This is a genomic window from Diaphorobacter sp. ED-3, from assembly GCF_027625375.1.
GTDB lineage: Bacteria > Pseudomonadota > Gammaproteobacteria > Burkholderiales > Burkholderiaceae_C > Diaphorobacter > Diaphorobacter nitroreducens.
Genome location: NZ_CP115182.1, coordinates 3,715,825 through 3,771,631 on the forward strand (window position 1 = coordinate 3,715,825; position 55,807 = coordinate 3,771,631).

52 protein-coding genes, 1 pseudogene and 1 riboswitch (1 of these 54 cut by a window edge) are annotated in these 55,807 nt (G+C 69.6%); of the genes and pseudogenes, 33 read left to right on the forward strand and 20 right to left on the reverse strand.

Annotated features, from left to right (window positions below; translation table 11 throughout):
- The first annotated feature begins 48 nt into the window (after positions 1-48).
- From PCQ86_RS17945 to PCQ86_RS17985, 9 genes are all read left to right on the forward strand, one after another.
- A complete protein-coding gene (locus PCQ86_RS17945) occupies positions 49-648 on the forward strand; it encodes a LysE family translocator (protein WP_011806930.1) in 600 nt (199 codons plus the stop codon).
- A 68-nt stretch (positions 649-716) separates the two neighbouring features.
- Entirely contained in the window at positions 717-1,661 is a 945-nt protein-coding gene (locus PCQ86_RS17950; protein WP_270174366.1) for a DMT family transporter, read from the forward strand.
- 165 nt (positions 1,662-1,826) lie between these two features.
- Positions 1,827-3,005: an aminotransferase-like domain-containing protein gene (locus PCQ86_RS17955; RefSeq protein WP_252101906.1), complete on the forward strand. Its 1,179-nt coding sequence runs from the start codon at positions 1,827-1,829 to the stop codon at positions 3,003-3,005.
- Positions 3,006-3,118: 113 nt separating this feature from the next.
- On the forward strand, positions 3,119-3,994 hold the full coding sequence (locus tag PCQ86_RS17960) for a PhzF family phenazine biosynthesis protein (RefSeq protein ID WP_270174367.1): 876 nt from the start codon (positions 3,119-3,121) through the stop codon (positions 3,992-3,994).
- Positions 3,991-4,968 (forward strand): threonine dehydratase, encoded by a 978-nt coding sequence (locus PCQ86_RS17965; protein ID WP_270174368.1) that lies wholly within the window; start codon positions 3,991-3,993, stop codon positions 4,966-4,968. Before PCQ86_RS17960 ends, PCQ86_RS17965 begins: the two co-directional genes overlap by 4 nt.
- A 174-nt stretch (positions 4,969-5,142) precedes the next feature.
- On the forward strand, positions 5,143-6,231 hold the full coding sequence (locus PCQ86_RS17970; protein WP_270174369.1) for a cyclase family protein: 1,089 nt from the start codon (positions 5,143-5,145) through the stop codon (positions 6,229-6,231).
- 33 nt (positions 6,232-6,264) lie between these two features.
- A complete protein-coding gene (locus PCQ86_RS17975) occupies positions 6,265-7,524 on the forward strand; it encodes an ABC transporter substrate-binding protein (protein WP_270174370.1) in 1,260 nt (419 codons plus the stop codon).
- The gene (locus tag PCQ86_RS17980; RefSeq protein ID WP_270174371.1) at positions 7,521-8,642 is read left to right on the forward strand and encodes an SDR family oxidoreductase; all 1,122 of its coding nucleotides are present in this window, start codon (positions 7,521-7,523) and stop codon (positions 8,640-8,642) included. Before PCQ86_RS17975 ends, PCQ86_RS17980 begins: the two co-directional genes overlap by 4 nt.
- Positions 8,643-8,702: 60 nt before the next feature.
- Positions 8,703-9,374 carry a histidine phosphatase family protein gene (locus PCQ86_RS17985; protein WP_011806938.1) on the forward strand — a complete coding sequence of 224 codons (672 nt, stop codon included), beginning with the start codon at positions 8,703-8,705 and terminating at the stop codon, positions 9,372-9,374.
- A gap of 65 nt (positions 9,375-9,439) precedes the next feature.
- Here the strand turns inward: PCQ86_RS17985 and PCQ86_RS17990 are convergent, their stop codons facing one another.
- On the reverse strand, positions 9,440-10,267 hold the full coding sequence (locus tag PCQ86_RS17990) for a creatininase family protein (RefSeq protein WP_270174372.1): 828 nt from the start codon (positions 10,265-10,267) through the stop codon (positions 9,440-9,442).
- A gap of 50 nt (positions 10,268-10,317) precedes the next feature.
- On the opposite strand from PCQ86_RS17990, the gene PCQ86_RS17995 reads away from it, so the two are divergent.
- Both PCQ86_RS17995 and PCQ86_RS18000 read left to right on the forward strand, forming a co-directional pair.
- A complete protein-coding gene (locus tag PCQ86_RS17995; RefSeq protein WP_011806940.1) occupies positions 10,318-11,070 on the forward strand; it encodes an alanyl-tRNA editing protein in 753 nt (250 codons plus the stop codon).
- 52 nt (positions 11,071-11,122) lie between these two features.
- Positions 11,123-13,339, forward strand: coding sequence for a protein-disulfide reductase DsbD family protein (locus PCQ86_RS18000; protein WP_270174373.1), 2,217 nt, complete (start codon positions 11,123-11,125; stop codon positions 13,337-13,339).
- Here PCQ86_RS18000 and PCQ86_RS18005 read toward each other — a convergent pair whose 3' ends face one another.
- A complete protein-coding gene (locus tag PCQ86_RS18005; RefSeq protein WP_220638083.1) occupies positions 13,340-14,386 on the reverse strand; it encodes a formylglycine-generating enzyme family protein in 1,047 nt (348 codons plus the stop codon).
- 181 nt (positions 14,387-14,567) lie between these two features.
- Here PCQ86_RS18005 and nhaA point away from each other — a divergent pair, with 181 nt between their 5' ends.
- The 3 genes from nhaA to PCQ86_RS18020 are packed head-to-tail and all read left to right on the forward strand — an operon-like array spanning position 14,568 to position 17,763.
- Positions 14,568-15,818 carry a Na+/H+ antiporter NhaA gene (nhaA, locus tag PCQ86_RS18010; RefSeq protein WP_270174374.1) on the forward strand — a complete coding sequence of 417 codons (1,251 nt, stop codon included), beginning with the start codon at positions 14,568-14,570 and terminating at the stop codon, positions 15,816-15,818.
- A gap of 49 nt (positions 15,819-15,867) precedes the next feature.
- Positions 15,868-16,383, forward strand: a complete 516-nt coding sequence (locus tag PCQ86_RS18015; RefSeq protein WP_270174375.1) for a CoA-binding protein — start codon at positions 15,868-15,870, stop codon at positions 16,381-16,383.
- A gap of 54 nt (positions 16,384-16,437) precedes the next feature.
- On the forward strand, positions 16,438-17,763 hold the full coding sequence (locus PCQ86_RS18020) for an O-acetylhomoserine aminocarboxypropyltransferase/cysteine synthase family protein (protein ID WP_270174376.1): 1,326 nt from the start codon (positions 16,438-16,440) through the stop codon (positions 17,761-17,763).
- 52 nt (positions 17,764-17,815) lie between these two features.
- Here the strand turns inward: PCQ86_RS18020 and PCQ86_RS18025 are convergent, their stop codons facing one another.
- Complete coding sequence (locus tag PCQ86_RS18025; protein WP_103738073.1) at positions 17,816-18,799, reverse strand: TerC family protein; 984 nt, start codon at positions 18,797-18,799, stop codon at positions 17,816-17,818.
- Between the two features lie 127 nt (positions 18,800-18,926).
- Between PCQ86_RS18025 and PCQ86_RS18030 the strand changes: the two genes are divergently transcribed.
- From PCQ86_RS18030 to PCQ86_RS18045, 4 genes are all read left to right on the forward strand, one after another.
- The gene (locus tag PCQ86_RS18030) at positions 18,927-19,853 is read left to right on the forward strand and encodes a LysR family transcriptional regulator (RefSeq protein WP_103738074.1); all 927 of its coding nucleotides are present in this window, start codon (positions 18,927-18,929) and stop codon (positions 19,851-19,853) included.
- A 100-nt stretch (positions 19,854-19,953) separates the two neighbouring features.
- Positions 19,954-21,066, forward strand: a complete 1,113-nt coding sequence (gene hemE / locus PCQ86_RS18035; RefSeq protein WP_270174377.1) for a uroporphyrinogen decarboxylase — start codon at positions 19,954-19,956, stop codon at positions 21,064-21,066.
- Positions 21,067-21,716: 650 nt separating this feature from the next.
- The gene (gene priA, locus PCQ86_RS18040) at positions 21,717-23,891 is read left to right on the forward strand and encodes a replication restart helicase PriA (RefSeq protein ID WP_270174378.1); all 2,175 of its coding nucleotides are present in this window, start codon (positions 21,717-21,719) and stop codon (positions 23,889-23,891) included.
- Between the two features lie 115 nt (positions 23,892-24,006).
- On the forward strand, positions 24,007-25,128 hold the full coding sequence (locus PCQ86_RS18045; RefSeq protein ID WP_270174379.1) for an asparaginase: 1,122 nt from the start codon (positions 24,007-24,009) through the stop codon (positions 25,126-25,128).
- Between the two features lie 207 nt (positions 25,129-25,335).
- Here PCQ86_RS18045 and PCQ86_RS18050 read toward each other — a convergent pair whose 3' ends face one another.
- The gene (locus PCQ86_RS18050) at positions 25,336-26,292 is read right to left on the reverse strand and encodes an AEC family transporter (RefSeq protein WP_172208771.1); all 957 of its coding nucleotides are present in this window, start codon (positions 26,290-26,292) and stop codon (positions 25,336-25,338) included.
- 176 nt (positions 26,293-26,468) lie between these two features.
- Here PCQ86_RS18050 and PCQ86_RS18055 point away from each other — a divergent pair, with 176 nt between their 5' ends.
- From PCQ86_RS18055 to PCQ86_RS18070, 4 genes are all read left to right on the forward strand, one after another.
- Complete coding sequence (locus tag PCQ86_RS18055; RefSeq protein WP_270174380.1) at positions 26,469-28,538, forward strand: ATP-dependent helicase; 2,070 nt, start codon at positions 26,469-26,471, stop codon at positions 28,536-28,538.
- Between the two features lie 5 nt (positions 28,539-28,543).
- Positions 28,544-28,978, forward strand: coding sequence for a hypothetical protein (locus PCQ86_RS18060; protein WP_047349284.1), 435 nt, complete (start codon positions 28,544-28,546; stop codon positions 28,976-28,978).
- A 41-nt stretch (positions 28,979-29,019) separates the two neighbouring features.
- Positions 29,020-30,201, forward strand: a complete 1,182-nt coding sequence (locus tag PCQ86_RS18065; RefSeq protein ID WP_270174381.1) for a phospholipase A — start codon at positions 29,020-29,022, stop codon at positions 30,199-30,201.
- Between the two features lie 241 nt (positions 30,202-30,442).
- Positions 30,443-30,829 (forward strand): hypothetical protein, encoded by a 387-nt coding sequence (locus tag PCQ86_RS18070; RefSeq protein ID WP_011806955.1) that lies wholly within the window; start codon positions 30,443-30,445, stop codon positions 30,827-30,829.
- Positions 30,830-30,904: 75 nt separating this feature from the next.
- Here the strand turns inward: PCQ86_RS18070 and PCQ86_RS18075 are convergent, their stop codons facing one another.
- Entirely contained in the window at positions 30,905-31,393 is a 489-nt protein-coding gene (locus PCQ86_RS18075; RefSeq protein WP_011806956.1) for a universal stress protein, read from the reverse strand.
- 102 nt (positions 31,394-31,495) lie between these two features.
- Here PCQ86_RS18075 and tgt point away from each other — a divergent pair, with 102 nt between their 5' ends.
- Together tgt and PCQ86_RS18085 are read left to right on the forward strand one after the other, a co-directional pair.
- Entirely contained in the window at positions 31,496-32,668 is a 1,173-nt protein-coding gene (gene tgt, locus PCQ86_RS18080; protein WP_196994875.1) for a tRNA guanosine(34) transglycosylase Tgt, read from the forward strand.
- 79 nt (positions 32,669-32,747) lie between these two features.
- Complete coding sequence (locus PCQ86_RS18085) at positions 32,748-33,497, forward strand: DUF72 domain-containing protein (RefSeq protein WP_270174382.1); 750 nt, start codon at positions 32,748-32,750, stop codon at positions 33,495-33,497.
- On the opposite strand, the gene PCQ86_RS18090 is transcribed toward PCQ86_RS18085, so the two are convergent.
- The 5 genes from PCQ86_RS18090 to PCQ86_RS18110 form a co-directional block, all read right to left on the reverse strand.
- Positions 33,494-34,654, reverse strand: a complete 1,161-nt coding sequence (locus PCQ86_RS18090; protein WP_270174383.1) for a serine endopeptidase — start codon at positions 34,652-34,654, stop codon at positions 33,494-33,496. The genes PCQ86_RS18085 and PCQ86_RS18090 overlap by 4 nt on opposite strands.
- A 78-nt stretch (positions 34,655-34,732) precedes the next feature.
- On the reverse strand, positions 34,733-35,533 hold the full coding sequence (locus PCQ86_RS18095) for a DUF2145 domain-containing protein (protein WP_270174384.1): 801 nt from the start codon (positions 35,531-35,533) through the stop codon (positions 34,733-34,735).
- 2 nt (positions 35,534-35,535) lie between these two features.
- Positions 35,536-35,994, reverse strand: coding sequence for a hypothetical protein (locus PCQ86_RS18100; protein WP_084001961.1), 459 nt, complete (start codon positions 35,992-35,994; stop codon positions 35,536-35,538).
- Between the two features lie 23 nt (positions 35,995-36,017).
- Positions 36,018-36,500, reverse strand: a complete 483-nt coding sequence (locus PCQ86_RS18105; RefSeq protein ID WP_015914406.1) for a YiaA/YiaB family inner membrane protein — start codon at positions 36,498-36,500, stop codon at positions 36,018-36,020.
- Between the two features lie 128 nt (positions 36,501-36,628).
- The gene (locus PCQ86_RS18110) at positions 36,629-37,138 is read right to left on the reverse strand and encodes an Lrp/AsnC family transcriptional regulator (protein ID WP_015914407.1); all 510 of its coding nucleotides are present in this window, start codon (positions 37,136-37,138) and stop codon (positions 36,629-36,631) included.
- 140 nt (positions 37,139-37,278) lie between these two features.
- Here PCQ86_RS18110 and PCQ86_RS18115 point away from each other — a divergent pair, with 140 nt between their 5' ends.
- Entirely contained in the window at positions 37,279-38,295 is a 1,017-nt protein-coding gene (locus PCQ86_RS18115; protein WP_270174385.1) for a 1-aminocyclopropane-1-carboxylate deaminase, read from the forward strand.
- A 39-nt stretch (positions 38,296-38,334) separates the two neighbouring features.
- Here PCQ86_RS18115 and PCQ86_RS18120 read toward each other — a convergent pair whose 3' ends face one another.
- Entirely contained in the window at positions 38,335-40,287 is a 1,953-nt protein-coding gene (locus tag PCQ86_RS18120) for an MFS transporter (RefSeq protein WP_270174386.1), read from the reverse strand.
- Between the two features lie 133 nt (positions 40,288-40,420).
- Between PCQ86_RS18120 and PCQ86_RS18125 the strand changes: the two genes are divergently transcribed.
- Positions 40,421-41,164 carry a helix-turn-helix domain-containing protein gene (locus PCQ86_RS18125; protein WP_270174387.1) on the forward strand — a complete coding sequence of 248 codons (744 nt, stop codon included), beginning with the start codon at positions 40,421-40,423 and terminating at the stop codon, positions 41,162-41,164.
- Positions 41,165-41,269: 105 nt separating this feature from the next.
- On the opposite strand, the pseudogene PCQ86_RS18130 reads toward PCQ86_RS18125, so the two are convergent.
- Together PCQ86_RS18130 and PCQ86_RS18135 are read right to left on the reverse strand one after the other, a co-directional pair.
- A pseudogene (locus PCQ86_RS18130) lies at positions 41,270-41,623 on the reverse strand (alcohol dehydrogenase catalytic domain-containing protein); the annotation flags it as partial.
- 25 nt (positions 41,624-41,648) lie between these two features.
- Positions 41,649-42,056, reverse strand: a complete 408-nt coding sequence (locus PCQ86_RS18135; RefSeq protein ID WP_270174388.1) for a host attachment protein — start codon at positions 42,054-42,056, stop codon at positions 41,649-41,651.
- A gap of 362 nt (positions 42,057-42,418) precedes the next feature.
- Between PCQ86_RS18135 and PCQ86_RS18140 the strand changes: the two genes are divergently transcribed.
- The 5 genes from PCQ86_RS18140 to PCQ86_RS18160 all read left to right on the forward strand — a co-directional run bounded on the left by PCQ86_RS18140 (position 42,419) and on the right by PCQ86_RS18160 (position 48,291).
- Positions 42,419-42,835: a YXWGXW repeat-containing protein gene (locus tag PCQ86_RS18140; protein WP_088888233.1), complete on the forward strand. Its 417-nt coding sequence runs from the start codon at positions 42,419-42,421 to the stop codon at positions 42,833-42,835.
- A 165-nt stretch (positions 42,836-43,000) separates the two neighbouring features.
- Complete coding sequence (locus PCQ86_RS18145; RefSeq protein ID WP_270174389.1) at positions 43,001-43,987, forward strand: Bug family tripartite tricarboxylate transporter substrate binding protein; 987 nt, start codon at positions 43,001-43,003, stop codon at positions 43,985-43,987.
- Between the two features lie 32 nt (positions 43,988-44,019).
- The gene (locus PCQ86_RS18150) at positions 44,020-45,498 is read left to right on the forward strand and encodes an NAD(P)-binding domain-containing protein (protein ID WP_270174390.1); all 1,479 of its coding nucleotides are present in this window, start codon (positions 44,020-44,022) and stop codon (positions 45,496-45,498) included.
- On the forward strand, positions 45,495-46,604 hold the full coding sequence (locus tag PCQ86_RS18155) for a CMD domain-containing protein (protein ID WP_270174391.1): 1,110 nt from the start codon (positions 45,495-45,497) through the stop codon (positions 46,602-46,604). Before PCQ86_RS18150 ends, PCQ86_RS18155 begins: the two co-directional genes overlap by 4 nt.
- Before the next feature lie 171 nt (positions 46,605-46,775).
- A riboswitch (glycine riboswitch) is annotated at positions 46,776-46,887 on the forward strand.
- Between the two features lie 93 nt (positions 46,888-46,980).
- The gene (locus PCQ86_RS18160) at positions 46,981-48,291 is read left to right on the forward strand and encodes a D-amino acid dehydrogenase (protein ID WP_270174392.1); all 1,311 of its coding nucleotides are present in this window, start codon (positions 46,981-46,983) and stop codon (positions 48,289-48,291) included.
- 71 nt (positions 48,292-48,362) lie between these two features.
- On the opposite strand, the gene PCQ86_RS18165 is transcribed toward PCQ86_RS18160, so the two are convergent.
- Entirely contained in the window at positions 48,363-49,628 is a 1,266-nt protein-coding gene (locus PCQ86_RS18165; protein WP_196994865.1) for an FIST signal transduction protein, read from the reverse strand.
- Positions 49,629-49,668: 40 nt separating this feature from the next.
- A complete protein-coding gene (locus PCQ86_RS18170; protein ID WP_270174393.1) occupies positions 49,669-50,592 on the reverse strand; it encodes a PhaM family polyhydroxyalkanoate granule multifunctional regulatory protein in 924 nt (307 codons plus the stop codon).
- A 220-nt stretch (positions 50,593-50,812) separates the two neighbouring features.
- On the opposite strand from PCQ86_RS18170, the gene PCQ86_RS18175 reads away from it, so the two are divergent.
- Positions 50,813-51,232, forward strand: a complete 420-nt coding sequence (locus PCQ86_RS18175; protein ID WP_011806976.1) for an HU family DNA-binding protein — start codon at positions 50,813-50,815, stop codon at positions 51,230-51,232.
- A gap of 290 nt (positions 51,233-51,522) precedes the next feature.
- Positions 51,523-52,485 (forward strand): IS110 family transposase, encoded by a 963-nt coding sequence (locus tag PCQ86_RS18180; RefSeq protein WP_011804582.1) that lies wholly within the window; start codon positions 51,523-51,525, stop codon positions 52,483-52,485.
- Positions 52,486-52,501: 16 nt separating this feature from the next.
- Here the strand turns inward: PCQ86_RS18180 and PCQ86_RS18185 are convergent, their stop codons facing one another.
- The 5 genes from PCQ86_RS18185 to PCQ86_RS18205 form a co-directional block, all read right to left on the reverse strand.
- Positions 52,502-53,254, reverse strand: coding sequence for a tyrosine-protein phosphatase (locus PCQ86_RS18185; RefSeq protein ID WP_135148959.1), 753 nt, complete (start codon positions 53,252-53,254; stop codon positions 52,502-52,504).
- 759 nt (positions 53,255-54,013) lie between these two features.
- A complete protein-coding gene (locus PCQ86_RS18190; protein WP_270174394.1) occupies positions 54,014-54,556 on the reverse strand; it encodes a hypothetical protein in 543 nt (180 codons plus the stop codon).
- Positions 54,553-55,053 carry a helix-turn-helix domain-containing protein gene (locus PCQ86_RS18195; RefSeq protein WP_270174395.1) on the reverse strand — a complete coding sequence of 167 codons (501 nt, stop codon included), beginning with the start codon at positions 55,051-55,053 and terminating at the stop codon, positions 54,553-54,555. Before PCQ86_RS18195 ends, PCQ86_RS18190 begins: the two co-directional genes overlap by 4 nt.
- Before the next feature lie 272 nt (positions 55,054-55,325).
- Entirely contained in the window at positions 55,326-55,586 is a 261-nt protein-coding gene (locus PCQ86_RS18200; RefSeq protein WP_270174396.1) for a DUF2274 domain-containing protein, read from the reverse strand.
- Positions 55,583-55,807, reverse strand: partial view of a TrbI/VirB10 family protein gene (locus PCQ86_RS18205; RefSeq protein ID WP_270174397.1) — the final stretch only. Its footprint extends 1,047 nt past the window's final position; only the last 225 of its 1,272 coding nucleotides appear in the window; the start codon falls outside the window, past its right edge; its stop codon occupies positions 55,583-55,585. Before PCQ86_RS18205 ends, PCQ86_RS18200 begins: the two co-directional genes overlap by 4 nt.

Sequence of the window (55,807 nt, forward strand, 5' to 3'; positions counted from 1 at the left end):
CCCCTACAGTGCATCGCATAACTTCATTCCCAACGATGGACCCCACCCATGCCCCTGGTTGAATTCACCGCCCTGCTGGTGCTGGCCACCGCCATGAGCTTTACCCCCGGGCCCAACACCACCCTGTCCACCGCGCTGGCCGCCAACCGCGGCCTGCCCGCCGCCATGCGCTTCGTGGTGGCGGTGCCCGTGGGCTGGAGCCTGCTGCTGGTGCTGTGCGCCGCCGGGCTGGGTGCGGTGGTGGTGGCGGTGCCGGCGCTGCGCTGGGCCATCAAGGCCCTGGGCATCGGCTACCTGCTGTGGCTCGCGTTCAAGCTGTCGAACACGGGCCGCCTGTCCGAGGCCGATGCGGCACGCCTGTCGGTGGGCTTCTGGCAGGGCGTGGCGCTGCAGTTCGTGAACATCAAGGCCTGGCTGCTCGCGCTGACCATCGTGGCCGGCTGGGTCATCGGGCGCGACGACAGCCTGCAGCGCATGGCCGTGGTGCTGCCGGCAATGGCCTTCTTCGCACTGACCAGCAACTTCACCTATGCGGCCACCGGCGCGCTGCTGCGCCACTGGCTGGCCCACGGGCAGCGCCTGCTGTGGTTCAACCGCGCGATGGCCGTCGTGCTGCTGGCCACGGCGCTGTGGATGGTGGCGGCATGAGACCGGCGCATCCTCATTGGTCGAAAGGCCGCGGAGCAGGCCAAGCCAGCGGACGCCGTGGAGCTGGCTTGGCCAGGCCACCGGCGGCGTCCCCCTGGAGGGGGAAGGCGCGAAGCGACTCAGGGGGTGATTCGGAATCACGGGGCCTGCTGCTGGGCTTGCTGGGCGTGGCGATCTTCGCGCTCACCCTGCCCATGACGCGCCTGGCCGTCGGCACGCCCGAGGCACCGCTGATGTCCGGCCTGTTCCTGGCCATGGGCCGCGCGGCAGTGGCCGGGCTGCTGTCGGCCGCGCTGCTGCTGTGGCAGCGCGCGCCATTGCCGCAGCGCGGCGACTGGTGGCCGCTGGCCGTGACGGCGCTGGGCGTGGTGTTCGGCTTTCCGCTGCTCACCTCCATCGCCATGCGCTACGTGGGCGCCGTGCACGCGGCCGTGATCATCGGCCTGCTGCCGCTGGCGACCGCCACCGCGGGCGCGCTGCTGCACCGCCAGCGACCGTCTGCCGCGTTCTGGGCCTGCGCGCTGCTGGGCTCGGCGCTGGTGGTGGTGTTCGCGGTGCTGCGCTCGGGCCAGCAGGGCCTGTCGCTGCATCCGGCCGATCTACTGCTGATGGCCGCCGTGGCCTGCGCCGCAGTGGGCTACGCCTGGGGCGGGCGACTGGCGCAGCACATGCGCGCCGATGCGGTGATCTGCTGGGCCCTGGTGCTGTCGCTGCCCGTATCGCTGCCGCTGGCCTGGCTGGCATGGCCGCAGGCGGCGGTGCCTGCCGCGGCCTGGGGCGGTTTTGCCTACGTGGCGGTATTTTCGATGTGGCTGGGCTTCTTCGCCTGGTACCGCGGCCTGGCCCTGGGCGGCACGGTGCGGGTGAGCCAGGTGCAACTGGCCCAGCCGTTCATGAGCATGCTGTTTGCCGTGCCGCTGCTGGGCGAGTCGCTGGACGCGGTGAGCGTGTCGTTTGGCCTGGCAGTGCTGGCCACCGTGGCCCTGGGGCGGCGCATGCCGGTGCGCCGGTGAACCGCCGCCCCGTGAAAACCCTGGACCCGGCGCCGCGCCCCTCGGGCGGTGCGCCGTTGCCGTATGCTGCGCGCGCTGCCCCACCCGCAGGGCCGCACACCGCCGCACAACGGCATTTCTGAGTGGATAGACGGCGCGCAGCAGCGCGCCATTGGAGATAAACGAATGACGAACTGGACCCTGGCCGCACGCGCCGAAAAGATGAACCCCTCGGTGATCCGGGAAATCCTGAAGGTGACCGAGAAGCCCGGCATCATCAGCCTGGCCGGCGGGCTGCCCTCGCCCAAGACCTTCCCGATCGAATCCTTCGCCGCCGCGGCCGCGTCCGTGCTGGCCACCGACGGCGCATCGGCGCTGCAGTACGCGGCCAGTGAGGGCTATACCCCGCTGCGCGAGGCCATTGCCGCATTCCTGCCCTGGGACGTGCACCCCGACCAAGTGCTGATCACCACCGGATCGCAGCAGGCGCTGGACCTGATCGGCAAGGTGCTCATCGACGCGGGCAGCCGCGTGCTGGTGGAAACGCCCACCTACCTGGGCGCGCTGCAGGCCTTCGCGCCCATGGAACCCCAGGTGGTGTCGGTGGCCAGCGACAGCGAGGGCGTGCTGATCGACGACCTGGCGGCCAAGGCCGGCAGCGGCGCGGACAAGGCGCGCTTCCTGTACGTGCTGCCCAACTTCCAGAACCCCACGGGCCGCACCATGAGCGAAGCCCGCCGCGAGGCCCTGGTGGCCCAGGCCGCCGCGCTGAACCTGCCGCTGGTGGAAGACAACCCCTATGGCGACCTGTGGTTCGACCAGGCGCCCCCCCAACCCCTGACGGCGCGCAACCCCGAGGGCTGCATCTACATGGGTTCGTTCTCCAAGGTGCTGGCCCCCGGCCTGCGCCTGGGCTACGTCGTCGCGCCGCGCCAGATGTACCCCAAGCTGCTGCAGGCCAAGCAGGCGGCCGACCTGCACACGCCCAGCTTCAACCAGCGCCTGGTGTCCGAGGTCATCAAGAACGGCTTCCTGGACCGCCACGTGCCCACCATCCGCCAGCTCTACAAGGAGCAGTGCCAGGCCATGGTGGCCGCGCTGGAGCAGGAGATGCAGGGCCTGGGCGTGACCTGGAACCGCCCCGACGGCGGCATGTTCCTGTGGCTGCGCCTGCCCGAAGGCATGAGCGCGCTGCAACTGCTGCCGCGCGCGGTGGAGCGCAACGTGGCCTTCGTGCCCGGCGCGGCCTTCTACGCCGACCAGCCGGACGACCGCGCGCTGCGGCTGTCCTTCGTGACGGCCTCGCAGGGCCAGATCCGCACCGCGATTGCCGCGCTGGCCGCCGCCATCCGCGAAGCGGCCTGACGCCCTTCAAACCCTGACCTTCCCGCGCGGGAAGGTGGCTGCAGCCCTGCGCACGCGCAGGTGCCGCCGCCGCATGCCCACACCCATTTCCACCCCATCTCCGGAGCCTTTCCATGCGCCTGCGCCCGTTCCAGCAAGTCGATGTCTTCACCGCCACGCCCTACCTCGGCAACCCGCTGGCCGTGGTGCTGGACGGCGAGGGCCTGTCCACCGAGGAGATGCAGCGGTTCACCAACTGGACCAACCTGTCCGAGGCCACCTTCGTGCTGCCGCCGACGCCCGAGGGTCATGCGGCCGGCGCGGACTACCGCGTGCGCATCTTCTGCCCCGGGCGCGAGCTGCCCTTTGCCGGCCACCCCACGCTGGGTACCTGCCACGCCTGGCTGCAGGCAGGCGGCCAGCCGCGCGCCACGGGGCGCATCGTGCAGGAATGCGGTGTGGGGCTGGTCACGCTGCGGCGCGACGGCGAGCAGCTTGCCTTTGCCGCGCCCCCGCTCGTCAAGAGCGGCCCGCTGGCCGAGGAGGACGTGCAGCTCATCGCGCGCGGCCTGGGCGTGGTGCGGGACGACATCGTGGCGCATGCCTGGTGCGACAACGGCCCCAACTGGCGCGGCGTGATGCTGCGCTCGGCCGAGCAGGTACTCGGGCTCAGGCCCGACGGCGCGGTACTGGCCGGGCTGGACGTGGGCGTGGTGGGGCCGCGCGGCAAGGTCGGCGTGGTGGGTGCCAGCGATGCCGGGGGCATTGCGTTCGAGGTGCGCGCCTTCTTCCCGGGCAACAACGGTCTGGCGGAAGACCCCGTCACCGGCAGCCTGAACGCGGCGCTGGCGCAATGGCTCATCGGCGCGGGCCTGGCGCCCAGCCGCTATGTGGCCAGCCAGGGCACGGCGCTGGGCCGCGCCGGGCGCGTGCATGTGCAGCAGGACGGCCCGCAGATCTGGGTGGGCGGCCACTCCGTCACCTGCGTGCGCGGCGAGGTGCGGCTGTGACGCGCGCCGCAGCACCGCTGCCCACGCTGGCCGACATCGAAGCCGCGGCACGCACCGTCTACCAGGAGTTCCAGCCCACGCCGCAGTACCGCTGGGGCCTGCTGGGCGAGCGCCTCGGCACGGAGTGCTGGCTCAAGCACGAGAACCACAACCCGGTGGGCGCGTTCAAGATCCGCGGCGGCCTGACGTACTTCGACCGGCTGGCGCAGCGGGGTGAGCTGCCGCGCGAGGTCATCAGCGCCACGCGCGGCAACCACGGCCAGAGCATCGGCTGGGCCGCGCGACGCCATGGCGTGGCCTGCACCATCGTCGTGCCGCACGGCAATTCGGTGGAGAAGAACGCGGCCATGCGCGCACTGGGTGTGAACCTGGTGGAGCACGGCGACGACTTCCAGGCCGCCCGCGAGCACGCCCTGCAACTGGCCGTCGAACGCGGCGCCCACATGGTGCCCAGCTACCACCCCGACCTGGTGCGCGGCGTGGCCACCTACTGGTGGGAATTCCTGCGCGCCGTGCCGCACATGGATGTGGCCTATGTGCCCATCGGCCTGGGTTCCGGCGCCTGCGCTGCCGTGGCGGCCAAGCGGGCATTGGGACATGGAGTGCGCCTGGTGGGCGTGGTGAGCTGCCACGCCACCACCTATGCCGACTCGTTCGCCGCGGGCCATGTGGTGGCGTCGCCCGTCAGCACGCAGATCGCCGACGGCCTGGCGGTGCGCATGGCCGACCCGGACGCATTGGCCGTGCTGCTGCCTGAACTGGACCGGGTGGTGCAGGTCAACGATGACGCAGTGGCCGCCGCCATGCGCGCGCTGTTCACGGACACCCACAACGTGGCCGAGGGCGCGGGCGCGGCGGCACTGGCTGCCGCGCTGCAGGAGCGGGAAGCCCTGCGCGGCCAGTGCGTGGGCCTGCCGCTCACGGGCGGGAATGTGGATGCGGCGTTGTTCGCCCGGGTACTGATGGGGCAGTGACTGCGGGTTTCGACCTGCAAAACACGCCGCACGAGGCCGGCCAGAGAACGCCAGGGTTTTCCCGGCGGGTGATTTCAACCAACAAAACTTTCATCGCGGTGTTTGACGCACCCCTGCCTGCGCCAACACCATTGCTTCCAAGCCGCACCCATCCGCGGCGCTGGAGACACCAATATGCGATGGAGACAACGCCCCGCCGGCTCCAACTGGGGTGACTTCGGGCCCGACGACCAGTTGGGCCGCACCAACCTGATCGGCCCGGAGCAGGTGCGCAAGGGCGTGCAGGAAGTGCGCGAGGGCATCAGCCTGTGCCTGTCGCTGCCGCTGGACTACCCTGGCGGCAACGTGCTGAACGCGCGCCGCCTGCCGCCCCAACTGCGCCCCACGCGGCGCGAAGGCATTCCGTACGTCAACTTTCCGCTGGGCCATGTGTACCCCGGCGCCACCGACGTGGTCAGCGACGACCAGGTGCTGCTGTCGTTGCAGTACTCCACGCAATGGGACTCGCTGGCGCATGTGGGCGCGCTGTTCGACCCCGACGGCGATGGCCAGCCGCGCACGTTGTACTACAACGGCTACCGCGGCCACGAGCACATCCTGGGTCCGCAGGACCATGGCATTCCCGCGCGCGACGGCGACGGCGCGGCGGCGCGTTACCAGCCCGTGTGCTGCGCCGGCCGCGCACCGGACGAAAGCGTGGCCCGCGCGCTGGGCGTGGAACACCTGGCCGTGAAGGGCATGCAGGGGCGCGGCGTCCTGGTGGACCTGGAGCGCGCCTACGGCACCGACTTTCGGGACATCGGCTACGACGAACTCATGCGTGCCATGGAGCGCAGCGGCGCCAGCGTGGAGCCCGGCGACATGCTGCTGCTGCGCACCGGCTTTGCCGAGCTGGTGCTGTCCATGCAGCTCCAGCCCGACGCGCACCGCCTGCACCACAGCTGCGCCGCGCTGGACGGCGGCGACGAAAAGCTGCTGCAGTGGATCACCGACAGCGGCATCGCCGCGCTGATCGCCGACAACTACGCCGTGGAGCGCCACCCGCCACGCCGCGTGCCCGAGGACGGTGCGCCCTACCCCGTGCTGCCGCTGCACGAGCACTGCCTGTTCAAGCTGGGCCTGCCGCTGGGCGAGCTGTGGTACCTGAAAGAACTGGCCGACCACCTGCACGCCCTCGGGCGCACCCGCTTCCTGCTCACCGCGCCACCGCTGCGCCTGCCGGGCGCCGTGGGCTCGCCCGTGACCCCCATTGCCACCCTGTGATTCCCCCTACACACACCAACGAAGGAGACAACCATGAACCGCCCCGTCCACCTCACTCCGCGTCCCCTGACCCGCGCCTGCCGCGCGCTGTGCACGGGCCTTGTCCTGCTGGCCGCCACGGCCACCGTCACCGCCCAGGGCACGGCAATTTCTGACGACGTGGTGCGCCTGGGCATCCTCACCGACCTGAACGGCCCGTTTGCCGACATCACCGGCCCCGGCAGCGCCGCCGCCATCCAGATGGCCATCGACGACTTCGGCGGCAAGGTAGCGGGCAAGAAGATCGAACTGGTGGTGGCCGATCACCAGAACAAGGCCGACATCGCCTCCAGCAAGGCGCGCGAGTGGTTCGATACCGGCAAGGTGGACGCCATCATGGACGTGGCCGTCTCCGCGCCCGCGCTGGCGGTGCTGGAGGTGGCCAAGCAAAAGCAGAAGGTCGTCATCTTCAACGGCCCCGGCCTGGACCGCCTCACGGGCGACCTGTGCATGCCCAGTACCGTGCACTACGTGTACGACACCTACGCCCTGGCCAACGTAACGGCCAGCGCCATCACCGCACGCGGCGGAAAGGACTGGTTCTTCATCACCGCCGACTACGCCTTCGGGCACAGCCTGCAGGAGCAGGCCAGCGCCGTGGTCACGGCCCAGGGCGGCAAGGTGCTGGGCGCGGCCCGCCACCCGATCGCGGCGACCGACTTCGCCTCGTTCCTGATCAGCGCGCAGAACAGCAAGGCCCAGGTCGTCGGCCTGGCCAACGCGGGGGGCGATACGGTGAACACCATCAAGGCCGCGCGCGAGTTCGGCCTGACCACGGGCAAGAACAAACAGACCCTGGCCGGCCTGCTCATGTACATCAATGACATCCACGCCATCGGCCTGCGCACCGCCGGCGGCCTGATGCTGACCGAGGGCTTCTACTGGGACATGAACGACGAGACGCGCGCCTGGTCCAAGCGCTACTTCGAGAAGATGAAGAAGATGCCCAACATGAGCCAGGCGGGCGCCTATTCCTCGACCATGCATTACCTGAAGGCCGTGCAGGCCGCCAAGACCGACGACACGGCCCAGGTCATGGCCAAGATGAAGGCCACGCCCATCAACGACTTCTTCGCCAAGAACGGCCGCATCCGCGAGGACGGCCGCATGGTGCATGACATGTACCTGTTCGAGGTCAAGTCGCAGGCCGAGTCCAAGTACCCGTGGGACTACTACAAGCTCGTGGCCACCGTGCCCGGCGACAAGGCCTTCCTGCCACTGTCGCAGTCCAAGTGCCCCATGGTGAAGAAATGACGAACACCGTACTCGTCGTGGGCGCCACCGGCGTCGTGGGCCAGGCCTGCCTGCGCCACTTCGCCGCCCTGCCCGGCTGGCGCGCCGTGGGCGTGGCGCGCCGCGCCATCGCCCTGCCCGCGGGCGCCACCGCGCTGCAGCTGGACCTGCAGGACGCAGCGGCCTGCCAGGCTGCGCTGGGCGCGCGGGACGACATCACCCATGTGGTCTATGCCGCCGTGTACGAGCAGCCCGGGGGTCTCGTGGGCGGCTGGCGCGACCAGGAGCAGATGCGCATCAACCTGCAAATGCTGCGCAACGTGGTCGAGCCGCTGGACCGCCCGGGCGGTGCGCTGCGCCATGTGACCATCATGCAGGGCGGCAAGGCCTACGGCGTGCACATCCAACCGCAAATCGCCGTGCCCGCACGCGAACGCTGGCCGCGCGACCCCCACGAGAACTTCTACTGGCTGCAGGAGGACTTCCTGCGCGAGCGCCAGGCCGAGGGCCCGTGGCACTTCACCATCATGCGCCCGCGCATCGTGTTCGGCGACGCGGCGGGCAGCAACATGAACCCCATCCCGGCCATCGGCGTCTATGCCTGGCTGCGCCATGAACAGGGCCTGCCGCTGGCCTACCCCGGCGGCCCGGCGCGCGTGAACCAGGCCATCGACGCCGACCTGATCGCCCAGGCCTGCGCCTGGGCTGCGCAGGCGCCCAACGCACGCAACGAAACCTTCAACCTGGATAACGGCGACGTGTTCGTCTGGCAGAACGTCTGGCCCACCATCGCCGACGCGCTGGGCATGCCCGTGGGCGAGCCCGAGCCCCAGTCGCTGGCCACCGCGCTGGCCGACCAGCAGCCCGCGTGGGAACGCCTGGTGGACAAGTACCAGCTGGCGGCGCCGCGCGATCTGACCGCCTTCATCGGCCAGGGCGCAGCGTACGCCGACTTCCAGATGAACCACGGCAGGGCCGCCCCGCTGCCGCCGGTGATCATGAGTTCGGTGAAGATCCGCCAGGCGGGCTTTCATGCGTGCATGGACACCGAGGACATGTTCCGCAAATGGTTCGGCCAGTTGCAGCAGCGCCGCCTGCTGCCCTCGGCGGCGCAGGCGCGGGCGGCGCTTGCCGCCTAGCGCGCCGCCGGTCGCAGCCGCGACAAGCGCGCGGCAGCGGCCTCGCCACAATTCCAGACCATGGGAACCCTCTACCTCGTGCGCCACGGCCAGGCCTCGTTTGGCGCGGACGACTATGACCAGCTCAGCCCGCGCGGCCATGAGCAGGCGGTGCGCCTGGGCGCGTACTGGCGCGAGCGCGGGCTGCAGTTCGATGCGGTGCTGTGCGGCACGCTGCGGCGCCATGCGCAGACGCTGCAAGGCATCCAGCAAGGGCTGGAGGGCACGCCCGAGCCCCTGCTGATGCCGGGACTCAACGAATACGACAGCCATGCGCTGATCCACTGCGTGCATCCCATGCCGTTGCCGCGCCCCGACACGCCCGAGCTGTACAAGCAGCACTTTCGCCTGCTGTGCGATGCCATGGCGCAGTGGATGGCGGGCACCATCAGCCCGGCGGGCATGCCCTGCTGGGACGATTTCTCTGGCGGGGTGCGCGCGGCGCTGGACCATGTACGGCGCCAGCACACGGGACACAACGTGCTGCTGGTCTCCAGCGGCGGGCCCATCGCCGCCGCCGTGGGCGAGGTGCTCTGCACCCCTCCCGAGGTCACGATCGCGCTGAACATGCGCATCCGCAACAGCGCGGTCACGGAGTTCAGCATCAGCCCCAAACGCCTGATGCTGCAAACCTTCAACACGCTGCCGCACCTGGACACGCCCGAACACCGCGGCTGGGCAACGCACGCCTGAGAACGTTTGCTATTGAAAAGTGAGCTGTTAGCGCTTGATGGATAAGCGCTAGAGCCGCTTTTTGCTTAAATTTTTGCCACGGTCTCGGGCGGCAGCGCATGCAGCTCGCCCAGCAACTGGGCCAGCCCCCTTGCGGCAGCCTGCACCATGGCCTGCCCCTGGGCGGCAGTGGCGGCCGCGGCATTGCCAACGGCGCCAGCGGGGTTGTAGTCCTCGATGGCCCAGCCCATCTTGGCGCTCTTGCCGTTGCCCAGCAGCCCGTAGCGCGCCGCGCGGTCCTGCGAGGTCGAGGGGAAATGCTGCGCATGCTCCATGCGCACGGTGGCGGGCGCCAGGTGCAGCATCATGGACGTCTCGATCTCGCCGCCGTGGATGCCGAAGCGGTGCTCCTGCGCAGCAACACGTGCGTTGGTGGCCTCGTCCACCAGGTTGAACCAGCTGCTGCCGTACACCAGCAGCCCGTGGCGCTGGCGCAGCTCGCGCGCCACGATGTCCATGGCCGCCACGTTGCCCCCGTGGCCGTTGAGCAGCAGGAGCTTCTTCACCCCCGCGCGCGCGATGCAGGCGCCCAGCTCGGTCCACAGCGCGATCAGCGTGGCGGGCGACAGCGTGAGCGTGCCGGGGTAGGACAGGTGCTCGGTGGACAGGCCCACGTTCTGCGGCGGCAGCAGCAGCACGGGCAGGTCAGCGCTCAGCAGCGGCAAGGCGGCGTCGATCACGCCGGCCAGCAGCGTGGCATCGACCGACAGCGGCAGGTGCGGCCCATGCTGCTCGACGGCGGCCACGGGCAGCACCGCCACGGTCTGCGCGGCCAGGCCCGAGGCCTGCGCCTGGGCAAAGTCGCGGGCGGACAGATCGGCCCAAAAGCGGGAGGGATATCGCATGCGGGCCATCTTAGAGCCTGTCCGCGCACTCCTGGGCGGACGCTCTACCATTGCCCACCATGACCCACGACCTTTTCCGCGCCGACAGCTACCTGCGCGAATGCAGCGCCACCGTCACCGCCCTCACGCCCGAAGGTGGCGTGGTGCTGGACCGCACCGTGTTCTACCCGCTGGGCGGCGGCCAGGCCGGCGATGCCGGCGTGCTGCTGCGCCCCGATGGCACGGCACTGGCCATCGCCGACACGCGCAAGGGCAAGGACGCCGAGGGGCGGCCCACCGCGGACATCGTGCATGTGCCCGCGCCGGGCCAGGCGCTGGGACTGGCGGTGGGCGACGCGGTCACGGCGCGCATCGACTGGGAGCGCCGCCACCGGCTGATGCGCTTTCACACCACCACGCACCTGCTGTGCCACATCGTCGCGCAGCCGGTGAACGGCTGCTCGATCACGCCCGACTACGCGCGCCTGGACTTCCACATGGACGGTGCGCTGGACAAGGACGCGCTCACCGCCGCCATCGCGCGCCTGGTGGCGCAAGACCATGCGGTGACCATCGGCGCGATCAGCGACGCGGCACTGGACGCCAACCCGCAGCTCGTCAAGAGCATGAGTGTGCAGCCCCCGCGCGGCACCGGCACGGTGCGCACGGTGCGCGTGGGCGGCGCCTGCGACGGCGACGCCGCACAGATCGACCTGCAGCCCTGCGGCGGCACGCATGTGGCGCGCACCGGCGAGATCGGCGCCGTGGTGGTCACCAAGATCGAGAAAAAGGGCGCCATGTCGCGCCGCGTGGTGCTGGGCTTGGGCGCCTGAACGCCAGCCCCCAAGGAACCAAACCCCGTCCCCGCCGCTCCCACCCTGCGCCATGTCCTGCCTTCGCCCCTTGCAGCGCTCCCTGCACACTCTTTTTTTCATAGCTGCTTGCGCTGCATCCACGGGCGCCATCGGCCAAATTCAGCTCAAGACAACCGCCGCCGCGGGCAGCAGCAGCGTCGTCACGCCGCATGTGCGCGCCGAGCTGGTCGCCCAGGCGCCCGACGGCGTGGGCCCGGGCAAGCCGCTGTGGCTGGGCCTGTCGATCACGCACCAGCCCGAGTGGCACACCTACTGGAAGAACCCGGGCGACTCCGGCCTGCCCACGCAACTGGAGTGGCAGCTGCCGGCGGGCATCGACGCGGGCGAGGTCGCCTGGCCCGTGCCCAAGAAGATTCCGCTGGGCAACCTGGCCAACTACGGCTACGAGGGCACGGTGCTGTTGCCCGTGCCCATGACCGTCTCCCCGGCCTTCAACCCCGGCCCGCTGGCCAAGGAAGCGACCTTCCAGCTCAAGGCCTCTTGGCTGGTGTGCCGCCAGGAGTGCATCCCCGAGGAGGGCAGCTTCACGCTGCAATTGCCCTTGCGCGGTACGACGGCGTTGCATGCCGCCGCGTTCGATGCCGCCGCCGCGGCCCACCCGCGCGATCTGCCGGCTCTAGGCGGCAGCAGCGCGCAGGTCGAGGGCGACGCCGTGCTGCTGCGCGTGGCCGGCCTGCCCCCGGCGCTGCAGGGCCAGACGCTGGAGGTGTTCCCCGAGACCACGGGCGTGGTGGAGACCGCCGCCACGCCCACGCAGCAGTGGGACGGCGCGGTGTGGACCGCGCGCCTGCCGCTGTCGCCCCAGCGCAGCGACGGGCCCGCGCCGATGCCGGTGGTGCTGGCCCATGGCGGCCAGGGCTGGCGTGCCGAGCTGCCCGTGCCGGGCGGCTGGCCCGCCGTGGCGGCACTGAAGGGCATGTCGCCCGCGCTGGAGGCCGCGCTGAAAGCCAACGCCGCCAATGCCGCCGCGCCCGCGGCCCCCGCCGCTGCGACACCCGCGCCGCTGGGCACCTGGCTGGCCGCGCTGGCCGGCGCGCTGCTGGGCGGGCTGATCCTGAACCTCATGCCCTGCGTGTTCCCGGTGCTGGCAATCAAGGTGGTGGGCTTTGCGCGCCATGCGCAGAACCAGCGCGCCCACCGCATCGGCGGGCTGGCCTACACCGCGGGCGTGGTGCTGTCGTTCCTGCTGCTGGGCGCGCTGATGCTGGGCCTGCGCTCCGCGGGCGAGGCCGTGGGCTGGGGCTTTCAGCTGCAGTCGCCGGCGGTGGTGGCGTCGCTCGCCGCGCTGTTCACGTTGATCGGATTGAACCTGGCGGGCGTTTTCGAGTTCGGGCGCATGCTGCCCTCGTCGCTGGCGGGCCTGCAGGCGCGCCACCCGGTGCTGGATGCCTTCCTCACCGGGGTGCTCGCCGTGGCCGTGGCCTCGCCGTGCACGGCGCCGTTCATGGGCGCATCGCTGGGCCTCACGGCCACGCTGCCCGCGGGGCAGGCACTGTCGATCTTCGCGGCGCTGGGCCTGGGCCTGGCCCTGCCCTACCTGCTGGCAAGCTGGCTGCCCGCGTTTGCCCGCCTGCTGCCGCGGCCGGGCGCGTGGATGGACACGCTGCGCCGCCTGCTGGCGTTCCCGATGTTCGCCACCGTGGTGTGGCTGGTGTGGGTGTTGGGCCAGCAAAGCGGCATCAACGGCGCGGCGGCGCTGCTGGCGCTGCTGGTGGCGCTCAGCATGGCCGTGTGGGCGCTCACGCTGCGCGGGGCCACGCGGGCCGTTCTCGCTCCTCTTTCAATAGCTGCTTGCGCTTGGCTGGTATGGCTTTGGGGCCCAAAGATCATTGAACTGGAAAGCACACCCATGGGCGCAGCCTCGGCCCCCAGCGGCGTGGCCGGCGTGACCTCCTGGCAGTCCTGGCGCCCTGGCCTGGCCGACGAGCTGGTGGCCCAGGGCCGCCCGGTGTTCGTGGACTACACGGCCGCCTGGTGCGTGACCTGCCAGTACAACAAGAACACCACGCTGGCCAGCGCCGCGGTGCTGCAGGACTTTGCAACGAAGAACGTGGCCCTGCTGCGCGCCGACTGGACGCGGCGCGACCCCGCCATCACCGCCGCGCTGGCGCAGCTCGGCCGCAGCGGCGTGCCGGTCTATGTGCTGCATGCGCCGGGCAAGGCGCCGGTGGTGTTCTCCGAGATCCTGGGCGAGTCGGAACTGCGCGCCGCCATGTCCACGCTCTGATCACCGCCGCGCGCCGCGTGGCCGTGGCGATTGCGGCGGGTCGATCTCGCGCACCAGGCGCAGGCCCACCAGGGTGTAGCGCGTCTGGGGCGTGTTCCAGTTGCGGAACCCACAGCGCGCGTACAGCGGCCAGGTGTGCCAGGAACCGCCGCGGCGCACGCGCACCTGGCCGGTGGCCGGGCCCTGCGGATCGTCCCGCGGGGAGTGTGCATAGCCCTCCTCGGCATACCAGTCCGACACCCATTCCCACACGTTGCCCAGCATGTCATGCACGCCGAAGGCGTTGGGCGCGTAGCGGCCCACGGGCGCGGTGAACGCATGCCCGTCATGCCCCGGCGCGGCCTGGGGCCGCCAGCGCGGCCAGTAGGGCGCGGCATCCTCGTCGAACACGTTCGCGTGGCGCGCCAGCGCGGCCGGGTCGTCGCCATGCGGGTAGCGCGTGCGCGTGCCCGCGCGGCAGGCGTATTCCCACTCCGCCTCGGTGGGCAGGCGGTAGCGGTGGCCCTCGGTGGCGCTGAGCCAGGCGGCCAGCGCATGCGCGTCGTGCCAGGTGATGTTGACCACCGGGTGGTCGTCGCCCTGGGCGAAGCCGGGGTTGCGCCAGGAATAGCGCGGGTCGCGCCCCTCGAATGCATCGCCGCGCGCGCTGGCGGCGGGGTCGTAGGCCGGGTTGTAGCCGTAGCCGCCCGTGCCGTCGGCCTCGGACTCGGGCACGTAGCCGGAGGTCTGCACGAAGCGGCGGAATTGCCCCACCGTGACCTCCGTCTGCCCCAGGTAGAAGGCGCGCGTGATGCGCACGGTATGGGCGGGCGCCTCGTCGGCCAACTGCTCAAACCGCCAGCGCTCCAGCGTCGGGTAGGCACGGGCCAACGCGTCGACGGGCTCGCTGCTGCCCATGCGGAAGCTGCCCGGCGCGATGCGCACGAAGGGCATGCCCAGCGCATTCACCCAGAGGGCCGGCGCGGCCGGCTGCGCCTGCGCCGCGCTGGCGGCCAGGACAAGCGCCAAACAGACGCCTTGCAAAGCGGCAGAGGTGGCACGGACCATCGCAAACTCCTGGGCATGCGAAAAAAGCCAGTGTAGGGCCGGGGCATTGCGCGGGCACGCTGGGCGCGGCTTCCTATACTGCCCGCGGGTGTCCACCGCATGGGGCGGCAGGGCAGGATTGTTGCAGCGCAGGTCGGGCCGCCTGTGCACCACGGGCCGCAGCATGCGGCCCCGCCTGCCCATGACCGACCGCCTTACCCCGCGGCGCGCTGCGCCGCGCCAGCCCGCCCTGCTTCCCCTGGCCGACCGCTGCACGGCCCTGCTCTCGCGCCTGTCGCATGCCGATGCCGCAGGCGGCATCGTGCTGCTGATCGCGGCCGCCGCCGCGCTGGCCTGGGCCAATTCACCCTGGGCCGCCAGCTACCACGCGCTGTGGCACGTGCCGCTGTCGGTCGCCGTGGGCGGCTGGCAGCTCACGCAGTCGCTGCATTTCTGGGTGAACGATGCGCTGATGACGGTGTTCTTCCTCGTGGTGGGGCTGGAGATCCGGCGCGAACTGCACTGCGGCGCCCTGGCCCGCCCGCGCGATGCGCTGCTGCCCGTGCTGGCCGCGCTGGGCGGCGTGGCCGTGCCGGCGCTGCTGTACCTGGCGCTCGTGCCGCCCGCGTTGCGCAGCGGCTGGGCCGTGCCCACCGCCACCGACATCGCCTTCGCGGTGGGCGTGCTGGCCCTGCTGGGGCGCGGCCTGCCGCCGGTGCTGCGGGTGTTCCTGCTCACGCTGGCCATCATCGACGACCTGGTGGCCGTGCTCATCATCGCGCTGTTCTACTCGGGCGGGCTGCAGTGGCCGATGTTCGGCATCGCCGCGCTGGGCCTGGCGGGCGTGCTGCTGCTGCAGCAGCTGGGTGTGCGCCGCGCCTGGGCCTATGTGCCGGCCGGCGCGGTGCTGTGGTGGGGCATCTGGCAGACGGGCGCCCACCCCACGCTGGCCGGCGTGGTGCTGGGCCTGGTGACGCCGGTGCACGCACTGGCCGGGCGCGAGCCCGCGCCCCCGGTGCAGCGCGTGCAGGCCAGCCTGCACCCGTGGGTGACCTTTGGCGTGATGCCGCTGTTTGCGCTGGCCAATGCCGGCGTGGCGCTGGGCAGTGCAGGCGGCGCGCAACCGGCGGCGCCGGGCACCGGCCTGCTCATGGCCGCGGTGGCCGTGGCGCTGGTGGCCGGCAAGCCGCTGGGCGTGCTGCTGGCCTGCTGGCTGGCGGTGCGCCTGCGCCTGTGCGCCCTGCCCGCGGGCATGGGCTGGGGCGAGCTGCTGCTGACCGGGCTGCTGGCGGGCATCGGCTTCACCATGGCGATCTTCATCGCCACCCTGGCGTTCGACAGCGCCGCGCTGCTGGACGCCGCCAAGCGCGGCGTGCTGCTGGCCTCGGGCCTGGCGGCGCTGCTGGGACTGGCGTGGGGGTGGTGGCTCCAGCGCCGCGCCACGACCGCCTGAGGGGTGGCGCGGATACCCGTGGGCCCACGGCTGTGCATACACTGCCGCCATGCTCCGCACACCCGACACCATCAGCACTTTGCGTGACGTGCTCACACAGTGCCACACCATCGCCGTGGTGGGCCTGTCGCCACAATGGCACCGGCCCAGCCACTTTGCCGCCAAGTACATGCAGGCGCACGGCTACCGCGTGATTCCCGTGAACCCGCTGGTCGCGCGCGAAGGCGGTCAGATCCTGGGCGAGACCGCCTACGCCAGCGTGACCGAGGCCTCCGCCGCTCTGGCCGCGCAGGGCGCGCGCATCGATATGGTGGATTGCTTTCGCAAGAGCGAGGACATCCCGCCGCTGGCGGCTGAAGCCATCGCGGTGGGCGCGCAATGCCTGTGGCTGCAGCTGGGCGTGTTCAACGAGGCCGCCGGCGCGCAGGCCGAGGCCGCGGGCCTGCGCGTGATCCAGAACCGCTGCGTGAAGATCGAGCACGCACGCCTGTTCGGCGGCCTGGGCTGGATGGGCGTGAACACCCAGGTGATCTCGTCCAAGCGCCTGCGCAAGCTCCCATATTGATAGCTGCTAGCGCTTGATGGATAAGCGCTAGAGGCCTATTTGACCTATAACACCATGACCGCATCCACCCCACCCGGCTCTGGAGCCGACCGTGCCTTCGGCTTCGGCACGCGCGCCATCCACGCCGGCGCCCAGCCCGACCCCGTGACCGGCGCGCGCGCCACGCCCATCCACCAGACCACGAGCTTCGTCTTCGACGACGCCGAACACGCCAGCAGCCTGTTCAACCTGCAGACCTTCGGCAACGTCTACAGCCGCATCAGCAACCCCACGGTCGCCGTGTTCGAGGAGCGCATGGCCAGCCTGGAGGGCGGCCGCGCGGCCCTCGCCTGCGCCAGCGGCATGGCTGCGCAGATGGCGGCGCTGCTGGCCATCCTGAAGGCCGGCGACCACATCGTGGCCGCCAGCACGCTCTATGGCGGCACGGTGGGGCAGCTGGGCGTGGGCTTCAGCCGCCTGGGCATCGAGACCACCTTCGTCGACCCGTCCGACCCCGAGAACTTCACCCGCGCCATGCGCCCGAACACGCGCGCCGTGTACGGCGAGACCATCGGCAACCCGCTGGTCAACGTGCTCGACATCGCGGCGATTGCGGAGGTGGCCCACGCCCACGGCGTGCCGCTGGTCATCGACAACACCGTGGCCAGCCCCTACCTGTGCAACCCGCTGGCCCTGGGTGCCGACATCGTGGTGCACAGCGCCACCAAGTACATCGGCGGCCACGGCACCACCATGGGTGGCGTGGTGGTGGAGGGTGGCACATTCCCCTGGGACAACGGCCACTTCCCCGAGATGGTGGAGCCCAGCCGCGCCTACCACGGCGTGAGGTTCTACGAGACCTTCGGCGATTTTGGCTACACCATGAAGGCGCGCATGGAGGTCAACCGCACCTTCGGCGGCGTGCTCTCGCCCCTCAACGCCTGGCTGCTGCTGCAGGGCGCCGAGACGCTGCACCTGCGCATGCGCGAGCATTGCCGCAACGCGCTGGCCGTCGCGCGGTTCCTGCAGCAGCACCCGCAGGTGGCCTGGGTCCACTACCCGGGCCTGCCGGACTCGCCCCACTACGCGCTGGCGCAAAAACAGTTCCGCGCAGTGGATGGCAGCCCCGGCGCCTCGGGCATCCTGACCTTCGGGGTGAAGGGCGGCGCAGCCGCGGGCGAGCGGTTCATCGACGCCTGCGAGTTCCTGAGCCACCTGGCCAACATCGGCGACGCGAAGACGCTGGTGATCCATCCCGCCTCCACCACGCACCGCCAGCTCAACGAGGAGGAGCTGGCCCGCGCCGGCGTGCGCGCGGACATGGTGCGCCTGAGCGTGGGCATCGAGGAGTTGGACGACATCCTCTGGGATATCGACCAGGCCCTGGCACGCACGCGCTGAACCGGGCCACCCACGGCCGGGGTCACGCCCAACCGGGGGCGCGCAGGGCAGGTCAGCGCTTGCCCGGCAGTGGGGGCGCGGGGCGCGCCGCGCTCCCCCCCGAGCCGCGCAGCGACAGCACGATGGAGCCGGCAATCAGCGTCGCCGTGACCAGCAGCGCGTAGCCGATGGGAATCTTCACCAGGTCAATCAGCAGCATCTTGGTGCCGATGAACACCAGCACCAGCGCCAGACCGTAGGCCAGCAGGTGGAAGCGGTTGGCCAGGTCGGCCAGCAGGAAGTACAGCGCGCGCAGGCCCAGGATGGCGAACACGTTGGCCGTGAGCACGATGAACGGGTCGCTGGTGATGGCGAAGATGGCGGGGATGCTGTCCACCGCGAAGATGATGTCGGTGGTGCCGATCAGCACCAGCACCACGAACAGCGGGGTGTAGTGCTTGACGCCGTCGATCATGGTGGAGAGTTTCTCTCCGTCGAACCGGTCGGTGATGCGCATGCGCTGGCGCAGCAGCTTGAGCACCGGGTTGGTCGCGATATCGGGCTCCTGCCCCGCTGCAAACCACATCTTGATGCCGGTGACCACGAGGAACGCGCCAAACACGTACAGCAGCCAGTGGAACGTGGCCAGCAGCCACGCGCCCGCCAGGATCAACAGCGTGCGCAACACGATGGCGCCGATGATGCCGATGATGAGGGCGCGCTTTTGGTACTGCGGCGGCACGGCGAAGTAGCTGAACAGCATCAGGAACACAAAGATGTTGTCCACCGAGAGGCTCTTTTCGACGAGATAGCCGGTGATGAACTGCATCGACACCGTGTTGGCCACGTCGCGGCCCTGGCTGCTGTCCAGGTACCACCACAGCAGTCCCACGAACACGAACGCCAGCGCAAACCACAGCAGGCTCCAGCGCGCGGCCTCGCCCATCGTCACCCGGTGCGCGCCCTGGCGCTCCATCACCAGCAGGTCCACGGCGATCGCCACGACCACAAAGGCGGCGAAGCCCGCCCACATCCACCAGGTGCCTATCGTTTCCATGCGTCCTTCTCCAATGGGGTTGTACTGACACGGGCCCACCGCCCGAGGGGTGCAATATAGGAGGCGCGTGGATTCCAAAAAACCTACCTTATCAGTACTATTACTTCGGTTTTTACGAAGTAACTCCATGAGCCAGAGCTTCAACTACCGCCACCTGTACTACTTCTGGGTCGTCGCCAAGGAGGGCGGCATGGCACGGGCCGCCGAGCGGCTGGACATGGCCGTGCAGACCATCAGCGCACAGGTGCGCGAGCTGGAGAAGTCCCTGGGGGTGAGCCTGCTGCGCTCCGAGGGCCGCAACCTCATGCTGACCGAGGCCGGCGTGGCCGCGCTGCACGAGGCCGACCACATCTTCGCGCTGGGCGAGCAGCTGCCCCAGCGCGTGCGCGAGGCCGCCTCGGGCCCCACACTGCGCCTGAACCTGGGCATCTCCGACGGCATTGCCAAACTGGCGGTCCACCGGCTGCTCACTCCCGTGCTGGACGAGCCCCACCTGCGCCTGCTGTGCCACGAGGGGGAATTCCAGCCCCTGCTGGGCGAGCTGGCGCTGCACAAGCTGCACGCGGTGCTGGCCGACCGCCCCGCCCCGCCCAACCCGGCGCTGCGCACCACCAGCCAGTTGCTGGGCACCAGCGCCATTGGCTGGTATGCCCCGCCGCTGTGGGCGCAGGCCGCGCGCCACGAATTCCCGCGCAGCCTGGCGGTGGTCCCCGTGCTGCTGCCCACCGAGCACGCCGCGCTGCGCGCGCGCATCGACCACTGGCTGGAACGCGAGCGCATCCGCCCGCGCATTGCAGGGGAATTCGAGGACAGCGCCCTGCTCAGCACCTTCGCAGCCACTGGCATGGGCGTGATGCCCGCGCCCGAGACCCTGGGCGCGCACCTGGAGCAGACCCATGGCCTCGTGCCCGTGGGCACCACCCCCGAGGTGCATGAGCAGTTCCACCTGATCTACAGCGCCCGCAAGGTGATGCACCCGCTGCTGACCCGGCTGCTGGAGGCCGGAGCCGATGGGACGCTGTGGAACCCGGACCCCACCCGTTCCCCCGTGTGAGGAGACGGCGCATCGTCCTGCAGCGCCCTTTCCTTGATCTGAGGCAAGCCCGCGGGGCTTGCCCAAGGCCTGCGGGAGCCGGCCTGCGACAATCGAGCGCATGAGCTTCGCCCCCCTCCAGAACGACACCTTCCTGCGGGCCTGCCGTCGCCAGGCCACCGACTACACCCCGCTGTGGCTGATGCGCCAGGCCGGGCGCTACCTGCCCGAGTACAAGGCCACGCGCGCCCAGGCCGGCAGCTTCATGGGCCTGGCCACCAACGTGGACTACGCCACCGAAGTCACGCTGCAGCCGCTGGAACGCTTCCCGCTGGATGCCGCCATCCTGTTCAGCGACATCCTGACCGTGCCCGACGCCATGGGCCTGGGCCTGTCGTTCGCCGAAGGTGAAGGCCCGCGCTTTGCCAAGGTGGTGCGCGACGAGGCCGCCGTGGCCGAACTGGCCGTGCCCGACATGGACAAGCTGCGCTACGTGTTCGACGCCGTGACCAGCATCCGCAAGGCCTTGAATGGCCGCGTGCCGCTGATCGGCTTCTCGGGCAGCCCCTGGACCCTGGCCTGCTACATGGTCGAGGGCAAGGGCAGCGACGACTACCGCCTGGTCAAGAGCCTGATGTACAGCCGCCCGGACCTGATGCACCGCATCCTGGCGGTGAATGCGGACGCCGTGGCCGCGTACCTGAATGCCCAGATCGACGCCGGCGCCCAGGCGGTAATGGTCTTCGACAGCTGGGGCGGCGTGCTGGCCGACGGGTGCTTCCAGGACTTCAGCCTGGAATACACCCGGCGCGTGCTGGCGCAGCTCAAGCGCACGGGCGTGGACGGCCAGGACGTGCCGCGCATCGTCTTCACCAAGGGCGGCGGCATCTGGCTCGACGACATGAAGGACATCGACTGCGAGGTGGTGGGCCTGGACTGGACGGCCCACCTGGGCAAGGCGCGCGCCATCGTCGGCGGGCAGGTGGGCGGCCCGGGCAAGGCGCTGCAGGGCAACATCGACCCGAACGTGCTGTTTGCCCCGCCCGAAGCCGTGGCAGCCCAGGTGCGCGCCGTGCTCGACAGCTTCGGCACGCCGCACACCGACAAGACCACCACCGGCCCCACGCACATCTTCAACCTGGGCCACGGCATCAGCCAGTTCACCCCGCCCGAACACGTGGCCGCGCTGGTGGAAGCCGTGCATGGCTATTCACGCAGCCTGCGGCAGCGGTGAATGCCTACTTACCAGGGGCCACGGCGCCGGCATGACTTACTCACACTGCGGCAGCCGCATCCGGCTTGCCGCGCGGCCCGCAGCCAGCAGCGCAACAACCGGCAACAAATCACTCAGAACCTCGTAAGTGGTTGATTCATATGAAAGTCCTGCGCCTGCCGATTTTGTGGGCACCCTAAGCAAACCACGGCCAGACAAGGGCTTTCGGGCGGCCCAGCCGGGATATCAACAAAGTTATCCACAGAAAATCTGAACTTCCTGTGTTTCCCTCGCAAAATCAAGCACTTGCCGCACGAAGTGAAGGAAAAGTCCCACAGTGGCTGCAACGCCTACCACATCCGGGGATGCTCTTCCCTATTGACAGCGCCAGTTGTTCACATGCTGGCAACTGCGGCCCCCTGCGCAGAGCGTCGCCCGACAACCGCTGCGGCACTGTTTGCGGCGCAGCAAAGAACGTTGATTCATAAGCTTTTTTTGCATCGCGCCGTCTACAAATCCGCTAGCGCCCAGTCCAACCGGGGCGCGCCCCGCAGCCTGTTGCACGCTGCTTTTCAACAAAGTTATCCACAGCACCTCTCATAGCAGTGGGCACGCTTGTGGAATCATGCGGGGCCGCGCCCCGGTGCCGCCCGCGTTTTCACCCACCGCCCATGCCTGACCGTTCCCCGCCCCCGACCTCGCCGCATGACAGCGCCGCCTGCCTGCTCTGCGTGGCCGTGAGCACGCCGGCGCACAGTGGCGTGGGCGAACCGCTGAGCTACGCCAGCCCGCGCCCGCTGCCTGCCGGGACACTGGTGCGCGTGCCGCTGGGCGCGCGCGAGGTGCTGGGCGTGGTCTGGGACGCGCCCGCCGAGCCAGCGGCGCTACCGCCGGGCATGGTGCCGCGCACGGTGGCGGGCGTGCTCGAAGGCGTGGCGCCGCTGGACGCCGCCTGGCGCCGTCTGGTGACCTTCGCCGCGCGCTACTACCAACGCGCGGTGGGCGAGGTGGCGCTGGCCGCCCTGCCCCCACAGCTGCGCGACCTCACGCCCGAGCAGTTGGCGCGGCGCCTGCGCCGCCCCGCACCACCGGCGCACCCGTCCGAAGCAGTTACAAAAACAATAGCACTTACCGCAGAACAGGCAAGCGCTACGGCCCAAATCGATGCAGAGCGCGGCCCCTTCCTGTTGTTCGGCAGCACGGGCAGCGGCAAGACCGAGGTGTACCTGCACTGCGTGCAGCGCGCCCTGGCCGGCCATCCCGCCGCACAGGCACTGGTGATGGTGCCCGAGATCAACCTCACCCCGCAGCTGGAGGCGCGCTTTCGCGAGCGCTTCGCGCCCCTGTACGGCGAGGCGGCCGTGGTCAGCATGCACAGCGGGATGACGCCGGCACAGCGCCTGAAGAGCTGGCTCGCCGCGCATACGGGCGCTGCGCGCATCGTGCTCGGCACGCGCATGGCGGTGTTCGCCAGCCTGCCGGGGCTGGCACTGGTCGTGGTGGACGAGGAGCATGACGCCAGCTACAAGCAGCAGGAGGGCGCGCGCTACTCCGCGCGCGACCTGGCGCTGTGGCGCGGACGCGAGCAGGGCGCCAAGGTGATCCTGGGCAGCGCCACCCCGTCGCTGGAGAGCTGGCATGCCAGCACCCCGGCCAGCGAGGGGGGCCCGGGCCGTTACCTGCGCCTGCACATGCCCGGCCGTATCGGCTCAGGGGACGGCGCCGGCACAGGCGAGCTGCCGCGCGTGCGCCTGGTGGACATGGGACAACAGCCGCGCAGCTCGGGGGCGGGTGGCGTGTTCTCGCCCCCGCTGCTGGCCGCCATCACCGAACGGGTGCAACGCGGGGAGCAATGCCTGGTGCTGCTCAACCGCCGGGGCTTTGCACCCGTGCTGCACTGCCATGACTGCAGCTGGAAGAGCGACTGCCCGCACTGCAGCGCCCACCAGGTGTTCCACAAGAGCGACCGCACGCTGCGCTGCCACCACTGTGGCTTTACGCAACGCGTGCCGCGGGCCTGCCCCAGCTGCGGCAACCCGGACATCCTGCCCCTGGGCCGGGGCACCGAGCAGCTGGAAGAGCAACTGGCCGCCCTGCTGCGCAACGTGATCACCCCGGACCGCCGCGCCGCGCGCGTGGCACGCATCGACGCCGACACCACCCGCGCCAAGGGGGCGCTGGAGGAGCAACTGGCCCAGGTGCACAGCGGCGAGGTGGACGTGCTGGTCGGCACGCAGATGGTGGCCAAGGGGCATGACTTTCGGCGCATCACCCTGGTGGCGGCCGTGCAGCCCGACGGAGCGCTCTTCAGCAGCGACTTCCGCGCGCCCGAGCGCATGTTCGCCCTGCTGATGCAGGCCGCGGGCCGCGCGGGGCGCGATGCGCGCTATGTGGCCGCGCAGGGCAGCCCGCCCGAGATGTGGATCCAGACCTGGCACCCCGACCACGCCGTCTATGCCGCGCTGCGCCGCCACGACTACCCGGCCTTTGCCGCGCGCCAGCTGGCCGAACGCCAGGAAGCCGGCATGCCGCCCTTCGCCTATCAGGCGCTGGTGCGCGCGGACGCCCGCACGCAGGAGGCGGCCCAGGCCTTCCTGCAGGCCGCCAGCGACGCCGCGCGCGCCGCCGGGCTGCCGGGGCTGGACCAGGTCTTCCTGTTCCCGCCGGTGCCGCTCGCCATCCAGCGCGTGGCCAATGTGGAGCGCGCGCAGATGCTGCTGGAAAGTCCCCAGCGCGGTGCGCTGCAGCGCTTTCTGGCCGCATGGCAGCCGCTGCTGCATGCCGAGCGCCCGCGCCACCGCGGCCTGGTGCGCTGGCTGGTGGACGTGGACCCGCAGGCGATCTGAGGCCCCCACCGCTGCGGGCGGTGCCCGCGGGTTTTCTCGCATGGCATGCGTTGCGCCATCGGGGCAAAGTTCCGCCCCCGGTCCACGAGACCGCTTTTCTTTTTTGGAACCCACAATGACCTTCCAAGCGTTTCGCATGTCGCTGGTGGCCGCTGCCATCACCATTGCCGGTTTTGCCGGCGCCCCCACCCTCGCCCACGCGCAGGACACGCGCGCCACGGCGGCCACGCAGGCCCAGCCGGCCGCCGCCAAGCCCCGCGTGGTAGTGCTGGCCACGGGCGGCACGATCGCCGGCGCCGGCGCCTCGGCCATGAACAGCGCCACCTACACGGCCGCCAAGGTGCCCGTGGACAAGCTGTTGGCCGGCCTGCCCGAGCTGTCCAACTTCGCCCAGGTGTCGGGCGAACAGGTGTTCCAGATCGCTTCCGAGAGCTTCACCAACGAACACCTGCTGAAGCTGGCCCAGCGCGTGTCGCAACTGGCCAAGCAGGGCGACGTGGACGGCATCGTCATCACCCATGGCACCGACACGCTGGCCGAGACCGCCTACTTCCTGAGCCTGACAGTGCGCACCGACAAGCCGATCGCGCTGGTCGGCTCCATGCGCCCGGGTACTGCCCTGTCGGCCGACGGCGCGCTGAACCTGGTCAACGCCGTGAGCGTGGCGGCCTCCAAGGATGCGCGCGGCAAGGGCGTGCTGGTCACCATGAACGACGAGATCAACACCGCGCGCGACGTGAACAAGGACATCAACATCCAGACCAGCGCCTTCAAGAGCCAGTGGGGCCCGCTGGGCATGGTGGTGGAGGGGAAGAATTACTGGTTCCGCGCGCCGGTGAAGCGCCACACCACGCAATCGGAATTCGACATCGACAGCATCACCTCGCTGCCCCAGGTGGACATCGTCTATGCCTACGGCAACGTGCAGCCCACGGCCGTGAACGCGCTGGTGGCCGGCGGCGCCAAGGCCATCATCCATGCCGGCACGGGCAACGGCTCAGTGGCCGACCGCATGGTCAAGCCGCTGCAGGACGCGCGCGTCCAGGGCGTGGTCATCGTGCGTTCTGCGCGCGTGCCCTACGGCTTCGTGCTGCGCAACGCCGAGCAGCCCGACGACAAGCACGACTGGGTGGTGGCCCACGATCTGCGCCCCGAAAAGGCGCGCATCCTGACCATGCTCGCCCTGGCCAAGGGCGCCAGCACGCAGGAACTGCAGCGCATGTTCTGGGAGTATTGAGGTCTGCCCCTCAGGCGCCCGGGCCTTCCCCTGCTCTCCCCTCGCATCGCAATACGGGCAGGGGGACGGCACCCTCGCGGCGCGGCCGGTCCAGGTCCTTGCCCAATGGCCGTCGGTCTGGCGCACGCGGTACAACGGCTGCGCTTCAGGTGGATATTTTTTAGCCAAATCGACACCTAGCGCAGTCCCACCCTGCGCCAAGCGCTCTCATTTTTGAACCAAAAGCGCAACGGCGGCCGAAAAGCTGAGGAAAGCCAGCGCCGTACTCACCAGGATGATGCGCGCCACGCGCCCGCCGTGGGCCCCGAAGCGCTCCACCAGCAGCGCCACGTTGCTCGCGCTGGGCAGCGCGGCCAGCAGCACCATCACCGTGAGCGTGAACGGCGACAGGTCCACCCCCAGCGCCATCGCCGCACGCCCCACGCACCACACCAGCAGCGGGTGCACGACGAGCTTGGCCAGCGCGATCGGCACGTACTGGCCCGGCGGCACGTATTCCTGCTGGTTCATCTGCGAGCGCGCCAGCACCGCGCCAATGGTGAACAGCGCCACCGGCGATGCCGCGCCCGCCAGCATGGCCAGGGTCTGGTCCACGGGGCCCGGCAGCTGCCACTGCAGGACCGACGCCACGCCGCCCAGCACGATGGACCAGGGCATGGGGTTGGTAGCCATGCCGCGCAGCGCGTTGCGCAGCGCCACGGCCACGCCGTGCGCACCCGCGCCATCCAGGCGCGACAGCGCGATGCACGCCGAACTGGTGATCACCAGGTCCACCGCCAGCACCACGATCACGGTGCCGGCACTGGCCTCGCCCAGCAACGCCACCAGCAGCGGAACACCCATGAAGCCGGTGTTGGGAAAGGCAGCCACCAGCGCGCCAAAGGCCGCATCGTTCCACCCCCGGCGCCGCAGCGTGAGGGCCACCGTGCCGCCCACCATGAGCAGCGCACACAGCAGGTACAGCCCGGCGACGGCCGGGTCCAGCAGCTGTGCGATGGGCGTGCTGGCGCCGAAGCGGTACAGCATGCATGGCAGCGCGAAATACAGCACGAAGCTGTTCAGCCCCCCGATGGCGGACACCGGCAGCGCCCCGGCCCGCGTGGCCAGGTAGCCGCACAGCACGAGGGCGAAGAAGGGGAAGGTGATCAGCAGGACGGACAGCACGGGCGCGATTGTCGCAGCGCCGCCGCGCGCTGAAACGCCTTGTCACCGGGCGTGCCACCCCGGGCAATCACCCTGGTGCGCGCACGCCGCTATCATGCACACCCGCTGTTCTCCCTCTCACCCGCCGCCCGCCGCAACCCGCGGCGCAGGCGCGCCCCGTTCCTCCCGCTGCATCCATGTCCGGTCTCAATCTTGCTCAGTTGCAGGCAGTGCACTACACCGAGGGCCCGTGCCTGGTGCTGGCGGGCGCGGGCTCGGGCAAGACGCGGGTGATCACGCACAAGATCGCGCGGCTGATCGAGACGGGCCTGGCGCCCCGGCGCATTGCCGCCATCACCTTCACCAACAAGGCCGCGGCCGAGATGCGCGAGCGCGCCGCCGGCCTGATCGGCCGCCAGGCCAAGGACGTGCTGGTGTGCACCTTCCACGCCCTGGGCGTGCGCATGGTGCGCGAGGACGGCCATGTGCTGGGCCTCAAGCCCTCGTTCAGCATCCTGGACCAGGACGACGTGACCGGCATCCTCAAGGACTGCGCGGGCGGCACCACCGACCTGGCCACCGCGCGCCAATGGCAATGGACCATCAGCAACTGGAAGAACCAGGGCTGGGACGCGCGCAAGGCGCTGGCCATGGCCCAGGACGACCATGAGCGCAGCATCGCCCTGATCATGCAGCGCTACGAGGAGCGCCTGACGGCCTACCAGAGCGTGGATTTCGACGACCTGATCGGCATGCCCATGCGCCTCTTGCGCCACCACCCCGAGGTGCGCGAGAAGTGGCAGCGCCTCTTGGGCCACGTGCTGGTGGACGAATACCAGGACACCAACGCCACGCAGTACGAGCTGCTGAAATACCTGGTGGGCGAGCGCGCGCGCTTCACCGCCGTGGGCGACGACGACCAGAGCATCTACGGCTGGCGCGGCGCCACGCTGGACAACCTGAAGAAGCTGCCGCAGGACTTCCCACAGCTCAACGTCATCAAGCTGGAGCAGAACTACCGCTCGACCAGCGCCATCCTGCGCGCGGCCAACCACGTCATCCAGCCCAATCCCAAGCTGTTTCCCAAGACGCTGTTCAGCGAGCTGGGCGAGGGCGAGCCCGTGCGCGTGGTCGATTGCGACAACGAGGAGCACGAGGCCGAGCGCGCCGTGGCGCGCATCCAGGGCCTGCGGGCAGCCAGCAATCCACCGCCGGCGTGGAAGAACTTCGCCATCCTCTACCGCGCCAACCACCAGGCCAAACCGTTCGAGAAGGCCCTGCGCAAGGCCAACATCCCCTACAAGGTCTCGGGCGGCACCAGCTTCTTCGACCGCGCCGAGATCAAGGACCTGTGCGCGTGGTTCCGCCTGTGGATCAACAACGACGACGACCCGGCCTTTCTGCGCGCCGTCACCAGCCCGCGGCGCGGCGTGGGCCACACCACGCTGGCGGCGCTGGGCGAGTTCGCCACGCAGCACAAGCAAAGCATGTTCGGCGCGCTGTTCAACGCCATGCTGCCCGCCGTGATCCCCAAGCGGGGCCTGGAAGGCCTGCTGGAGTTCGGCCGCACCGTCAACGACCTGGAGCACCGCGCACGCCACACGCACGGCCACGAAGCCGCGCGTGCCTTCCTGGCCGACTGGCTCAAGGACATGGGCTACGAGCAGCACCTGTACGACAGCGAGGACAGCGAAAAGGTGGCCGCAGCGCGCTGGAGCAACGTGCTGGAGTTCTGCGACTGGATGGCGCAGCGCGCGGGCGGCCAGATCGACGACACCGCGGGCGCGACGGTGCAGGCCGCGACCAAGAGCCTGCTGGAGGTGGCGCAGACCATCGCCCTGCTGTCCACCATCTCCGAGCGCGAACAGGAGCAGGACATGGTGGTGCTGTCCACGCTGCATGCCAGCAAGGGGCTGGAGTGGCCGCACGTGATCCTGGCCGGCGTGACCGAGGGCATGCTGCCCTTCAAGCTGGACGATGACGATGGCCGCCAGCAGAAGGTGAGTGACGACACCCTGCAGCGCCTGCAGGAGGAGCGCCGCCTGATGTACGTGGGCATCACCCGCGCCCAGCGCACGCTGGCCGTGAGCTGGACCAAGAAGCGCAAGAAGGGGCGCGAGATGGTGGCCTGCCAGCCCAGCCGCTTCATTGCCGAGATGAAACTGGACGCCGCCACGGCGCGCGAGAACCCACGCGACAAGTTGCGCCAGTTGCGTGAGGAATTCGCGCGCAAGGCCCAGGCCGCCCCCAGCCCCGCCACGTCCTGAACACCATGTTGAAAACTATATTTTTGATAGCTGCCAGCGCTTTACTGGCAAGCGCTTGCGCCCAAAAACTCTCTCAACCTCCCCGCCCGGCCTGCCCCACGGCCGCGCAGATGGAGCAGCCCGAACTGGTGGGCCGCTGGCAGGCGCGGCTGGACGGCATGGCCGAGCCCGTGCTGCTGGAACTGGGCCCCCACCCCGAATGGGACGGCACGGTGAAGGGACGCATCCAGTGGCCGGGCTTCACCTCGGTGGTGGTGGGCGACGTGCACCAGGGCCGGCTCACCCTGGAAGAGTCGCGCGACGGCACGCGGGTCAGCGGCAACTGGAGCGGCGACGTCGTCGAAGGCAGCTGCGCGCGCGAGATCCGCGGCGAATGGACCGACGAGGCCGACCGGCCCTACACCTTCACCCTGCGCAAGCAGGCCCCTTCCCGGCCCTGACCTGCATGCCAGCCGTCACCGACCACGCGCATCATCCGACCATGACACAGCCTTCACACCCCCTGTCCCGCCTGGGCCTGGCCACCGCGCTGCTGGGCACGGCCCTGCCGCTGGTCAGCTGGGCCGAAACCGCCGCAGCCCCCGCCGTCAACCGGGTGGCCGGCTGGCGCCAGTGCGCCGCCCTCACCGGTGACAGCCAGGCACGCCTGGCCTGCTTTGACCAGTGGGCCGGCGAGCAGAGCTGGCAGGCGCCGCCCGCTTCGGCCAGCGCCCAGCCCGCCGCCGCCACGCAGGCGCCGCCCCCGCCGGTGGACGCCACGCTGCCGGCCACGCGCATCATCGACGTGGCGCAGGTGGACGGCTGCCGCGACGGCCAGTACAGCACCCTGTCGCGCTTCTGGGAGCTGGAGGCGGGCAGCGACTGCGGGGCATTCCGCTTTCGCGGCTACCGGCCCATGAGCGTGTCCGTCGTGGGCGCCACCAGCGTCAACCGCCTGCCCACCTCGGGCAGCCCGGACAACAACGCCACCAGCGAAGTGGACTACCGCAAGACCGAGATGCGCGTGCAGCTGTCGGTGCGCACCAAGCTCGCGCAGGGCCTGCTCACGCGCGGCCACCCCACGCTGCGCGACTCGCTGTGGGCGGGCTACACGCAGCAGTCGTACTGGCAGCTGTTCTCGCCGGGCATCTCGCGGCCGTTCCGCAACACGGACCACGAGCCCGAGATCATGTACGTGTACCCCACCGACGCCAAGCTGCCCTTCGGCTGGCGCTGGCGCTACAGCGGCATCGGCCTGGTGCACCAGTCCAACGGCCAGAGCCTGCCGCTGTCGCGCAGCTGGAACCGCGTGTACCTGATGACCGGCATGGAGCTGGACAACCGCTGGACCGTCACCGGCCGCCTGTGGAAGCGCCTGCACGAGAGCGCGGACAGCGACGACAACCCCGGCATCAGCAACTACGTGGGCCGGGCCGAGCTGGGCCTGACCTGGAACGTGGACAAGGACAACACCCTGGCGCTGACCGCACGGCATTCGCTGGGGGCGACCGGGCGCGGCTCGGCACGGCTGGAATGGCTGCAAACCCTCGGAACCAGCCTGGTGGGCAACCGCACCAACCTGCGCCTGCACACCCAGCTGTTCACGGGCTACGGCGACAGCCTGATCGACTACAACCGCAAGCGCACCGTGTTCAGCGTGGGCCTGAGCCTGGTGGATTTCTGAACCCCACAGCGCGAATGGATGGGCGGGCGCGCCACGCGCGCCTGCCGGCCCGATCACAACCGGTTACCCTTTGACCGGGCCGGCGGGTTGAAGGCGCCGCAGTGCGCCGACACAATCGGGCGCACCCCGGCGCCGCCGGGGGCGGGCCCGCGCCCTGCGCAATAAGCGCCTGCTTTCGCGCGGTATTCGCCCCATCACCGGCCAGCGCCGTCCGCACAATGCAGCCCGGAGGACGACGACCATGGACCTGCAATACCAGCTGAAGGCCGGCAGCTACTACCTGTACGACATGCGCGAAACGCCCAGCGCAGTCACGGGCGAGCGTCGCTTCAAGCTCAAGACCGACACCGTGGCCATTGCCTTCGACCTGCACACCGGCGAGGTGCACCAGCACGGCAGCCCGGCACGCATCCAGTCCTGGGCCACGCACACGCGCCGGCGCCTGCGCGCCGCAGGCGCGGCGGACGTGGCCAACGACATCGTGGTCGTCTCCGGTCCGCTACCCGTGGACGAGCTCAACAAATGCCTGTGGATCAGCGGCTACTGCCGGCGCATGTTCACGCGCCTGGCCAGCCTGCCCCACGGCAAGCTGCAGCGCGCGGCGCAGCAATGGAAAAAAGCGGCCTGATCGCCCTGCCCATCTGCGCCAGCAGCTCTTGATTCAATAGCACAACGGGTCCCGCGGGACCCGTTGTTTCTGGTGTCAGTCCTGCGCACCTACGTCGTCGTCCTGGTCATCATCCTCGGGCAGCTCCTCCGGCTCCGCATGCTTGACCACGGTGACGGGCACGGGACTTTGCTGCACCAGCGCCTGCGACACCGAGCCCAGCAGCGTGCCGCGCAGCCCGCCCAGGCCGCGCGCGCCGATGATGAGCGCGTCGCAGCCGCAGCGCTCCACCATGTCCACCAGCGTGGCCGCCACGGGGCCCAGGCCGATCTCGGTCTCATACGGCACGCCCGCGGCCTCCACCATCGCCACGGCCGACGCCATCAGGTGCTGGCCGGCCTCCACGCTCGCGGCGGCCACGGCGTCCGCGCCCTGCGTGGCCAGCTCGATCAGCGAGGCCTCTTCCTGCACGTGGCCCAGCACCAGCGTGGCCTGCAGGCCGCCGCGGCGCACCAGGGCCACGCCATGGCGCACCGCGTCGAGCGCGAGTTCGGAGCCATCAACGGCGATCAGGATTCGGAACATGGGGGCACCTCCTTGCAATGCTGTGTCGATAGGGTCAGTGTAGGCCGCGCGGGGCGCTGCGGGCACCAATCCCCGCCGGTGCAGTCTGGGACAATCGCGCCCATGCTCAAGTTTGAAATCCTGGCCACCGACACCTCCAGCCACGCGCGCCGCGGCACGCTCACGCTCAACCACGGCGTGGTGCAGACCCCCATCTTCATGCCCGTGGGCACCTACGGCACCGTCAAGGGCGTGATGCCGCGCAGCCTGCGCGAGATGGGCGCGCAGATCATCCTGGGCAACACCTTCCACCTGTGGATGCGGCCCGGCCTGGACGTGATGCAGAGCTTTGGCGGCCTGCACGGCTTCGAGCAATGGGACAAGCCCATCCTCACGGACTCGGGCGGGTTCCAGGTCTGGAGCCTGGGCAGCATGCGCAAGATCACCGAAGAAGGCGTGCATTTCGCCTCGCCCGTGAACGGCGACAAGCTGTTCATGTCGCCCGAGGTGAGCATGCAGATCCAGACCACGCTCAACAGCGACATCGTGATGCAGCTGGACGAGTGCACGCCCTACGAGACCAACGGCCACAAGACCACCGAGGCCGAGGCGCGCAAGAGCATGGAGATGAGCCGCCGCTGGGCGGTGCGTTCCAAGAATGAATTCGAGCGCCTGGGCAACCCCAACGCGCTGTTCGGCATCGTGCAGGGCGGCATGTACAAGAACCTGCGCCAGGAGTCGCTCGAAGCCCTGGTGGAGATGGACTTCCCCGGTTACGCCGTGGGCGGCGTGAGCGTGGGCGAGCCCAAGGACGAGATGCTGGACATCATGGCGCACACCCCCCACCGCCTGCCCGCGCACAAGCCCCGCTACCTGATGGGTGTGGGCACGCCCGAGGACCTGGTGGAGGGCGTGGCCCAGGGCGTGGACATGTTCGACTGCGTGATGCCCACGCGCAATGCGCGCAACGGCACGCTGTTCACGCGCTATGGCGACCTGAAAATCCGCAACGCCCGCCACAAGACCGACCACCAGCCGCTGGACCCAAGCTGCACCTGCCACGCCTGCGCCGGCACCGAGGGCGTAAGCTGGAACGACGGGGGCCGCGGCGGCTTCTCGCGCGCCTACCTGCACCACCTGGACCGCTGCGGCGAGATGCTGGGGCCCATGCTCACCACCATCCACAACCTGCACTACTACCTGAACCTGATGCGCGAGGTGCGCGAAGCGCTGGAGGCCGGCCAGTTCGGCGCATTCCGCGCGCGCTTCAAGGCCGAGCGCGCACGCGGCGTGTAGCGCCGCGTAGGCGGCGGCTGACGGCGAGGGCCGGCGCAGGCCGCGCGCGGCGCCGCGCCATCCTTCCTATGCTGGCGCGATGGACACCCGACCGTCGACGGCCGCGCCACTGCACATCGGCACCGCGGGGTGGAACGTGCCGCAGGGCAGCCGGCACCGGTTCCCGGCCGAAGGCTCGCACCTGGAGCGCTACGCCGCCCGGCTGCCCGCCGTGGAGATCAATTCATCGTTCTACCGCCCCCACCAGCGCAGCACCTACGAGCGCTGGGCCGCGTCCACGCCGCCAGCGTTCCGCTTCAGCGTCAAGCTGCCACGCAGCATCACGCACACGGCGCGCCTGGAGGGCACGGACGCGCTGCTGGAGGCTTTCCTGGAACAGGCGCAGGGGCTGGGGGAGCGCCTGGGCTGTCTGCTGGTGCAATTGCCGCCCAGCCTGCGGCTCGACCGGCCCGTCGCCGAGGCGTTCCTGCGCGGCCTGCGCGAACGGCATCCCCACGGCAGCGTTGCCGTGGAGCCGCGCCACGCCAGCTGGTTCACGCCGGAGGGCGACGCGCTGCTGCGCGCCTGGCAGGCCGGCCGCGTGCTGGCCGACCCGGTGCTGCACGCGGGCGGCGAAGTGCCCGGCGGCTGGCCCGACCTGGTCTACTGCCGGCTGCACGGCGCACCGCGCGTGTACTACTCGGCCTATGACGCGGCGCTGGTCGACGCGCTAGCGGCACGGCTGCGGGTCGCCACCCTGGCGGCGCGCAGCGTGTGGTGCATCTTCGACAACACGGCCAGCGGCGCGGCGGCTGCCAACGCGCTGGACCTGCACCAGGCCTGCGCCTAGCGATTCCCTGCCGCGCCGGGCATCGCACCGTGGGGCGGCGTACCGGCGGGGGCCGCGCCGGCGGGCGGCATGCCCGAGGGGACCGCACCGGCAGGGGCCGCACCGGGCGAGGCCATCCCGGACGGCGCCGCACCGGCCCCGCAGGCATGGCAGAAACGGGCGAAGGCGCTCTTGCGCGTGCCGCAGGCACCGCAGCGGTCAAACAGGCCAATGCCACAGTGCGGGCAGAAGTCGGTCACCCCGTCCTTCAGGTCCACCAGCCGCTCGCAGCCCGGGCACACGCCCTTGGCCAGGCGTGCCAGGGCCACGTCGTAGCCCAGCTCCTTGCGGCGCTCCTGCTCGGGCAGGGCCTCGGCCTGCTTCTGGCGCTCCAGGTAGCGGTTGAGCGCAAGGATGGCGTAGCGCCCCACCAGCGCCGTGACCACGATGCCCACCACGTAGCGCACGTAACCGCCATAGCTGGGCAGGTAGGGCACCAGCTCCACGAAGAATGCGAACACCGCGAAGAAGATGAAGCCCCACACGAACGGCCACCAAGTGCTCTTGCGCTTTTTGGCGAACAGCCAGCCTGCCGCCACCAGCAGCGGCAGCGTGAGCGCCAGGCGGTAGAGGAACACGCGCAGCTCCACCTTGCGCCGCTCGGCGGCCATCTTCTCGTAGCCGCCCTGCTCCAGGCGCCCCAGGCGCTGCTGCGCGGCCTGCGCGGCCTGGCGCGCGTCCAGCAGGGCTTGGTCCTGCGCCTGCACGGCCTGCTGGGCCCGGCGCTCCTGGGCCTTGAGGGCGTCCAGCGCCTGGGTGCGCGCGATCACCTCGGGGTCGTGCTCGGCGCGCTGGGTGGCGCGGCGTGCGGCCAGCCAGTTGCTGAAGGTCTCGCGCTCGGCCTGCGTCTCGCTGCGCGCCTTGGCGTGCTGCAGCCGGGCCTGCTCCAGCGCGGTCTGGGCCTCCTGCTCGGCCTGGCGCGCTTCCTTGACCTGGGCGCGCAGCGCCTGGGCGGCGTTGCGGTCCAGGAAGTCGTCCAGCTGCAGGGGCGCCTCCACCTTGGGCAGGTCGCCCACGATGGTGCCGCCCAGCCCGATCAGAAAGCTGGCGAACACCAGCGCCACCAGCCACAGGCCGCGGCGAAACCATTTCTCCGACAGTCGCAATGCCTTGCTCATGTGTGATCCCTCACGATGTTTGCTATTGAAATAGCAGCTGCTCGCGCTTGATGGATAAGCGCAAGAGCCCATTTTTGCTTAAAACTTCTCCGGGCCCAGCACCTGCACCTGCGGGGCGCCCGCCAGCCGCGCATGCTGCAGCCATGCGAGGGCGGAGTCCACCGTCACGGTCTCGATGCGGTCGGCGTAGCGCTGCGCGGGCGGATGGTCGTCGAAGGCGACGTTGGCCGCCGTCATGCGCCCGCCCAGCCGCGTGAGCGGCCCGATGCGCAGCACCGTGGGCTGGTAGCCCTGCAGCCGCAGCCAGGCCTGGGCCTGCGCGCGGGTCTGGGCACGCTCGGGCTCCATGGCGAGGGCCAGGGTCTCCAGCGCCCACTGGTTGGACTGCTGGTAGGTCGTGCCCCACGCATAGCTCACCATGCTGTAGGCACGCTGGTGCAGCCGCGTGGCGCGCGCGCCGTCGGCCAGCACGGGCAGCAGCGCCTGCTGCACGGCGGGCGTGGGCACGGCCCACACGGCCTCGTGGCGCCACAGGTCGTCCAGGAAGAACTCGCCCAGCCCCTGGCGGTACACGGCAGCCACGGCGGTGCCGCAGTCGTTGAGCTTGTGCACCACGCGCCACGGGCCCTCGGGCGTCTTGTAGGCCCAGCCCAGGTGCGAGTAGCGCAGGCCGTAGCGGGACAAGTCCTGCCCCGCGCGCGCCAGCACCACCACGCGGGCGCCGCTGGCGTCCAGCGCCTGGGCCGTCTGCTGCGCCAGCTGCATGCCCTGGGCGATGGTCTGCGCCGTGGGTTGGCGCGGCTCGCAGGAGCGGCCCGCATGTGCCGCCATGGCCGCCAGTGCCAGGGCGGCGGCCGCGATCCAGTGCAGGGTGCGCATGGTCAGAGCCTTTCGTTGTGCAGCAGCGCGCGGCCCAGCGCGTTGGGCACGAAGGCCAGCACCTCGCCCGCGGCCGACAGGATCACGCCCGTGCCGATCACGCTGCAGGTGAGCACCGTGCCCACGGCACCACTGGCGGCACCGGCGGCGCGGCCCGAGACCTCCACGCTGGCCTGGGCGCCGTCCGATGCACGCTCCAGCAGGTACACCGTGCCCGTGGCCGAGGCCTGCACGGCCTTCACCGTGAGCACCGCGCCGCCCACCGACAGCGCCGCCGGCAGGGCCACTACGGCGCCCGCCGCCGCGGACGCCCCGCCCGCGGCCACGACCACGGAGGCCACCGGCATCAGCGACAGCGCTGCAGAGGCCTCGCTGTGCGCCCGCGCCGGCAGCGCCGCGCCGCACAGCAGGCCCAGCGCCAGCAGCGCGGGGGCGAAGGTTTCGCGAAAAAGGGTTGGCATGTGGGTCTCCTGCGCGGCGGGCATCATTCAGCGGCCTCGGTGCGGGCCTGCAGGCGGCTGCGCAGGCGGGCGTCGGCCAGATCCGCCTCGTGGCGGTCGCGCAGCATCTTGGCCAGCGTGAACGCGCAGGTGATGAGGTACAGCCAGCTCACGCCCAAAAAGGCCTTGTAGGTGGCGCTGATCGCCATGCCCCACAGCCCCCAGCCGGTGAGCCCCATGGCCACCGCAAAGCCGCCCCAGACGACGAGCTTCCACAGCGGGGTGTCGCCACCACCCTGGCCGGCGCCGCGGCGCGCGCCCTGGTTGTCGCGCACGAACTTGGCCAGCATGAAGGCCGCCGACAGGCAGAACACGTAGCCCATGAACATGAAGGCCACCTCCAGCCGCTCGCCCGGCAGCCAGGCCAGGCCGGTGGCGCACAGGAACACGGCGATGCCGAACGAGGCCCACACCTGGAACTGCCAGGCCCGCGTGTCGCGCTGGAGGGTGGGGGTAGAGGAATGCATGGTGGTCGGTGCCCGCAGGCGTTGGTTGAACACGGGGCGGATGCTGCGGCCGCACGGCGCCAAAGCAGCAGATATTCCGACGCAGTAACCTATCCAGCAGCGAAAAGTATCGCCATGCGATACCGCATTCAGATCGCCAGCGGCAGCTCGGTGGTGGACAGCACGTTGCGCAGCACCATGAACGAGCGCACCTGCCGCACGCCCGGCAGGTACAGCAGCTGCTCGGCATGCAGGCGGTTGAAGCTCTCGCTGTCGCGCGTGCGGATCAGCATGAAGTAGTCGAACTCGCCCGTGACCACGTGGCATTCCATGCAGCCCGAGATCTTGGCCGCCGCCTTCTCGAAGGCCGAGAACGACTCGGGCGTGGAGCGGTCCAGCACCACGCCGATCATCACCAGCATGCCCGCACCCACCGCCTGCGGGTTCAGCCGCGCCACCACGCCATCGATGAAGCCCAGCCGCTTGAGCCGCTCCACGCGGCGCAGGCAGGCCGGCGGGCTCAGGTGCACCTTGGCCGCCAGGGCCACGTTGGACAGCGACGCGTCGCGCTGCAGCAGGCGCAGGATGGCGCGGTCGGTGCGGTCCACCTCGGCACCCTCTGCCGCGGCATTCACGTTGCGTTTTTTTATTGCGGCCATGGCTTGATTTAAGAAATGAAATACTGCTCTTTGGCGTTGAGTACTCTTTTTGATTCTTGAGTTCATCTTATTTCACAACCCTGTTAATGCGCGGTTTTCCTACGATGCAAGGCACCTTCCCCATCGACCGGAACACCGCCATGAACCTGCAGAAATTCCCCCGCCATCCCCTGACCTTCGGCCCCACGCCCATCCAGCCGCTCAGGCGCCTGTCGCAGCACCTGGGCGGCAAGGTGGAGCTGTACGCCAAGCGCGAGGACTGCAACTCGGGCCTGGCCTTCGGCGGCAACAAGACGCGCAAGCTGGAGTACCTGATCCCCGAGGCGATTGCCGGCGGCTACGACACGCTGGTGTCCATCGGCGGCATCCAGTCCAACCAGACGCGCCAGGTGGCCGCCGTGGCCGCGCATTTGGGGCTCAAGTGCGTGCTGGTGCAGGAGAACTGGGTCAACTACAGCGACGCGGTGTACGACCGCGTCGGCAACATCGAGATGAGCCGCATCCTGGGCGCCGACGTGCGCCTGGACGCGGCGGGCTTCGACATCGGCATCCGCCCGAGCTGGGAGCAGGCCATGGCGGACGTGAAGCAGGCCGGCGGCAAGCCCTTTCCCATTCCTGCTGGCTGCTCCGAGCACCCTTATGGCGGCCTGGGCTTCGTCGGCTTTGCCGAAGAGGTGCGCCAGCAGGAAAAGGAGCTGGGCTTTCGGTTTGACTACATCGTCGTGTGCTCGGTCACGGGCAGCACGCAGGCGGGCATGGTGGTGGGCTTTGCCGCCGACGGGCGCGCGAGCCGGGTGATCGGTATCGACGCATCGGCCACGCCCGAGAAGACCCACGCGCAGATCCTGCGCATCGCGCAGAGCACCGCCGATCTGGTGGAGCTGGGCCAGGACATCACCGCCGAGGATGTGGTGCTGGACACGCGCTACGGCGGCCCGGAATACGGCCTGCCCAATGAAGGCACGCTGGAGGCCATCCGCCTGTGCGCTCGCCAGGAGGGCATGCTCACGGACCCGGTGTACGAGGGCAAGTCCATGCACGGCATGATCGAGCGGGTGCGCAACGGCGAATTCCCGGCCGGATCGAAGGTGCTGTACGCGCATCTGGGCGGCGTGCCGGCCCTGAACGCGTACAGCTTTCTTTTTCGCAACGGCTGAAGCCGCAGCGGATGCGCAGGCCCTGGGGCGCCTGCTGGCTCAGGCGCTGATCTGAAGCAGCCCCGCCACCCGCTCACGCAGCAGGGCGGGCTGCACCTCGGCAGCCGGCAGCGGTGCGCCGACGTTCAGCCCCACGCGGTTGAACATGCCCCGGCGGAACGGCCGCACCATAGCGCCGCCCTGCTCGATGCGGCTGAAGAACGAGCCCCACAGGTTGGTCAGCGCCATGGGCACCACCGGCGCCTGGACGCCGTCGGCCTGCGCGCGTTCGATGATCTTCATGATGCCGCCCTTGAACGCCTGCAGTTGCCCGTCGCGCGTGATGCCGCCCTCGGGGAAGATGGCGAGCAGGTCGCCGTCCTTCAGCACCTGGGCCGCGCGCTCGAACGCGGCTTCGTAGGTGGCGGCATCGTCCTTTTGCGGCGCGACGGGAATGGCCTTGGCCAGGCGGAACAACGCACCCAGCACCGGGATGCGGAAGATGCGGTGGTCCATGATGAAGTAGATGGGGCGGGGGCTGGCCGCCATCAGCAGCACGGCATCGACGAAGCTCACATGGTTGCAGGCCAGGATGGCCGCGCCCTCCGTGGGAATGTGCTCGTCGCCGCGCACCTTGAAACGGTAGATGCAGCGCGACAGCACCCAGGCCACGAAGCGCAGCAGGTACTCGGGCACCAGCAGGAAGATGTAGAACGCCACCACCGCATTGGCGATGCCGGTGAACAGGAAGATCTGCGGCACCGTGAAGCCCGCCGACAGCAGCGCCCCCGCGAGCACGGCACTGGCGATCATGAACAGCGCGTTGAGGATGTTGTTGGCGGCGATGATGCGCGCGCGGTGCGTGGGCTGGCTGCGCATCTGGATCAACGCGTACATGGGCACGCTGTACAGGCCCGCGAACAGCGACAGCAGCAGGAGGTCGGCCATCACGCGCCAGTGCGCGGGCTGCGCCGCGAAGGCCGCCAGGGTGAGCACCTCCGACGGCGGCAGGGCCCGCGAGGCGAAGTACAGGTCGATGGCGAAAACGCTCATGCCGATGGCGCCCAGCGGCACCAGGCCGATCTCCACATGCCGGCGCGAGAGCACCTCGCACAGCAGCGAGCCGATGCCGATGCCCACCGAGAACACCACCAGCAGCAGCGACGCCACCTGTTCGTTGCCATGCAGCACGTCCTTGGCGAAGCTGGGGAACTGCGACAGGAACACCGCGCCGAAGAACCACATCCACGAGATGCCCAGCAGCGAGCGGAACACCACGGTGTTGCCGTGCGCCAGCTTCAGGTTGCGCCACGTCTCGCTGACCGGGTTCCAGTTCACCGTCAGGCCCGGGTCGGTGGCCGGGGCCGGCGGAATGAACTGCGCCACCAGGCGGCCCAGCAAAGCCAGCGCCAGACAGGCCAACGCCACCGTGGTGTGGCCGATGCCCGGCAGCGCCACCAGCAGGCCGCCCGCGACGTTGCCCAGCAGGATGGCGACGAAGGTGCCCATCTCCACCATGCCGTTGCCGCCCGTCAGCTCGCGCTCGTTCAAGGCCTGCGGCAGGTAGGCGAACTTCACGGGGCCGAACAGCGTGGAATGCAGCCCCATCAGGAACACGCAGCCCAGCAGGATGGCCGCGCTGCCGGCCACGAAGCCCCCGCCCGCCACCAGCATGATGGCGATCTCCAGGTTCTTCACGAAGCGGATGATGCGCGTCTTCTCGTACTTGTCCGTGAGCTGCCCCGCCGTGGCCGAGAACAGCAGGAACGGCAGGATGAACAGCGCGCCGATCACCAGTCCCGCCAGCGCCGGCGGCATCCACGACACGCTGAGCTGGTAGGTCACCATCACCGTGAAGGCGAACTTGAACAGGTTGTCGTTGGCCGCGCCGGCGAACTGCGTCCAGAAGAACGGCGCGAAGCGGCGCTGGCGCAGCAGCGCGAACTGGTTGGGGTGCGCCGCCTCGGCAGGCTGGGCGGTGGGCGACAAGGTCACGGGGTGCTGCGCGCTCATATGCGGTGTGCGGGGTGTGAAGGTGCCGCGCATTGTGCGCACAAAGCCCGCGCAGGCCAGCCGCTTGTGGGCCTTTGTGGCTTGGATCACACTTAGGGTATCGCCATTCGATACTTTTTACGTTCCACGCCCCATGAGCACCACCGCCGACCTCGTCATCGCCCTGAAGAAGGAACTCAAGTCCGCCCAGATGACCTATGCCGGCCTGGCACAGGCGCTGGGCATGGCCGAGTCCAGCGTCAAGCGCATGCTGGCCAAGGGCGACATGCCGCTGTCGCGCATCGACGCCATCTGCCGCGTGCTGCGGCTGGACTTTGCCGACCTGGCGCGGCGCGTGGCCGACAGCCAGCCGCTGCTGAGCGAGCTGACGCAGGAGCAGGAAAAGGCCGTGGTGGCCGACAAGAAGCTGCTGCTGATGGCGATCTGCGTGCTGAGCCAGTGGACCCTGGAGCAGATCACCACCACCTACCGGCTGAGCGAGGCCGAGGGCATCCAGTACCTGGCGCAGCTCGACCGCATCGGCATCATCGAGTTGCGCCCGCTCAACCGCTACCGCCTGAAGCTTGCCAAGACCTTCCGCTGGCGCCCGCACGGGCCGGTGATGCACTACTTCCGCGACCATGCACTGCTGGACTACTTCAACGGCGGCTTCGAGGCGCCGGGCGAGGGCGTGCTGCTGGTGCACGGCTCCATCGCACGCAGCCTGGCGCCGGCCTTCACCGAGCGGCTGCAACGCGTGGCGCAGGATTTCGCGCAGCAGCACCTGGCCGACCAGCGCCTGCCCGAGCGTGAGCGCGAGGGCTACACCCTGCTGCTGGCCATGCGCAGCTGGGAGTTCGAGGCCTTTGCCCAGATGCGCCGCACCGCAAGGCCGTGATGCTCCTATATTAATAGCTTATGGCGCTTGATGGACGGGTGCCAGCGCCTTAAAACACCCAAAACCCGACGCAGTCGGCCTGCCATTGACTTCCCCCTTCGCGGTGCCCACACTGGACCATCCGTCGCCCCCACACGCCTGCACGCACAGGTTCTCGCGCCCACTGGAGCAGAACCGGCAGTGCCCACAGGTCCACCCCAGCCAAGGAACGCCTACCCGCGGTCCCTGCCGCCAGCCCCGCACGCCCGGCCCCAGGCCGGCGACACGGGCCACGATCTCATGCCCCGGCACAAGGGGCCACACCGCGTCCGGCAGCTCGCCGTCACGCAGATGGAGATCCGTGCGGCACACGCCGCAGGCTTGCACCGCCAGCAGCAACTGGCCTGCCTGCGGGACGGGGCATGGCAACTCCGCCAGCCGCAGCGGCTGGCCGGGTCCGTCCAGCACCATGGCGCGCATGGTCGGTCCTCACACCGGGGCCGTGTCAGCCGCCGCGTTCTGCCTGCAAATGCCGCGCCAACTCCTGCAAGCTCAGGTGCGTCAGATCCTCTGCATGGCTGGCCACCAGCCGCTGATGGGTGACACCATCCAGCTGTTCCATCAGCTCGCCCAGGAAGGGATTGGACGCGAACACGGCCTCGCGCAGCGCGTGGGCCACCTCGCGCGCGAAGGTGCGCCGCTCCTGCGCGGCGGCCTCGCTGCGCGGCGCCAGACCGCTGCGTCCTGCGATCGAATGTCCGGGCGGCTCATGCCCCGCCGCACTGCCATGCAGGCGGGCGGCCGGATGCGTCAGGCATTGCCTTTCCGTCCAGTGCGTGGCTGCCGCAGGGTCAAGCTCCAGCAGGCGCGCCATCGAGCCATTGGCCACCAGGGCCCAGTTGGGTGTGTCCATGCAAGCCCCCCAGTTCTCCAAGCCGTGTGCGGTATTTGATCTTGGGGGGCGGCCCCAGAGGGGTCAATCCCACGGTACATGCAAGCAATCGTGGCGTGGCGGGCGGTGCGCCAAGCACCGCGGCGCCTCGCCACGCACTGGTCGCGCCTCTCTCACTATTGAAAAAGGAGCTTGTTCCGCTTCTCTGACAAGGGCTTCAGCCCTACCAGCACCTGTGTCCTGCCCGCCGAAAGGCCGCCGTCACACCTGCTCACAAACCTTTGCCGGGGATGCAACAACGCGCCCGAAACGTTGACATGCGGCCCGCAGCATGGAGTCTCCCGCAGCGCCCCGCGCCGCATCCCACAACACAGGAGAACGCCATGGTCCGCACCACCACCCTTGCCGCAGCCGGCAGCCTCGTCGCCCTGCTGTCATTGGCAGGCGCCGCGCATGCGGCCACCAACGCCACCGTCGTGATCCAGGCCGGCACGCCCCACTACTCGGCACCGCCCGCCTATGCGGTGCAATACCACGCGCCACCGCCTCCACGCTACGAGCGCGTGCCTGCACCGCGCCGCGGCATGGTCTGGTCGCAGGGCCACTGGGAATGGCGCGGCCACCGCCATGTGTGGGTGCCCGGCCAGTGGATGCAGGTGCGCCACGGCCACCATTACCGCCAGCCGCGTTGGGTGCAGCGCGGTGACCAATGGCGCTTCGTGCGCGGCGGCTGGGACCGCGATGGCGACGGCGTGCCCAACCGCCACGACCGCCGGCCCGACAACCCCTACCGGAGATGAACGGCCGAGCGCCGGTCGTCCGCGCCCAGCATGGCCCGGGACGGCGACGGGCCGTCCATATGCATATAGCGCGTTGCATGTGAATTTCTCCACAATGGGCGTGTTTCGGCTGTGCCTACACGATAGGGCGCCGCCTTGCACTGACCCATCACAAGGAAATTCGCCATGCCTCTCCTGCGCCACGCCACCGCCGCCCTGGCCACGCTGCTGACCGTCACATCCGCCCTCGCCCAGGCCACGGACTGGCCCAAGCAGCCCGTCACCCTGATCATGGGCTTTCCGGCCGGATCGGGCGTGGACGTGGTGGCGCGCGCGGTGCAGGAGCCGCTGGGCCAGAAACTCGGCCAGCCCGTGGTCATCGACTACAAGTCCGGCGCGGCCGGCAACATCGCCAGTGAGTACGTGGCCCGGGCCAAGGCCGACGGCTACACCCTGGCCTTCGGCACGGCCGCCACGCACGGCAGCAATGCCGCGCTTTACAAGAACCTGCCGTTCGACGTGGAGGCCGACTTCGTGCCCGTCGCCCCGCTGATCGACGTGTCCAACGTGCTCACCATCAACCCCGCGGTGATCGACGCCAAGAACCTCAAGGAGTTCGTCGAGACCGTGCGCGCCAACCCGGGCAAGTACAACTTCGCATCCACCGGCAACGGCACGGGCACGCACATGGCCTTTGCCGAGCTGAATGCGCGCCTGGGCCTGAACATGGTGCACGTGCCCTACAAAGGTGGGCCCGAGGCCATCACCTCCGTGCTGCGCGGAGAGACCTGCTGCATCATGAACCAGGTGCAGACCGTGCTGCCGCACTACAAGGCCGGCAAGGTGCGCCTGCTGGGGGTAACCACGGCCAAGCCCGTGGCGGCCGTGAAGGAGGTGCCGCCCATCGGCGCCAGCGGCCTGCCCGGCACCAAGGGCTTTGACAGCTCGATCTGGTTCGGCATCTTCGCGCCCAAGGGCACCGACCCAGCCGTGGTCCAGAAGCTGAACACCGCCTTGCGCGAGGTGCTGGAGCAGCCCGACGTGCGCCAGCGCTTCGAGTCGCAGGGCAACACGGTGCGCATCGAAACGCCCGAGCAGTTCCGCCAGACGGTCCACAAGGACCGCGCGAAGTGGGCGCAAGTGGTGAAGGACGCCAAAATCAGCATCGACTGATTTCGCCCTCCACGCTTTCTTCGACGCCCTCCATGTCTCTTTCGCTTCCCCTGGGGGCGGCCGGCCTGGCCGCCCTCGAAGACCGCCTGCGGCACGACCTGCTCACCCTCAACTGGCGTGCCCGCGCATGGCTGCCGCCACGCGCCCATGAAGGGCAGCCCGTCACCGACGTGCTCATCATCGGTGCCGGCCAGGCCGGCCTGGCGGCCAGCATGGCGCTGGCGCAGCAGGGCATTGCCGCCGTGCTGCTGGACCGCGCGCCCGCCGACTACGAGGGCCCCTGGGCCACCACGGCGCGCATGGACACGCTGCGCTCGCCCAAGGAGCTCACCGGCCCCGCGCTCGGCGTGCCCTCGCTCACCTTCCGCGCCTGGTTCGAGGCCCAGTGGGGCCGCGAGGCCTGGGCCGCGCTCGACAAGATCCCGCGCCTGCAGTGGATGGACTACCTGCGCTGGTACCGCCGCGTGACGCAGGCCGACGTGCGCAATGAACACACCGTCACCGCCGTGCACCCACGCGCCGAAGGCCTGGTGGCGGTGGACGTGCAGGCCCCCGCCGGCCACGCCACCTGGCTGGCGCGCCGCGTGGTGCTGGCCACGGGCCGCGACGGCCTGGGCGGCCCGCAGATCCCTGCCTTCATGCACGGCGTGCGCCACGCCGCACAGGGCGGCCTGTGGGCGCATTCGTCCGATGTGCTGGACTACGCCACGCTCAAGGGCAAGCGCGTGGGCGTGATCGGCATGGGCTCGTCCGCCATGGACAGCGCCGGCACGGCGCTGGAATGCGGCGCCGCCAGCGTGGACCTGATCGCGCGCCGCGCGGTGATGCCCACGGTGAACAAGTCCAAGGGCTCGGGCGTGCCCGGCCTCACGCAGGGGCACCACGACCTGCCCGACGCATGGAAGTGGCGCATCCGCCATTACATCAACGTGCAGCAGGTGCCGCCGCCGCACGGCAGCACGCTGCGCGTGTCGCGGCACGCCCATGCGTTCTTCCACTTCGGTTGCGCGGTGCAGGGCGTCACGCAGGTGGGCGACGCGCTGCACGTGGCGACGGCCAAGGGCACGTTTGCGTTCGACTTCCTGGTCCTCGCCACAGGCTTCGTGATCGACTGGGCACAAAAGCCCGAGTTCGCGCCGTTTGCGCGCCATGTGCGCACCTGGGGCGAGCGCTACCAGCCGCCCGCCGGCGATGAAGACCGCGAACTGTCCGACTCGCCCGACCTCGGCCCGGTGTTCGAATTCCGCGAGAAAGCCGCCGGCGCCTGCCCTGGCCTGGACCGCATCCACTGCTTCTGCTACCCGGCGGCGCTGTCACACGGCACGGTGTCGGGCGACATCCCCGCCATCAGCGACGGCGCACGGCGCCTGGCCAGCGGCATCGCCGGCCTGCTGTACCGCGAGGACGTGGAGCACCACTTCGCCGCGCTGCAGGCCTATGCCGAGCCCGAACTGCTCGGCGACGAATGGACGCCCGCCGACACCTCCCAACGCATCCTGCCTTCGCCATGACCGACACCATCGACCAACTCGCCCGCCTGGGCCATGCCCCCCATGCCCAGGCCGCGCGCCAACAGCGCGCCAAGGCCATCACCGCCACCCAGGCCTGCGAAGACCTGCTGCTCGCGCCCGCACTGCCCGGGGGCCTGGCGCTGGCCGAGCGCCTGTCCGTGGCCCAGGCCGTGGCGGCCGCCAGCGGCGTGGCAACGCTGGCCGACCATTACGGCGCGCGCCTGGCCGGCCTGCCAGCCCCGCTGGCGGATGCGCGCTGGCAAGCCATCACGCATTTCACGCAGCTGCTGGCCACGCAGCCCGCCGCGGCCGACCGCGCGGCCCTGCTCGCCCTGCCCCAGGCGGGCCTCGCCACGCCGGACGTGGTGCTGCTCGCGCAGCTCATCGGCTTCGTGGCCTACCAGGCGCGGTTGGTGGCCGGCGTGGCGGCGCTGGCCACCCTCGGCCCCGCGGGCACCGCAGCCGCGCCGGTCGCACCCGCCACGCCAGAAGCGCCCTTCGTGCACCCCGCCAACCTGCCCCCGCCCGGCGAGCCGCTGCGCCTGGCCGGCTACACCAGCGAGACGCTGGACTGGAAGGCCTGGCTGCCCGTGGTGGACCCCGCAACCGCCAGCGCCGAGCAGAACGCCGTGCTGGACGCCAGCCACCCCAAGGCACGCACGTCGGACTTCTACCTCGTGCTGGCGCACCAGCCCCGCGTGCTCGCCGAGCGCTCGGAGGCGTTCAACGCCATCATGTACGCGCCTGGCGGCCTGCCGCGCGCAGAGCGCGAGGTGGCCACCACCGTGGTCTCGCGCATCAACGGCTGCGTGTACTGCGCGTCGGTGCATGCGCAGCGCTTCGAGCAGCTGGCCAAGCGCAACGACGTGATCGCGCAGATCTTCGCCGACCCCGACAGCGCCGGCACCAACGCCCGCGAACGCGCCCTGGCGCAGGCCAGCGCCGCGCTCACGCGCGCGCCCGGTGCATTCGGGCCGCAGCACATCGCGCCGCTGCGCGCCGCGGGCCTGAGCAACCTGGAAATCCTGGACACGGTGCACGCCGCCGCGCTGTTCGCCTGGGCCAACCGCCTCATGCTCAACCTGGGCGAAGCGGTCTACCCCTGAGCATGCACGCAGCGCCCCGCCCTGAGAGCGTGTTCATGGTCTGAGGGTTAGCCCGCTGGGGACGCCGCGCCCGCGCCGCTACGATGGCCGGCGCAGGAGAGCAAACGGCTGCATGCCGTTTCACCGAAGGCGCAAACTCCCATACACGCTCAGGTTCCGTACTGCACACCCACACAGCCGTCTGGAGAGCCGCCACGCCCGCCGTGGCGCACCGAAGGAGCAAGTGCCGCGCACGGTCCCGCGCGGCATGAATCTCTCAGGTACCAAGGACAGGGGGAGCGGCAGCCAGGCCATGTCGTGCCCGCTGTTCGCTATTCATTCAATAGCTGCTCGCGCGCGCCCTGCCTGCGCAAACCTTGAAAAAGGCTTGTAAACCATGCGCGTGATCGTTCTCGGCGCCGGCGTCGTCGGCACCACCTCTGCGTACTTCCTCCAGCAACTCGGCCACGAGGTCACCGTCATCGACCGGCAGGCTGTGCCCGGTGCGGAAACCAGCTTCGCCAACGGCGGCCAGATCTCGGTCAGCCACGCCGAGCCCTGGGCCAACCCCGGCGCGCCGCTCAAGGTGCTGCAGTGGCTGGGCAAAGAGGATGCGCCGCTGTTGTTTCGCCTGCGCGCGGACATGCGCCAGTGGCTTTGGGGCCTGCAATTCCTGCGCGAATGCACGCCCGCGCGCACGCGCCACAACATCGAGCAGATCGTGAGCCTGGGCAGCTACAGCCGCAGCACGCTGCAGCAACTGCGCACCGACACGGGCCTGCAGTACGACCAGCGCACGCAGGGCATCCTGCACTTCTACACCAGCGCCCAGGAGTTCGACGCCGCGCTGGCGCCCGCCGAGCAGATGCGTGCGCTGGGCTGCCACCGCCGCGTGGTGGATGCCGACGAGGCCGTGCGCATCGAGCCGGCCCTGGCCCACGTCCGCCCGCAGCTGGCGGGCGCCACCTACACGGCGGAGGACGAGTCCGGTGACGCCCACCTGTTCACGCGCGCGCTGGCCGGCGTGGCCCAGGCCGCGGGCGTGCAATTCCGCCTGGGTTGCCACATCACCGCGCTGCACCCGGCGGGCGGCGCCATCGACCATGTGGAGGTCACCAACGAGGCCGGCGGCTACGAGCGCTTGCGCGGCGACGCCTACGTGCTGGCGCTGGGCGCATTCAGCCCGCTGCTGGCCCAGCCCCTGGGCCTGCGCCTGCCGATCTACCCGGCCAAGGGCTATTCGGTGACGCTGCCGGTGCGCGACACGGCCGCCGCCTACCAGGTGAGCCTGACGGACGACGAGTACAAGCTGGTCTTCTCGCGCTACACCAGCGCGCAGGGCGACCGGCTGCGCATCGCGGGGACGGCCGAGCTCAACGGCTACGAGCGCGCACTGAACGCCGTGCGCTGCGAAGCCATCGTGCGGCGCGTGGAGCAGCTCTTTCCCGGCGCGGGCGATGCGAGCCAGGCGCAGTTCTGGAGCGGCCTGCGCCCCGCCACGCCGAGCAACGTGCCGCTGATCGGCAAGACGCGCTACGGCAACCTGTTCCTGAACACCGGCCACGGCACGCTGGGCTGGACCCACGCCTGCGGCTCGGGCAAGTCCATCGCGCGCATCGTGAGCGGGCTGGAGCCGGAGCTGGACTTCGCGTTCTGCGGCCTGCCGCGCCCTGCTGCGGCGCCCCGCCCCGCCGTCATCGGCGTTTGAGCAAGCGCCACGGCGCTATGCATTGCATAGCTGCTTGCGCTTGGTGGACGGGCGCTAGAGGCCAAAAAGGCTTATAAAGCCCCGTCCGGCGCGACGAACACCGTCAGCACGCCCGTGTAGCCATAGAGCCGGTGCGCGGCGATTTCGCCGCCGGCGAAGAAGCCCGCCAGGGGCACGTCGCCCAGCGCATGGCGCACGATCTGCAGCTCGGCGCTGGGCCCACCGAAGTGCGGCCCGCCGCGGCCCGAGCAACTCACATACAGCGCACCGCAAATGCGCCGGCCGCCCGTCGGCTCGGCATGCGGCGCGCTGCCTGCGGCGGGCAGCGCCTGCGCCTCTTCGAGCTGGGGCGATAGCTCCTCACGGATCTCGGCGCAGATGCGCATCAGGTCGGCACGGGCCGCGCCGACGTTGCGCTGGCAGAAGGCCAGGCGCATGCCCACCTCGACATGGTCACCCAGCGCCACGCCGCTGCGCGTCGCGTCCAGCCCGACGATGTGGCGCACGCGCGTGTCGGCGCCAAAGTGGCCCGTGCGCTGGCGCTGCGGTGCGTCCGCGTCCTCCAGCCCTGCCAGCGTGGCGCGCACGGCGCGCAGCGCGGCCTGGGCGTCGCCCTGCAGCGTCACGCCCAGCGTGTCCAGCAGCACGTCCAGCGCGGGCTCGCCGTCCAGCTCCAGCACCACGTTGTCCTGCGCGGCGGTGATGACCGCCTGCGCGCCGATGGGCTGGCAGCCCTGCGTGACGCGCGAGACCAGTTCCACCTGCGCATCAAAGGCCACGCCCGACAGGCCGCCGTGCAGCACGCCGTCGCCCTCGCCGCCGGCGGGCAGCGCCAGCTGCACCTGCGCCCCGCGGCTGGCCACCACGCCGCCAAACAGGTAGCCGCTACTGGTGCGGCCCGCCATCTCGGCCACCAGGTCCGCCAGTTCGGGTGTCTGCCCGTCCGCATGCACCAGCGCCGTGTGGGCCGCAAAGCCCGCCCCGGCCGCATCGCCGTGCGCCAGCGGCGCCACGCCCGAGAACACGCGGTAGTGCGCGCGCGGCAGGTCGCACAGCATCAGCGAGAGCGCGGGTTCATCGAAATATTCGACATTGTTGCCCGCCACGCCCACGCCGACCGCGCCTGCCCAGTCGGTGACCGTCGGCAGTTCGCGCCGCAGCAGGTCCAGCAGGGCCGCGGCATCGTCCGCGTAGTGGTCGGTGATGTAGAGCAGCCCCAGCGTGGGTGCACTGGCGTACTGGGGCAGCGCCATCTGCGCCCGCAGTTGCGCCAGCACCAGCACCGCGGCCATGTGCCACTGCGGATGGGTGGCGTGTGCGTTGGGAAAGAGTCTCATGTGTCAGCCCTGCGATGGGGTACAGGCGCCGCCGCGCAGCTCAACCTGCCGGCCGCCGCGTGCGGGACGCGGCAGCCTTTGGGGTGGGCGATGGTGCGGGGGCACGCTTGGCGCCCGCGCTGGCCGCGGCAGTCCGCTTGGCGGCCGGACGTGCCTTGTCGTTGGCCTTGTCGTTGGCCTTGCCGCCCGGTTGGGTCGCCGGCCGGGCGGCCGCCTTTGCGGAAGGCTTCCTGGCGGCAGGGGCGGGCGTTGCCGCAGGCGCCGCACCGGCGGCCTGCGCCGCCGCGCGCATGCCATGCATGCCCTGCGCGGCCATCTGCGTCGCCATGCTGGAGGCGGTCTTGAGTGCGCCGCTGGCCATCTCGCGCGTGGCGTCGAAGGCCGCCTGGTGCGTGCCCGCATCCCGCAGGGCATGCGCCGCGATCTGCTGGAACTGGCTGGTCAGCGCACCCCACCATTGCATCGGGTCGGCCACGCCCTTGGTCTGCTCGGGCGCTGCTTCATCGTCCGGTGGTGTTCGCGCGCTACGCGCCGCCGAGGCGTCGTTTGCAGGGGATTGCGCCTCCGGTGCGGGCGCGGGCGGAGAGGTGAACGGGAACGCGGACGGTGGCTCGGCGGCTCGTGCGGCGGGCCGCTCCTTGTCCTGGCCTGCTGCGGCGCCGAAGCTCGCGGCCAGGTCGCCCATCGCCACGTTCATATCCTGCAGCGTGGCCAGCGTCATCTTCTGCACCTCCAGCGCCTGCACGGTGGCGGCCAGGGCGCGCGCGTTCTGCTCCAGCCAGAACTGCACGGCCTTGAGGTCCTGGATGCGCTTGTCCAGCTCGTCCACACTCACCGTGGGCGCCACCCAGCCCGACAGCCCCGGCATGGTGGGCATACCCGCCGCAGCGCCCTTGGCCAGGTTCTGCAGGAAATCAAATCCCGGGACGAAACGCCCGAAGCCGAAAGGGGTGCTATCGCTCATGGCCTGCTCCTGGTGCATCAGGGAATGGTTGCACAGCTTACCCGCATGCGCGCCACCCGTGCGGCATGTGCGTGCCCTGTGCCGTCCACAGGCCCGCGATAGCGTGGTTTTCTCGCGCAAACCCGCATGAATAGGGCACCCCACGCGCACAGACAGCGCCTAGAATCCGATCACCAGCCTGGCTGGCCTGCTTCTATACACCTTACAACGATCCGACATCATGGCAACTGCAAAGAAGACCACCGCTCCGGTGAAAAAGACCGCCGCCAAAAAGGCTGCGGCACCTGCCAAGAAGGCAGCCGCCCCCGCAGCTCCTGCTGCCATCAAGCCCGTGAAGGAAGCCTTCACCAAGACCGCGCTGATCGCCCACCTCGCCACGCAGGCGGGTGTCGAGCCCAAGGCCGCCAAGGCCGTGCTCGCCGCGCTGGAGACGGCCATCCTGGCTTCCGTGCACAAGAAGGGCTCCGGCGAGTTCACGCTGCCCGGCCTGCTCAAGATCGGCCTGCAGCAAGTGCCCGCCAAGAAGAAGCGCTTCGGCAAGGACCCGTTCACCGGCGAAGAGCGCTGGTTCCCCGCCAAGCCCGCGTCGGTCAAGATCAAGACCCGCGCACTGAAGAAACTCAAGGACGCCACGCTCTGACACCGTGGCGCGGGTTTCGCAAAAAAAGCAGCCTCCGGGCTGCTTTTTTTATGCCCGAGCGGCCCAGGGCGCACGGCCGCGGCGCCTTGTATCTTTAAACCAGACCAGCGCGGTAGAGTCTGAACGCCGTTGAGGCGGCCAGACCGGCCCGTGCAGTTTGGTAGGCGCTGGGGTGATAGAGCCCGTGACTGAGTACAGAACGCATGGCCGCCGCGCTGGTCTTCGTGAAGCCCGAACGGTTACGCGCGCCTTGATTGAGCGCGCATGCACAAGCAAGGGATCTGAAGATCATGTCTGTTACCTCTGTGACGGTGGGCATCGACGTGGCCAAGGCGCACGTGGATGTCTGTGTGCTGGGTGCCAAGAGCAGCGCCCAGCGGTTTGACAACGATGCCGAAGGCCACTCGGCGCTGGCGGCTGCCCTGCAGCCCCTGGACGTGGGTCTGGTGGTGATGGAGGCCACCGGCGGCTACGAGGCCGCGTTAGCGTGTGCCCTGCAGGCCACAGGCCTGCCCGTGGCGGTCATCAACCCGCGCCAGGCGCGCGACTTCGCCAAATCCATGGGACGCCTGGCCAAGACCGACGCGGTGGATGCGCGCACGCTGGCCGAGCTGGCAGCGGTGCTGCTGCGCCGCGACGATCTGCAGCGCTTCTTGCGCCCCCTGGCCGATGAGCGCCAGCAGTGGCTCGCGGCCCTGGTCACGCGCAGGCGCCAGTTGCTGACCATGCTCCATTCGGAGCGCCAACGGCTGCAGATCACGCCCAAGAAGCTGCACGCCAGCATCGAGGCCATCGAGGCGGCGATCAAGGCGCAGCTCGATGAGATCGAAGAGCAGATGGTCACGCATGTGCGCGAGCACTTTGGGGAGCTCGACACGCTGCTGCAGTCGGCTGCGGGAGTCGGCCCGGTGGCCAGTGCCACGATGATTGCCGAGCTGCCAGAGCTGGGCCGGCTGAACCGGCGCGAGATCGCTGCATTGGTGGGCGTGGCGCCCATGGCCAATGACTCCGGCGGCAGCAAGGGCAGGCGGCGCGTACAAGGCGGGCGCTTCGAGATCCGCCGCGTGCTGTACATGGCAACGCTCACGGCCACCCGCTACAACCCGGCCATCAAGGCCTTCTACGAGCGTCTGAAGGCCGCTGGCAAGTTGCCCAAGGTCGCCCTGGTCGCTTGCATGCGCAAGTTGCTCACCACGCTCAACGCCATGGTGCGCACTGGAAAACCTTGGGACAAGTCGCTTCATTGCGCTTGACTTCGAAGACGGTTACTCAGTCCGGCAACGGCTGCAGGTACAGCTGCGCCAGGCGGCTGCGTGCAGCATCGTCCACGCCCAGTCGACGCTCCAGGTAACGCTGCACGCCGCCGTGGTCCTGGTCAACGGCTTGCAATGCGGCCTCCAGGAAGTCCTCCTGCACGCGCCAGATCACGTTCAGCACCTCCTGCGGCGCAGAGCTGACCAGCCCCGCGGGCCGACGGTACAGCGCGTTAGTCAACAGGTAGTCCTGCATGACCACCTCGCGCGACACGCCGAGCGCCAGCAGAATCAGGGCCGCGGCGAAACCGGTGCGGTCCTTGCCCGCAGTGCAGTGAAAGACCAGGGGGGAATCCTCTGCCAGCAACTGCTCGAACAAGCCCGCAAACTGCTGCGCGTTGTCGGAAACAAAGGCGCGGTAGGTGTCCTGCATCAGCCCTACCGCAACGGGTGCCGTGATCTGTTGGCCCGCTACCGCCAGTTCCTTGGCGCGCTGCACGACGGTCGGCTCGATCGGCAGCGCGTGATAGCGCACCTGCGGCAGCGCATACGACTGGGCCGCGCTCTCCACCAGCCCGCGGAAGTCCACCGAGCGGGTCAGCCCCACACCGGCCAGCACCTGCGCGTCCTGCGGTGTCAGGGCCGCCAGATGATCGGAGCGGAACAACCGGCGCCAGCGTACCGTGCGTCCATCCAGCCCCCGATAGCCTCCCAGATCACGGAAGTTGGACGCCCCCGTCAGCGAAAGCGTGCGTGAAAAGTCTTGCATCCGGTCACTGTAGTTCAAAGCCGTCACACGCTCATGACACATGGGCGTACATGCAGCCCGAAGTGTCGCCCTGCGTAGAGCTGCCCGCAGCGCGTGATCTTTGGGGCATGGGAGAGTGCCTGGCTTCTGTACCCCCGCGCCCGTGCCTGCAGGTACTGGCTCCCAAAGAAAGGACTACCGTCCCGCGAAAGAAACAAGGCCCCGAATCACGGAGAGGTCCTGTGCAGCGCTGGAGGATGAGGACACGCAACCACTGCGTCGTTCCATGCAGCGTGGCAGTGCAGAAACAAAAACGCCCAACCGAGTGGTTGGGCGTTGTATGTGGTGGCCTGGGACTGGTTCGAAAAATCGTCCGCAACCCGTGCCAACACTAGCTTTTCTCATCTCTCCTGTTCTCTGGGTACATCGTTGGGTACACCAGACCAACCAAGAGGAACTGTGGAATCGAACCACGAGTCTGGATGTGATTGTCTCACGATTCAGGCGGTCCGTGTACCCTGAAGAAGGGCATCCCAGCGGAGGGCATGCCGGGCCACCAGAGAGGGCGGCGGCGAACCCCGGCAAGCGCCCTGGCGGGCGTCCGCGCCCCCCAGAGGCGGTTGCGTGGTCCTCCCCGATGCGCTATCATCGATGCATCAGCGTATGAACGGAGCAGCGAAAGCTGTGCGTTGATCCCACCCCGTAAGGGGCCCCCACCCAAGCGTAGGGATAGCCAAGAGGTCCGATTTTTTCCAACGCCCTCCCCTGTGGAGGGCGTTTTCATTTCGGCGCCTTGATCGGCCGGCCGTTCAGCGTGTTGTGCAGGATCACGAAGAACCCGATCTTCTTGCGCGACGGCCTGTTGGTATGCAGCCTGTCGCGCACGTAGGCGCTCTGCACGAACAGGTTCAACGGGACAGCCTTCGAGCTGGACCGCGAGGCGGTGAAGTACACCTCGTAGGTGTCCTCCTGTCCAGTCGCCGCGTTGAGCAGCCTCACTGTGAAGAAGTTGCCGTGGTCCGTGTGGAAACACGGTGATGTGGGCAAGGCACGCACGATCTCGGGCAACTGCTGGGACTGTGCGTAGCGCCCGAAATCAAAGACGCGCGTCTCGCGCGAATCCGCGTACCCCAGTGGCCCCTTCGGGTCCTCAATCCCGTCCGCGCCGCGCGTGAAGCAATGCAGGCTGAAGATCACCTGGACCGGATAAACGCGCGCCGGTTTGCCGGCCTGTGCGGCCTGCTCGAACGTATGCACGAAGGGGTGCAGGTGGGACAGGTCGTAGTTCGTGCCCTCATGGACGAATGGCCTCCATGCGATCATGGTTTGACCACGGACACGAGGCCCAGTCCCTTCTTGACCGCACGCGCCTTCCGGTAAGTCTTGCCCTCGGCGCGCTTGGCGATTTCCTCCTTCGCAAGCGGCTCCGCCCCAGCAATCAGGCCAGTCAGTCGATACTCATTGGAGTTGTGGCGCCCGCCCGGCTGCGGCCGCAGGATGCGCTCGATCATTCCGTCCTTTTCCAACTTTGCCAGCCGCCGGCGCACCGTGGTCGGGTCTTTGCCGATCGTGTCGGCGATCAGCTTCTTGGACGGAAATGCGAGCTGATTGGCCTTCCACCAGTGCGCCGCGATCACCAGCACGATATTCATGTCAACCGGGTCCAGGCCCAGCGCCTGCTGACGCAGGATGATGGTGCTGGGAATGCAGGTCCAGCCGGCATCCATCAGGGGCTTGCCCCATTTCTTTTCGTTTTCTCGCACCGCGGCCTTCGGATCGGATTCCAGCTCGGGTACAGGTGCGACTGCTGCAACGCTCATGACAATCTCCAGTTCGTTCGATGGCTCTCAGCATAAGCAAGCCAAGGCCGCGATCCCGGAGATCAGGCCGTACCCCAGGGAGGCACCTGCACCTCCCACCCGCTTATCTATGTTCCGTGTGCTATCGCTTGATGTGCTTACCCTGCATCCTTCTTCGGGGGGCGCACACACCGCCCAGGTGGGAGGCGACGCCACCTTCCACTGGAGGGCATCAACACCCCCCATAGGCGAAATTCTAGATGGTGGCCAGCGCCAGAAAACAACAAGCCAGCTCACGCCGCAGGCGTCTGAGCCTTGGCCGCTGGGTTTTTGCCATTCAGCCTCGACTTGAATCCCCGGTCCCGCGCGATGAACGCCGCCAGCATGTGCGGGATCAGCGCCACCGCATCCACCGGTGCCTGGTGCATCCGTCCATGCACCTCCGCGTAAGCATCGAGCTGCGCTTTCAGCTCCGCCGACAGCGTGATCGTGAGCTTGACCGCATCGGGCCTCGGTATCGGCCCCAGGCTCAGGCGATGGCCTGCCTTGCTCATTGACTTCCTCCCCTCTGGAAAAACAGCGGCTGGTAGGGTCGCAATACGATGTCTCGGCTCACAAGCAAGCGCACCGGCAACCCCGGCCGCGCGGTCAGCGTCGGCTGGATGTTCATGTTGCGCCGGGTCATCTCCTGTCCGACCTGGTTCACGCTGTCCTGCAGGCCGTCGCGCCCGGCAATCACCACCCGGTTGCCATCCTGGCGGTTCTCGGGTGCCGC

Coding starts and splice junctions, on each gene's coding strand:
- PCQ86_RS18110 (WP_015914407.1), bottom strand. CDS start 37,138: ATGGCCGCAATAAAAAAACGCAACGTGAATGCCGCGGCAGAGGGTGCC.
- PCQ86_RS18185 (WP_135148959.1), bottom strand. CDS start 53,254: ATGCAAGACTTTTCACGCACGCTTTCGCTGACGGGGGCGTCCAACTTC.
- PCQ86_RS18045 (WP_270174379.1), top strand. CDS start 24,007: ATGACCTTCCAAGCGTTTCGCATGTCGCTGGTGGCCGCTGCCATCACC.
- PCQ86_RS18030 (WP_103738074.1), top strand. CDS start 18,927: ATGAGCCAGAGCTTCAACTACCGCCACCTGTACTACTTCTGGGTCGTC.
- PCQ86_RS17945 (WP_011806930.1), top strand. CDS start 49: ATGCCCCTGGTTGAATTCACCGCCCTGCTGGTGCTGGCCACCGCCATG.
- PCQ86_RS17960 (WP_270174367.1), top strand. CDS start 3,119: ATGCGCCTGCGCCCGTTCCAGCAAGTCGATGTCTTCACCGCCACGCCC.
- PCQ86_RS18020 (WP_270174376.1), top strand. CDS start 16,438: ATGACCGCATCCACCCCACCCGGCTCTGGAGCCGACCGTGCCTTCGGC.
- PCQ86_RS18200 (WP_270174396.1), bottom strand. CDS start 55,586: ATGAGCAAGGCAGGCCATCGCCTGAGCCTGGGGCCGATACCGAGGCCC.
- PCQ86_RS18085 (WP_270174382.1), top strand. CDS start 32,748: ATGGACACCCGACCGTCGACGGCCGCGCCACTGCACATCGGCACCGCG.
- PCQ86_RS18100 (WP_084001961.1), bottom strand. CDS start 35,994: ATGCCAACCCTTTTTCGCGAAACCTTCGCCCCCGCGCTGCTGGCGCTG.
- PCQ86_RS18075 (WP_011806956.1), bottom strand. CDS start 31,393: ATGTTCCGAATCCTGATCGCCGTTGATGGCTCCGAACTCGCGCTCGAC.
- tgt (WP_196994875.1), top strand. CDS start 31,496: ATGCTCAAGTTTGAAATCCTGGCCACCGACACCTCCAGCCACGCGCGC.
- PCQ86_RS18005 (WP_220638083.1), bottom strand. CDS start 14,386: ATGGTCCGTGCCACCTCTGCCGCTTTGCAAGGCGTCTGTTTGGCGCTT.
- PCQ86_RS18195 (WP_270174395.1), bottom strand. CDS start 55,053: ATGAGCGTTGCAGCAGTCGCACCTGTACCCGAGCTGGAATCCGATCCG.
- PCQ86_RS18055 (WP_270174380.1), top strand. CDS start 26,469: ATGTCCGGTCTCAATCTTGCTCAGTTGCAGGCAGTGCACTACACCGAG.
- PCQ86_RS17975 (WP_270174370.1), top strand. CDS start 6,265: ATGAACCGCCCCGTCCACCTCACTCCGCGTCCCCTGACCCGCGCCTGC.
- PCQ86_RS17990 (WP_270174372.1), bottom strand. CDS start 10,267: ATGGCCCGCATGCGATATCCCTCCCGCTTTTGGGCCGATCTGTCCGCC.
- PCQ86_RS18070 (WP_011806955.1), top strand. CDS start 30,443: ATGGACCTGCAATACCAGCTGAAGGCCGGCAGCTACTACCTGTACGAC.
- PCQ86_RS18150 (WP_270174390.1), top strand. CDS start 44,020: ATGTCTCTTTCGCTTCCCCTGGGGGCGGCCGGCCTGGCCGCCCTCGAA.
- PCQ86_RS18145 (WP_270174389.1), top strand. CDS start 43,001: ATGCCTCTCCTGCGCCACGCCACCGCCGCCCTGGCCACGCTGCTGACC.
- hemE (WP_270174377.1), top strand. CDS start 19,954: ATGAGCTTCGCCCCCCTCCAGAACGACACCTTCCTGCGGGCCTGCCGT.
- PCQ86_RS18125 (WP_270174387.1), top strand. CDS start 40,421: ATGAGCACCACCGCCGACCTCGTCATCGCCCTGAAGAAGGAACTCAAG.
- PCQ86_RS18105 (WP_015914406.1), bottom strand. CDS start 36,500: ATGCATTCCTCTACCCCCACCCTCCAGCGCGACACGCGGGCCTGGCAG.
- PCQ86_RS18135 (WP_270174388.1), bottom strand. CDS start 42,056: ATGGACACACCCAACTGGGCCCTGGTGGCCAATGGCTCGATGGCGCGC.
- PCQ86_RS18065 (WP_270174381.1), top strand. CDS start 29,020: ATGACACAGCCTTCACACCCCCTGTCCCGCCTGGGCCTGGCCACCGCG.
- PCQ86_RS18140 (WP_088888233.1), top strand. CDS start 42,419: ATGGTCCGCACCACCACCCTTGCCGCAGCCGGCAGCCTCGTCGCCCTG.
- PCQ86_RS17970 (WP_270174369.1), top strand. CDS start 5,143: ATGCGATGGAGACAACGCCCCGCCGGCTCCAACTGGGGTGACTTCGGG.
- PCQ86_RS18165 (WP_196994865.1), bottom strand. CDS start 49,628: ATGAGACTCTTTCCCAACGCACACGCCACCCATCCGCAGTGGCACATG.
- PCQ86_RS17955 (WP_252101906.1), top strand. CDS start 1,827: ATGACGAACTGGACCCTGGCCGCACGCGCCGAAAAGATGAACCCCTCG.
- PCQ86_RS18090 (WP_270174383.1), bottom strand. CDS start 34,654: ATGAGCAAGGCATTGCGACTGTCGGAGAAATGGTTTCGCCGCGGCCTG.
- PCQ86_RS18190 (WP_270174394.1), bottom strand. CDS start 54,556: ATGATCGCATGGAGGCCATTCGTCCATGAGGGCACGAACTACGACCTG.
- PCQ86_RS18175 (WP_011806976.1), top strand. CDS start 50,813: ATGGCAACTGCAAAGAAGACCACCGCTCCGGTGAAAAAGACCGCCGCC.
- PCQ86_RS18095 (WP_270174384.1), bottom strand. CDS start 35,533: ATGCGCACCCTGCACTGGATCGCGGCCGCCGCCCTGGCACTGGCGGCC.
- PCQ86_RS18160 (WP_270174392.1), top strand. CDS start 46,981: ATGCGCGTGATCGTTCTCGGCGCCGGCGTCGTCGGCACCACCTCTGCG.
- PCQ86_RS18170 (WP_270174393.1), bottom strand. CDS start 50,592: ATGAGCGATAGCACCCCTTTCGGCTTCGGGCGTTTCGTCCCGGGATTT.
- PCQ86_RS18025 (WP_103738073.1), bottom strand. CDS start 18,799: ATGGAAACGATAGGCACCTGGTGGATGTGGGCGGGCTTCGCCGCCTTT.
- PCQ86_RS18120 (WP_270174386.1), bottom strand. CDS start 40,287: ATGAGCGCGCAGCACCCCGTGACCTTGTCGCCCACCGCCCAGCCTGCC.
- PCQ86_RS17985 (WP_011806938.1), top strand. CDS start 8,703: ATGGGAACCCTCTACCTCGTGCGCCACGGCCAGGCCTCGTTTGGCGCG.
- PCQ86_RS18015 (WP_270174375.1), top strand. CDS start 15,868: ATGCTCCGCACACCCGACACCATCAGCACTTTGCGTGACGTGCTCACA.
- PCQ86_RS18000 (WP_270174373.1), top strand. CDS start 11,123: ATGTCCTGCCTTCGCCCCTTGCAGCGCTCCCTGCACACTCTTTTTTTC.
- PCQ86_RS18115 (WP_270174385.1), top strand. CDS start 37,279: ATGAACCTGCAGAAATTCCCCCGCCATCCCCTGACCTTCGGCCCCACG.
- PCQ86_RS18060 (WP_047349284.1), top strand. CDS start 28,544: ATGTTGAAAACTATATTTTTGATAGCTGCCAGCGCTTTACTGGCAAGC.
- PCQ86_RS17995 (WP_011806940.1), top strand. CDS start 10,318: ATGACCCACGACCTTTTCCGCGCCGACAGCTACCTGCGCGAATGCAGC.
- PCQ86_RS18155 (WP_270174391.1), top strand. CDS start 45,495: ATGACCGACACCATCGACCAACTCGCCCGCCTGGGCCATGCCCCCCAT.
- priA (WP_270174378.1), top strand. CDS start 21,717: ATGCCTGACCGTTCCCCGCCCCCGACCTCGCCGCATGACAGCGCCGCC.
- PCQ86_RS18180 (WP_011804582.1), top strand. CDS start 51,523: ATGTCTGTTACCTCTGTGACGGTGGGCATCGACGTGGCCAAGGCGCAC.
- nhaA (WP_270174374.1), top strand. CDS start 14,568: ATGACCGACCGCCTTACCCCGCGGCGCGCTGCGCCGCGCCAGCCCGCC.
- PCQ86_RS17980 (WP_270174371.1), top strand. CDS start 7,521: ATGACGAACACCGTACTCGTCGTGGGCGCCACCGGCGTCGTGGGCCAG.